This window comes from Roseofilum reptotaenium CS-1145 (assembly GCF_028330985.1).
GTDB lineage: Bacteria > Cyanobacteriota > Cyanobacteriia > Cyanobacteriales > Desertifilaceae > Roseofilum > Roseofilum reptotaenium.
In genome coordinates, this window is the sequence record NZ_JAQMUE010000028.1 from 1 (window position 1) to 57,671 (window position 57,671).

The following is a 57,671-nucleotide window of genomic DNA, read 5'->3' on the forward strand; positions in this document are numbered from 1 at the left end:
AATGTGGGAATGATTGTCCAAATTACCAAAGGAGAAATATATGCCATCAGCATTGCCTGGAGATATTCGTGAATCAATTGCTATTGCCAATGCTAAAAGCGTAGCCGAACAGCCAGCTCTGCTTGCTAATCTGGCATTTGCCAATGTAGTTGCCAATACTAATCTATCTCAGCAAAATGCCCTGTCCAACCAACAGGCAATGAACCAACTAGCGATGACAGTCACCGCTAAAGCTGTCAATAAAGTATCAGACTTGACTCCACTAGAAGCTTTGGCTGTTAACAAGTTATATACAGGTAACGATGTGGCTCAACAACTAGCCGATCTCAGGGCTGTGAGCAAACTATAGTTTTTTTCAGCTAGGAATTACCTCAATAGTAAAGAATAAACAAATCTTCACCAATTCAGAAAGGGTAAATCATGTCGGATTCTTCCATACCAGATGATATCCAGGAATCAATTGCTATTTCCAATGCTAAAAGTGTAGCTGAGCAGCCAGCTATGCTTGCTAACTTAGCTTTTGCAAATTTAGTTGCTAATACTAATCTATCTCAGCAAAATGCTGTATCTAACCAACAGGCGATGAATCAACTAGCGATGAGTATCACTGCTAAGGTCATCAATAAAATATCAGATTTGAATTCTGTAGAAGCCGTTGGGGTTAAGCAGTTGGATACAGGTGATAACGAGTCTCAAAAATAACATATTTATATTTAGTATGTAACAATATAATAAGCCAGAAGAAGAACAGTAGATTCTCCCTGAGATTAGCAAAATATGGCTTGTAGGCTCGCGGTCATCTAAAAAAGGCGATCGCTTGATTGAAGACGTTATAGTTATATTATTTTGCTAAAACAAGGATAGACAATACTGAATCATTCCTTCTGTATGTGCCGATCGCTGAGCTTAATTGTGACATCAACAGAGCTAGATCGTAGTGGACTGTTTCATCTAATTTAAGGAACATCGTCAGGTGTGGATGGGAACAGTTACAAATAACGATCGCTTAGTTGAGGCTGCGGCAAAGTGAGAAACGATGGCACAACAGCGCAAACAACTGATGAATAGACATCTTTGGGATAGCGATCGCCAATTTTTCTTTGATTATAATTACAAGACCAACAAACGCAATTCGCATCGCATCGGGATATTTGCCCCCTTCTTGCCAGACGACCCAACTTTTTCGGGGTTTGCCCTCGGTGTTGATGGCGACAAAAAAATCGGGGCCGCGATCGCGGGGAGCATTCTGTGCGGGAGGAGTATAATAGATACTGAGGTTACCCGCAGCAAAGAAGTCTTGGCGAGATTGCCAATGCCACTCTAAAGAGTTTAGCAGTAACATCAGTTGGGCTAAGTGGCGATAACTTTCCAATTCCGGTTCATCACTTTCTATTTCACCTGAAGGAAAGATAAGATCTTCTGTGACTTCGGGTACATGGGTTGTTGGGTGCTGAGTTTCGATGGTAGACATCGGCGATCGCGTACCAGGTTTCTCTTAAAATAAAAGATGTATTATAACTTGGAAACTGCTATGGCTTCATCTCTTCCATCCCTGAGCGGTGCTGAAATTCGGCAAACCTTTCTCGATTTTTATCAGAAGCGTGGTCACAAGATTTTACCGAGCGCATCCCTCATTCCAGAAGATCCGACGGTATTATTGACGATCGCCGGAATGTTGCCGTTTAAGCCCATATTTTTGGGTCAGCGTGCCGCTGAGGTTCCCCGTGCTACCACGTCTCAGAAATGTATCCGCACTAATGATATTGAGAATGTGGGACGAACTGCCAGACATCATACCTTTTTTGAGATGTTGGGCAACTTTAGCTTTGGGGATTATTTTAAAGAACAAGCGATCGCCTATGCTTGGGAACTCTCCACAAAAGTGTTTCAACTCCCCCCAGAGCGTTTAGTCGTCAGTGTATTCCGAGATGATGATGAAGCCTTTGCTATTTGGCGCGATAAAATTGGCATTCCAGCCTATCGTATCCAACGCATGGGAGAAGAGGATAACTTCTGGAAATCCGGCCCCACCGGCCCCTGCGGCCCTTGTTCGGAAATTTACTACGATTTTCACCCAGAATTGGGAGATGCAACCCTAGACCTCGAAGATGATACCCGGTTTATTGAATTCTATAATCTGGTTTTTATGCAATATAACCGGGATTCTGAAGGCAACTTAACGCCCCTGCAAAACCAAAACATTGATACGGGAATGGGGTTGGAGCGGATGGCGCAAATTCTCCAAGGTGTACCCAATAATTATGAGACGGATTTGATTTTTCCAATTATTGAAGCCGCAGCTCAATGTGCCGGAATTGAGTACCACAAAAGTGATGAAAAAACGAAGGTTTCCCTTAAAGTGATTGGGGATCATGTGCGCGCTGTGGTGCATTTGATTTCTGATGGTGTGAGTGCGTCGAATATTGGCCGGGGATACATTTTGCGTCGGTTAATTCGTCGGGTTGTGCGTCACGGCCGGTTGTTGGGGATTACGGAATTATTTACCGAAAAAGTGGCTGAAGTGGCGATCGCCCTTTCCGAAGGAGCTTACCCCAATGTGCGGGAGCGGGAAACTCTGATTAAATCGCAATTACAGCAGGAAGAATCGCGCTTTCTAAGCACCTTAGAACGAGGTGAAAAGCTGCTGCAAGAGATTATTGAAAAGGTCTTAAAGGCAGGACAAACAGAAATTTCAGGTAAAGATGCATTCAAGCTTTATGATACCTACGGTTTCCCCTTGGAATTAACCATGGAAATAGCCGAAGAACAAGGGTTGACTGTAAATCAGGAAGGGTTCAACTCATCCATGCAACTCCAAATAGAGACTTCTCAAGGGGCCCATGAAACCATTGATTTGATGGTGCAGGGGTCTTTGGATCGGTTGGCTGAACATATCCATCCGACCCAGTTCACGGGATATACGGAACGGTCGGGGATGGCGCAAATTCAGGCGCTGTTAGTAGACGGAAAGTCCGTGGAAATTGCTGAAGCGGGAATGCCGGTGCAGATTGTCTTAGATCAAACTCCATTTTACGCAGAATCCGGGGGACAAGTGGGCGATCGCGGTTATTTGTCGGGATCGGATGTGTTAATTCGGATTGATGATGTGCAAAAAGAATCGGATTTCTTTGTCCATTTTGGCCGTATTGAACGGGGAACCGTAAACCTGGGAGACTCGGTAACCGCCCAGATTGACCGCGCTTGTCGGATGCGGGCCCAAGCCAATCATACGGCGACCCATTTATTACAAGCCGCCCTGAAGAAACTTGTCGATCCCGATATTGGTCAAGCTGGGTCTGCGGTCGGATTTGACCGTCTGCGCTTTGATTTCAATTGTTCCCGCGCTCTCACGGCTCAGGAGTTAGAGCAAATTGAGGATTTGGTCAATACTTGGATTAGTGAAGCACACGGCGCAGATGTACAAATTATGCCCTTCGATCGGGCGAAGGATAAGGGTGCAACGGCCATGTTTGGCGAGAAATATGGCGATACTGTGCGCGTAGTAGACTATCCAGGGGTGTCCATGGAACTGTGCGGGGGAACCCATGTGCAGAACACGGCAGAAATTGGCTTGTTTAAGATTATCTCCGAAACCGGGATTTCTTCAGGAGTGCGCCGGATTGAGGCAGTTTCTGGGGCTGCGGTGCGCGAGTATCTGCAAGTGCGGGATGCGGTGGTTCGGGAATTGGGCGATCGCTTTAAAGCCAAACCCGAGGAGTTGGTGGAGCGGGTCAGTAGTCTGCAAACTGAGTTAAAAGCAACACAGAAAGAGTTAGAACAGGTACGGAGTGATTTGGCGATCGCCAAATCAGATCAATTGCTTTCCCAAGCAGAATCTGTCGGTGAAGTGCAGGTATTAGTGGCACAGCTTGATGTGGATGCCAATTCTCTCAAAACGGCTGCCGAACGGTTATTACAAAAGCTCGGTGAAGGTGCTGTCGTTTTAGGTTCGGTTCCCGAAGCCGATAAAGTCAGTTTAGTCGCTGCCTTCAGTAAATCCGTCAATCAAAAGGGCTTACAAGCCGGTAAATTTATCGGTCAAATTGCCAAAATTTGCGGCGGTAGAGGCGGTGGGCGACCCAATTTAGCCCAAGCCGGAGGACGCGATCCGAATCAGTTGCCTACAGCTTTAGAAACAGCGAAAACCGAGTTAAGAGAAGCCCTCTAATCTCTAGTTTATGTAGGGTGCGTTATCCTGTCACTAACGCACCCAATTCATCCGAGTTACTGGGAAGAAGTTAATCTGTTTTTATGGATGTGATTGCATTTTAACGGAGTGAGCTGAATATCCCAAAAATCAACTATTTATCCGTTGCCAGCATGTATTCTTATAAACTTGATATTAATTGGACTTGAGTCAACTGAGAAAATGTCACTTTAAAATTCTCCTGTTCGCCACCAACTCACGCCTTCCCATTTCATCAATTGAGCTAAAAATTAACCTCACAGAAAATTATTGTAGAGTGGGCAAGAGAATAAGTGATAAGATTCAAGGTACCACTTCTTGACCTATCTACTCCATCTGCCAGAATTTAGCACTATAGTAACGTGAGGCACTGTAGCCTCAATCCGGTTCGATTTACAATATTTTGTATCATTGAGGGGTCTATCCTCACTGAAAAACGTTTAATTCAGTGGATAAAATAATCTATCTTGGCAAAAAATGTATCGAAATGTAGATCGGCAAACAACAGCTAATCTCTAAGGTTGGTTATTGAAACGCAAATTTTATAATTCTATTGATGAAGAAACTGGTTAAAGACATTGTTAAGGAGCGACGGGATTATAATACTTGGGTAGCGAATGAAACCCTGGAAGATTATTCTCTGCGCTATGCACCAAAATCATTTCGTAAATGGTCGGAGTTTTTGGTAGCAAATACAGCTTTGGGAGGGATCTCTTTTCTAGCATTGGAGGCGATCGGTGCTTCTTTATTAATCAGTTATGGATTTGCCAATACATTTTGGGCAATTTTATTTTCAGGTTTGATTATTTTCCTGGCGGGTGTACCTATTACCTATTATGCCGCCAAATATAATATTGATATGGATTTATTGACGAGAGGGGCAGGATTTGGTTATCTCGGCTCAACTATTACTTCTTTGGTATATGCCTCATTTACGTTTATTTTCTTTGCCTTAGAAGCCGCGATCATGGCTCAGGCCTTAGAGTTATACTTTCATTTGCCTTTGGCTTGGGGATATTTGGTCTGTTCTGTGATAATTGTTCCCTTGGTTTTTTATGGAGTTACATTAATCAATCAATTACAGTTGTGGACACAGCCGATTTGGTTATTTTTGATGGTTTCACCCTATATTTTTGTAGCGTATAAGGAACCAGAATCGTTTCAATATTGGCTGGATTTTGCCGGTCATTCCGCCAGTGCAACTCAGTTAAATACCCTATGGTTCGGATCGGCAGTAACTGTATCTTTTTCTGTCATTGCTCAGTTAGGAGAACAGGTAGATTATTTACGATTTTTACCAGATAAGACGGAAAACAATAGGTGGAAATGGTGGTTGGCGGTTTTAGCGGCAGGTCCCGGTTGGATTGTTTTGGGGGTACTAAAACAGTTAGGAGGGTCTTTTTTAGCATCTTTGGCGATCGCCCATGGATTGGCTGAAAGTCAGGCTAAACAACCCGTTCAAATGTATCTGGGTGGGTTTTCAGATATGTTTAACGATCCTAGGGTTGTTTTAGCCGTAGTAACCCTGTTTGTGATTATTTCTCAAGTCAAAATTAATGTCACGAATGCCTATGCGGGATCGTTAGCCTGGTCTAATTTTTTCTCCCGTCTTACCCATTCCCATCCAGGGCGGGTGGTGTGGTTGGTGTTTAATGTAGCGATCGCCCTATTGTTGATGGAGTTAGGCGTATTTGAAACCCTGGAGGCAGTTTTGGGACTATACTCCAATGTGGCTATCGCTTGGATTGGGGCGATCGTAGCTGATTTAGTGATTAATAAACCCCTGAAACTGAGTCCTTCTTATATCGAATTCAAACGAGCATATCTGTATAATATAAATCCCGTGGGCTTGGGTTCCATGGCGATCGCTTCAGTCGTTTCTATTATCGCTTTTTTAGGCTTATTTGGCCCCTATCTGCAAGCCTATTCCTCCTTTTTGGCTTTGGGTATTGCCTTTATACTCTCTCCCCTTCTTGCGTGGTTAACCCAGGGAAAATATTACATTGCCCGTAAAAATGAACTCCGCGATCGGGTGAACCTCAGTCCATCCCTGATTCAATGCTCCATTTGTGAACAGCACTATGAACCGGCTGATAGTGCCTATTGTCCCGTTTATCAGGGTAATATTTGTTCTCTTTGTTGTACCCTAGAAGCCCATTGTCATGATTCCTGCAAGCATACTCCAGAGAATCAATTAGCCTTACATTCTCCAGGGTTGTTATCGACGATTAAAGATCGATTTTCTCCCCAATTTCTGAAACGAGTTTTACGATTTTTGGGCGGATTTTTCCTCTTAGCGGGAACCAGTGGGACGGTTTTAGGATTGGTATTCTTTTTTGGAGTGTGGAAATCTTCCGAGTTTTCCGTAGAGGATATTAGCTTAATTTCGACGCTGTGCTTAGAACTCTATTCCCTACTGTTGGTATTATGTGGAATTGGGGCTTGGTGGTTTGTCTTAAGTGAAGAAAGCAAAGAATTAGCAGAGGAAGAATTAGACAAGCAAAATTTACAGCTACAAGCAGAAATTAAAGAGCGAGAAAAGACGCAATTAGCCTTGCGAGATTTAACTCGTCAGTTAGAAAGACGAGTCGCGGAAAGAACGGCTCAGTTGTCCGAGACTTTACAAGACCTAAAACGTACCCAAGCCCAATTAGTACAGACAGAAAAAATGTCTAGCTTGGGCCAATTAGTCGCAGGAATTGCTCATGAAATCAATAATCCGGTCAGTTTTATTCACGGGAATCTTCTTCATGCTATCAATTATGTAAATAACTTATTAAAATTGCTGGACGCTTATCAACAAGAATTGGAGAAAACGAATTCAAACATCACTAAATTAGAGGATGAAATTGAGGTTTCATTTATTCAAGAGGATTTACCTAAACTATTGAATTCTATGGAGGCGGGAACGAATCGTATTCAGCAAATTGTATTATCTTTACGCATTTTCTCCCGGTTAGATGAAGCTGATTTTAAAGTTGTGGATATCCATGATGGCATTGACAGTGCTTTAATGATTTTGGGGAATCGATTGAATCCAACCTCCCAAAATCCCGGAATTGCAGTGATTCGGAACTATGGGCAGTTGCCGTTAATTGAATGCTATCCGGGACAGCTTAATCAGGTGTTTATGAATATTTTTGTCAATGCTATTGATATTTTTGAGGAACAGAATAAGCGCCGTTCTTGGGAAGAGATTGTTCAACATCCAAATCAAATTACCGTCAGTACGGAGATCAAACAGCCCGATTCAATTTTGATCTCAATTACGGATAATGGCCCGGGAATTCCTGAGTCAATTCAATCTAAGATTTTCGATGCTTTCTTTACAACAAAACAGGTCGGAAATGGAACAGGTTTAGGGTTGTCCATTAGTTATGAAATTATTGTGGAAAAGCATCAGGGACACTTAAATTGTGAGTCAATTGTGGGTGAGGGAACAACGTTTAGGATTGAGATTCCTGTTAGGCAGGTTGGTTTCCCCTCTTCCTAAATCCCTCTCCCCAAGCAGAAGCGCCCCCTGAGCGTAGTCGAAGGGGGCTGAGGGAAGAGGCGAACTACCAAAAATAACCGTCTTCAATGGTGGTTTGGCCGTCGGTGGGGTTGTATTTCAGTAGATATTCGCGAGTAATAGCTTCTTGGTAGCGCAGATTTTTGACTTCAGTGTGGGCAATTTCAGTATCGGTAGATAGGAGAATAACTTGATGAGAGGCGCTGGGAAAGTATCGCTCGATCAGGTTTTGGCGGTGGGAGGAGTCAAGGCGACCAAGAGGAGTATCAATGGCTACGGGAAGTTGGCGGCCGGAGACTCTCGCCAGCCCCCAGAGGAAGGCGATCGCTAATAATTGCTTTTCCCCAGCAGATAGGCGGTGTTTGGGCAAGGGTTGACCCTCGCAATCATACAAGGATAAGCTGTAATTTTTAGTACTAATTACGACGCGCTGAACGAGATCGGATTTATGAAGCAGGTAGCGGAAGCATTCGGTAACCTGGTTTTCAAGCTTGTTGAGCTTTTTCAAGGTCAATTTTTCTCGGTATTTTTCAAGTATCGTTTTCACTCTAGAAATGGAATTGATGATATGGGTCGCATTTTCCCGCTTCAGAAATTTATCGCTGTACTCTTTGAGTTGCTTTTTCGCTTCATCGATGCTGCGCTCAAGGTCTCGCAGTTGCCGATGTTTGTATTCTAAATCAATTTCTAATTTGGTCTTTTTGTTGTTAGCTTGTTCTTTTTTAGTCATTAATTCTTGGTAGTATTCAGGAGAAGCCGCCACAGTAAGTTTTCGCTCAATATCCATCAGTTGCTGTTCTACTTTTTCTAGATATTTGGATTCCGCTTTGGCTTTTTCTCGTTGCGTGGGGATATCATAGATTATCAGTTTTTCTAGGGTTTCCAGCTCTTCAGAAGTGGCTTGTAACCAGGTCTTTTCAGGGGATAAGATTTCTTGGGCTAAACTGTGGTAATCTTTTTGTAAAAAGGCTTCAATATCTGTCGTTTGGGAATCTGGAAGTTCCAGGGTGTGCAGATAGTCAAGCAAACGGCGATCGCGCTCCTGAATGCGATCGCGGGAAATTTGTGCTTTCAGGGACTCCTGTTCCGCTTTTCCTTGAGCGATCGCTGGCTCGATCAGGTCTTCAATCAAGCTCAGGGGTAGGGAGGTAGCGGCTAAATTCACCAGTACATCCCGAGTCTGTTGGATTTTAGCTTCCTCGCTCTTTTTCTGTAAGTCAAGCTGATGGCGTTCGGCCGCAATTTTCCCCCCTTCAGAAATAAAGCGATTTTCCGCTTCTTTAGCGTTCTTAACCGCCCGTTTGAGCATTTTTTCCGTATTCGCGATCTCTTGGGTAATACGCTCCCTTTCCCCATCATAACCCTTCAGTTTACGGTCAATTTCTTCTAAATTCCCCAATTCCTGCTTATCGGCGATCTGCTTTTGGTGACGACGGGATAAGATCTCTAAATCTGTATCCAGGCGATCGGCTAATTCTAATCCCAATAAAGATTGAATCGCTTGCACAACTAACGGAGGCGGAGCATCAAGATCGGCCAATTCTTTCACCTGTTCGCCATCAAATAAAAACAGATTAGAAATGCCCAAAGGTAACAGGTTTTCGATATAATCATCCCAGGTATCTCTGAGGGTATTTTCAGGAAAGTCACCCTTACCATTCAGAATTCCCAGAGTATCCTTACTATCTTGCCTTGTCCAATAGCGGATGATTCGCAGTTCAGTATAAAATTGAGAGTCAGGATTATCAGGGTTGAGAGTATCCGTTTTAGCAATTTTACTGCTATCGCCAGAAATGATCTTCACTAACAGTTCTAACCGGGTTTTTTCCTGGTCTGCGATATGGCGGTTAACGCATTGTTTCAGAAAATTACTGTAACTGAGATTTCCTCGTGTAGAACATTCGGCGCGATGTCCATAGAGAACTAAGCGAAGGGCATCCATAAGGGTGGTTTTCCCTCCCCCATTCATTCCTCCTAACAGCAGTATAGGTTTACCATCGTTTGGACGCAGGTTGAGGACTTGTCTCCCCTTATAGGGGCCGAAGTTTTCTAAAACAAGTTCCAAGAAAATCATATCAATTAAAAATGACGGGGTTTTTAGCGTGATTAGAAACCGGGTTTCTGAATTATTGGGATTCAGACCAGGAACTAAATTTGATGTCTCCCCAACCTAAACTGAGTTGTTGAGTTGGGGGTTCGGGTTCCAGTTTGGATTGGTTGTCGGGATGGTTGGGATCGGCTTTTTCAGGATTTTTAATGATGTTTTCAACTTTTTGTACGTCCCCTTCTAAAACAGCAGTTTTTATGGCCTGTTTAAAATGGGCATGTTGAATGGCTTGCTCCTGTTCGCGAGAACTGGATTTAAAACACTTGCTCAAAGCATCATAAATACCGGAGCGACTGCCTTTGTTTTGATATTGGCGTTCCGTATTGAGCAGTCTCGCGAGTAGCTCGAATTCCATGGAGTTCTTATCAGTGACTTCTTCTAGAGTGCTCCACTCGTCTATACCGAGCAGGGTACGATCGCCCTCTGGACGGCGATCGATAAATTCCTCTCCCGTAACTTCTTTATAAATTCGGGGTAAGCTGTCCTCAAATTCATGTTTTTCTTCTAACCAAATGCGACGAATTTCACTCAGTTCTTCCAGGGTAATCAAGGTTATTTCTCCCATTTCTGGCGGTGCAGTTTTCTGAATTTGTACCTGTGCTTCGAGCAGTCGTCTCAGTAGATATTCACGCCATTCTTTTTTATAAGGCCCAGGAATAGGTTGAAGTTCTGTGTTTTTATCTGTTCCCTGTATTTTGCGTTCAAACAGTTCTACTTTTCCATAAATGCGCCGAAAATCTCGTCTGTCTCGATCATCTTTCAAGTCTAGTTCATTGCGAATATCTAAAAGGGGTTGCAGCCATTCCTTTTCTTCATCATTTTGGATCATCGCTTCCATTGATTTATCCTGATTTACCATAGTACAAACCCAGCAGCCAAACCGAGAACTTCCGCAACTGGGAGTTGAGGTATCAACGACTAGGGGGCATTCGTTATCGGCAGTTGCTCCCCGATACATAGAAAATAGATCTTTGTTGTTGATTCCCCAAGGATTTTCCCATTGCATGAGGTACATCCAAACTTCATCAGTTCGCCAATCTTCAATTGGGCTATATACTAGAGAGTTAGGTAAACGAGAATTAGGGCTTAACCTTTCACGTATTCTACCTGCTTCATACTTTTCCATCACCGATGCACGAATCGAGCTTTCTGCTTTACGAATTCCTAAAACAACAATAGTTTCACCGTAAGTTCTAATTACGTCTCGGATAAAAGAGTTAACTGGCTGGATTTTCATTCTATCTGTACACCATCGAAAACCTGGGCGAGGCGCAGGATATCCTTTACCCAGCAAACAAACCCAAAAACTATCTTTGAAATTCGGATAAAGTAAGTGAGCCTCAATGGGCATTTGCTGCTCTTTTGCCGACTTTCTAAGATTTCTGATCGATTCTTTTACCCAAGCAGCAACAATAGGATTTTCCACTAAAGTATCTGTCGTGATGATATGAACCGTTTTAGTTCTGCGCTCTATCGGTAGTCTAGATAAGGCATTCCAGATAAGTTGTAAAATTACGGTTGAATCCTTACCACCACTGTATCCTATCACCCAAGGGATTTCATCTAGACAGTAAAGATCCTGAATTTCCTCGATGAGTTTCTCAACGGTAATGATAAACTCATCGACGGTACGTTGTGGCAAAAGTGAAGGCTTAGTCGCTGTCATGACGAAATAGAAATATCCGTGTTTCCCTAGTTCATTATGTCACTAATCATGTGTTACGATGTAACTGTAGTGTTTTTTAGAACAAGCGAGTTGTTATGGTTCAAAATACAGATCATAACACTGAGCATGAACTAGATCTCAATAACGTTATCAATCCTTACCTGGCTCAATACCATCGTGATAGATGTTATCCTGCCTTGATTTTTCGGCAAGGAAATCGGAAGATGATACAAATTAATGTTCTAGCACATGATCTGCCGACTCTTTTACAAGCGAAACACTCTATTGACAACAATCCAGATTCGGGCAAAAATCGGCCAGAAGTCCCAGGGCATGTACATGAAATTAAAGATTATATTCGAGAAAGAGTTACTAGAAATAGATCTTGGGTATTAGGTACAATAACAGCTAATGTTGACCCTTCCAAGATTAAAGTTATTCTATTAGGTCATGGAATGGGTTTAGCAGTTATCCCTAGAAATGTCAAGTTAGATATTACTGATGGACAGCATAGAATTCGGGCTATTGATGAGTTGGTTACAGGTTCAGAAACAGAAAGTAGCTTAATTGGTGATGACGACTTTCCTATTACGCTTATACTAGAGCCAGACTTTAAGCAATGCCAAACTGATTTTCGGGACATGGCACAAACCAGACAGTTGCATAAGTCATTACTATTATCATTTGGGGAATTTGAAGGACGTATTGGAATTACTAAAAGCATCATTGAATCTGTTCCCATGTTTTCCAATAAGACCGAGAATATCAAAGCTAGTCCTGCTACAAACAAAAAGCTTATATACACAATAAACTATCTCGTTAAGTTTGTTAGTTGTGCTTTTACAGATGATGCAAATAAAGAACTACGTGGTTATGATGTTGAAAGGTCGTCTAATTCCCTGATTGCCTGTTGCAACAACTTTTTCTCAAACTGTAGAAATACAAGAGAGATCTTTGAAAAAGACATCAGAGACTTAACGACTGAAGATGTGGGTAAATTCAAAGAGAACTGTGTGTTAGGTCGAAGTGTTGGGTTAGAAGTGTTAGGGCGTTTATTGCATTACACTTACGATCGAGAGAATAACATTTTTGATGAAAATAATGTTCTTAAGCTTTCTCAATTAGATTGGTCAACAGGCAGTAGTCTATGGAATGGAAGTATTGTAAAAGTTGATCCTAATCCAAAAAATCCAACTAAACCCTACAAAATTTCTGCAAGTATGAATCTTGTAAAGATCGCGGTTAATGAAGTTAAGGAGCAATTAGGGTGGCTCGATCGTACTCCATTGTTCTAAACGACTCTAAATTCTCTTAATTCTGAATTCCATAATATCCCCAAGAGTCTGGATGCAGAGACAACAGGGTAACCCCTAATTCTGCTAATCCCCAAAAGGCGATCGCCTGACAACAGACATAATTCTTTATAACTTCCCATGCCTTCAACTCACCCGTCAACATCGATCGCCAAAACTGTACTTTCTTTCCCCACTATCTTTCCAGTATTCCACACTTTTTAAAAAACAATTCAAGTTTTAGAAAACATTTAAAATTTGCCGATCTTCTCGCTTGCGTCCCCATCTCCCGATTCCCCCACCTAAACTGAGAGAGAACATGACCATTGGGGGTTTATCATGGATACACAACCCACTCAGGTGGCTTTAGCGGTTCTGTATCGCGAAAATCGTTATCTGATGCAATTGCGCGATCGCATCCCAGGCATCCTATATCCAGGCTTTTGGGGCTTGTTTGGCGGTCATTTAGAGCGGGATGAGTCCCCAGATGAAGGTATTCGACGGGAATTACTCGAAGAAATTGGCTATTGCCCTCCACACTTGGATAAGTTCGGCTGTGATAGCGATCCGGGGATTGTGCGCCATATTTACCATGGTGCGTTAACCGTGCCACTGGAAGCATTAATTTTGGGTGAAGGATGGGATATGGGGTTAATGACTCCCGAACAAGTGCGAGCAGGAGAGGCATTTTCAGTTAACGCCAATGAAGTTCGCCCCTTGGGAACGCCCCATCAACGCATTGTCCTGAGTGTAATTAACGCCGGTTTGGGGTAAGTTGTTGCACTTGGCGAGCATCTACCAAGATAGCTAAAAAACCGCGATCGCTTAACGACATTAAGGTAGCCGTAGCTTCTTCTTGATTGTTACTCTGGAGTGCCAGTAAATAAGAATTACCCTGGAAATTCACCCAAGGAATCGCCTTGTTCAGAAGGATTTGCAGTTGCTGAGGAGCATCCTGTCGATTGTTGGCATTGACTAATACCGCAAACCCCGAACCGAGGGAGGGCGAGCTGGGGTTGCTTGGTAAGACGGGGGGATTGGGTGGACGAGTCCCAATTTGACCTAGGGGGGGCGCAACCATAAAAGCCGGCAAGCCCGTATTCTCGTAAATATATTGGCTCCAACGCTCACTCACCTGGGCGTTAGCTAAGTTGCGGATTTGGGTGACAACTTCGTTATTGTATTGGCAGACTTGAGCCGTTTGATTGGAGGGTAAGAGATAGTTCAGCAGCAATTGTTGGCTAGAGGGGTTAGGAGTGCGCACGAAAACCATATATTCCCCTGGGTTCGGTGGAGGACAGGAAAAGCGGTTGCTTTGACTCAAGGCAGGAATAGAAGAGAGGAAAAACGTCGATAATCCGGCGATCGCACTCAAAAATTGAGTCAGACTAGAGGAGTTAGGGTAAAAAGGCATAAGAGTAGAATAGAGTCTTTGAATGTGCAATCTTACCCTTGAGCTATCTTTGCCTACTGCCTAACCCGTTTAGTCTGAACAGGTTATCCGTCTTAGGAAACTTAAGACGAGGCAACAAGGGAAGCTTGGGGGTCAGGAATAGCATCTGATGGGGCTTCAAATTCACCCGTCAGCACATATTCTAAGCGAAGTTTGAGCCAAGTGATAAGTTGAGGATCTGTTGAGATAATAGCGGCTGCCGGTTGAGGGCATTTGGCTTTAGCCTCTGCCAGTTCAGCCGCTTCTAGAAATGCCGGTTGGGGAATTAACCAAAAGTCGATTTCTTTTTCTTTCTCTTTGTAGTTACGGGTTCTTTCCCGAAAGACCTCTTCGAGAGGTTCGTCTTCCATGAGGAATTTCTTGCTGGCGAGGACGTAGTGATAAGTGGTCATAGGGTTTGGTTTGGATGAACACAGAGAGTTATTTTACCGGTAAATGGTTATTGGGAAAAGGCAATAGGCAATAGACAGTAATTTCCGGGTCTCTTCCACCTAATTTCTCCATTCCCCCATTCCTAGGGTGTTGTGCCGAGGATAGCGTGTTTCATCTCTCGAACCGCTCGTTCTAGGCCGACTAGGACAGCGCGGCTGATAATAGTATGGCCAATGTTGAGTTCTTCCATTCCAGGAATACAGGCAACGGGGTAAACGTTCCAATAGGTAAGACCATGGCCAGCGTTTACTCGTAATCCTAGGGTACAAGCTCTATCACAGCTTTGGGTGAGCAAATCCAGTTGTTCTTGTTGTTCTTGTTCTTGGTGCGCTTCGGCGTAGGTTCCGGTATGGAGTTCAATAAATTTGGCTTCGATGTCCGCCGAGGCTTTGATCTGGTCAAGGTTCGGGTCAATGAAGAGGCTCACCGGTATGCCCGCATTTTGCAAGGTTTGTACCACATTAGCAAGACGCTTTCCTCCAGCGATAACGTCTAAACCGCCTTCCGTGGTCACTTCTTCTCGACGTTCCGGAACCAGCGTGATATAGTCAGGTTGGATTTCTAAGGCGATCGCCACCATTTCCTCCGTAGCCGCCATTTCTAAGTTCAGATGAGTCCGCACCGTCTGGCGTAATAATCGTACATCTCGGTCTTGAATGTGGCGACGGTCTTCCCGAAGATGCACCGTAATCCCATCTGCTCCACCAAGTTCTGCGAGTACGGCTGCTGCAACCGGATCGGGTTCTACCGTTTTGCGAGCCTGGCGGATAGTAGCAATATGATCAATATTTACACCTAGGGTGGGCAAAGATCTATCTCCTCTGAGTTAATTTCATGGGTTTTCTATCGATTATTTTACTCTAATTTGGTGAAATGAAACTTGAATCAAATTAGAGTAATCTCCCAGCCATCCTTTAATAGCTCCTAGTTTTTAAATCTCCACCCACTCTATTGTTTGCTTCCTGTATCTCCCCATCACAGCACAAAGCGCTGTAATTGCTCATGACTCCTCTCGGTTCTGTTGTTCAAGGTTCCCTGTCTAAAGGATTAGAAGTGCGCTTGCATCCCGATGTATCCGTTGAAGAAATGCGAGTGGGCAAGTTTTTGGTGATTCAGGGGAGGCGATCGCGGTTTTTCTGTCTCTTGACTGATGTAACATTGGGAACTGCAAGTCCGCGCATCTTAGCCAATCCCCCCGATCCGAATAACTTCTTTTTGCAAGAAGTATTAGCGGGCAGTAGTACCTACGGAACCCTAGAAGTTACTCCCATGCTGATGATTACCCCAGAAGAACAGACCATTGCTCCATCGCGTTCTGATTCTCAATCCAATTTAGCCTCATTTTCTGCCCAAACTTCTGTTGATTTTACGCTCAAACCGGTTAAAACTATTCCCAGTCACTTTAGCCAAGTGTATGAAGCGCAAGAACTGGACTTCCGCACAGTGTTTGGTTGGGAAGATGACCCCCAGCGTCATAATTTTTCCATAGGTCAACCGGTAGATATGGAGGTTCCAATTTGCATTGACTTAGACCGATTTGTAGAGAGAAGTAACGGTATTTTTGGTAAATCGGGAACCGGGAAATCCTTTTTGGCTCGTTTATTACTGTCTGGCATTATTAAACAGCGAGTTGGAGTTAACTTAATCTTTGATATGCATTCTGAATATGGTTGGGAAGCCGTTTGTGAAGGCAAAACGGTTAATACGGCGAAAGGCTTAAGACAACTGTTTCCGTCCCAAGTTCAGGTGTATACCCTCGATCCAGAATCAGCCAAACGCAGAGGCATTCGAGATGCCCAAGAATTATATTTAAGTTTTGAGCAAATTGAAGTTGAAGATCTGGCTTTAGTGCAACAGGAATTAAACCTATCTGAAGCGAGTTTAGATAGTGCCCTCTTGCTCAAAACTCAATTGGGACGCAATTGGATCTTACAGCTTTTGAACATGAGTAATGAACAGATCCAAGACTTTTGTCTCGATAATAATGGGAGCAAATCCTCCGTTACGGCGCTACAACGAAAACTCAATCGCCTCACCCAACTCAAATATTTAAGGGGAGCCACTCGCCACAATCCGTTTGGGCAAATTCTAGATACATTAGCTGCGGGTAAACATGTGGTGATTGAATTTGGTTCCCAAGCTAATTTACTCTCCTATATGTTAGCCACGAATATGATCACCCGCCGAATTCATCAATCCTATGTGAAGAAAGCTGAACATTTTTTACAGACCAAGAAATCGAGCGATCGCCCCCTGCCCCTCGTGATCACCATCGAAGAAGCTCACCGGTTCCTCGATCCGAGCATCAGTAGCCAAACCATTTTTGGCACGATCGCCAGAGAAATGCGCAAATACTTCGTTACCCTCCTCGTCGTCGATCAACGTCCCTCTGGGATCGATAAGGAAGTAATGTCGCAAATGGGAACCCGTGTAACCGCCTTATTGAATGATGATAAAGATATTGAAGCCATTTTTACCGGTGTTTCTGGAGCCGGAAACCTGCGATCGGTTCTCTCGAAACTCGATTCTAAGCAGCAGGCTCTAATTCTAGGTCATGCTGTTCCCATGCCGGTGGTCGTCCAAACTCGTCCCTACGATCAAAAATTTTATACTGAAGTTGGTGAAACCGCTTGGGAAGATATCCCCGATGAAGATATTTTTGGGGCAGAAGAAGCAGCAATGAGCGATTTAGGGTTTTAGTCCCTACAGCAAAATTTGCACTTTTATAGCACAATAACAATGGGATCAACGGGAGCATAACCCATCAATGGGGCTTGAGATAGTAAATCAAGAATGTCGAGGTCACAACACGATTGGATAGAGGGTTATACCATCTTCCTTCAGGAGTATCTACAAGAGGGGCGATTATCTCCTGAAATTGGAGACTGGATACAGGAGGCGATCGCCGCCCAAATTCCCCTATCCACCCTATTTCAGTGGCATCATCACAGTTTATTCCAGTTTCTGCAACAGGATCTCAACCCCGAACATTGGCCGCCGTTACTCGAAAAAGCCGCAACATTTCAGAGCCACAATTTCAGTCTTTACAACCTCAAGAAAAGTCTAAACTATCCGGTTGTTGGGCCAGTCTTAGACCAAGAAAGCGTCAATATTCCCAGTAAAGAACAAGAACTTAAGCTCAGAGAAAATACGGAGTTTGAGCATTTAATCAGTAGCATGTGTACCCAGTTTATGTGGTTAGACTTCCGGGAACTCGATCGAGAAATAGAAACCGCTATTGGTCGTTTAGCTCAACATTATCAGTGCGATCGCGCTTATCTGTTTCAATTGGGGGGCGATCGCCAGATGGCCCAACTGCGCTGTCAGTGGTATGCTCCTGACATTAGTCCCTTACCCCCGCTCTGGCATCAAATTCCCGTAGAATTTACCCCTTGGTGGATGAAACACCTGAACGAACACCAAGCCATCCCCATCCATTCTTTACAGGATTTTCCGCCAGAAGCCAAAGCTGAACACGCGATCGCCTCCGCGATCCAAGCTCAATCTTTACTCCTACTTCCCCTCATCGATAACGATCAGTTAATTGGATATCTAGGATTTTCCACCATTCGACAGTCGAAAATCTGGGGAAAAGATTGCATTAAACAACTTAAATTGGCCAGTGAATTACTGACCTGCACCCTAAAGCGAAAACAGGTAGAACTCACCTTAGAACATCTCCATGAACAGATGGAATTATCGATTGAGCAGCGTACCCAAGAACTGCAAGATGTGAACTCTCAACTTCAAGCCGAAATTCGAGAACGGCATCAGATTGAAAATGCCCTACGCCAAAGTGAAGTGCGATTTCGTCATATCTTTGAAGACTCTCCCCTAGGAATTGCCATTCTCAATACTGAGTATGGCTTAGAACGAGTTAATCTATCCTTGTGCCGGATGTTAGGCTACTCTGCCTTAGAGTTGCAATCCGTCAACTTAGTCGATTTACTCCATCCTGACGATCGAGACTTAACTCACACCCTCCTCAATCGGTTGATGAAGGGTGAAATTCCTTCTTTTCAGATTAAGCAACGTTGTATTCATCAGAGTCAAGAATTTTTGTGGGTCAAAGTCATTGCTTCAGTCATTTCCACCTCTGATTCCTTGGTAAAATCTTCGCAAGTCAGTCCTACCTATGGAATTCTCATCGTTGAAAATATCACTGAGCGAAAACAGGCTGATGAAACCCTAAAGTTAATTCAATTTACCCTTAATCGGGTGATGGATTCTGTCTTGCTTATTGATGCTCACGGTCAACTCATTTATGTCAACGATCGCGCCTGTCAAACCTTAGATTATCGCCGCGATCAATTATTACGGATGAATATCGGGGAAATTGATCTTTCTTGCCGCACGTCTCCTTGGAAGGAGTTTTGGAATCAGGTGAAATCCTCCGGATTTATGCGTGTTGATTCCGTCTATCAGAGCCAATCTGGTGTAGAGATTCCTGTAGAAATTAATTTCAATTTCTTTCAGTATCAAGGATTAGAGTATAGCTGTGCGATCGCTCGAGATTTGCGCGATCGCCAAAAAGCAGAAGCTGCTCTAGAGAAAAGTCAACACCTGCTGGCTGCATCCCAGAAGGCTGCTGGGTTAGGGAGTTGGGAGTTTGATCTGCTCACCCAAGAAATTTTTTGGTCGGATGAAGTGTTCCGCATTTTTGGCCAAGATCCCACCTGGGAGAAACCCCCAACCTATTCTCAACATATTCGACAATATCACCCTCACGATCGGGCCCAATTTCAACAGGTCATTCAACAGGCAATTTCGGAGGGAATAGACTACGATTTCGAGTTACGCATTCTTCGGTCTTCGGGTGACGTTCGTACGGTTTGGACCCAAGGACAACCCATTTTTAACGATCGCGGAGAGGTCATTAAACTCTTTGGACTCATTCAAGATATTACGGCTCGGAAACAGGTGGAATTAGCCCTGAAAGATAACGAAATGCGCTATCGTACCCTAGTCTCTCACATTCCAGGAATTATTTATCGCTGTTTACCCAATCAAGATTGGACAGTAGAATTTATCAATGATGCCATTGAAGATATCATCAGTTATAGCGCGGATGACATGATGTCTCGGATGGTGCCGGGGTTAGCTATCTTGCTTCATCCTGAAGATTTACCTTGGGTACGAGAGCAGGTTAAGTTCGCTCTAGCTCAACACGCTCCCTTTGAGCTAGAGTATCGGATGATAGCCCGTGATGGTACGATCCATTGGGTTTATGAGAAGGGTAAAGGAGTATGGAATGAGCAAGAGGAGCTAGTTTATCTCGATGGTGCCATCTTTGATGTGAGCGATCGCAAACAAGCCGAAGCACAACTCAAAGCGTCCTTAGCGGAAAAAGAAGTTTTGCTCCGGGAAATCCACCACCGAGTCAAAAATAATCTTAACATCATCTATAGTTTACTCGACATGCAATCTCGACAAGTCAGCGATCCAGGCTTGAATGATTTGTTACTCGATAGCCAGAAACGCCTCAAAACCATGGCTTTAATTCATGAGAAGCTCTATTGCTCCAAGAGTATCTCTCGCATTGATTTTGCTGAATACATCCATAGTTTGGTTCTCAGTATTTCCGCCTCCTATCGGATGCAATCTCATCAGATTAACTTAGAAATTGAAGCCGATCCCGTACAACTAACTATAGAAACCGCTATTCCGACCGGTTTAATCATCAATGAATTAGTCACCAATGCCTTAAAACATGCCTTTCCAGGCGATCGAGAGGGAACCGTGTGGATTGAATTCCGTGAAATTGACCATGGACAACTGGATTTAAAGATCATTGATAATGGGATAGGACTATCGTCTGGGGTGAGTGGGCAACAATCCCCTTCCCTTGGAATGCGTTTAGTGTCTATTCTAGCCGATCAGTTAGATGCCGATCTTGAAGTGCAGAATAATAATGGAACAGGTTTTCACTTAAGATTTGAACAATGTTCTTAATCAGGGTATTGAAAGATGAATAATTTTGCCAAGATTTTGATTGTTGAAGATGAGTTGATAGCTGCTCACAACTTAGCGGATAATCTTCAAGAATTAGGGTATGAAGTATCTGGAGTAGTTAAGACTGGAGAAGCGGCGATCGATCAGGTAATAAAAAATCCTCCCAGCTTGATTTTGATGGATATTAAGCTCCAAGGAAATATGAGTGGCATTGATGCGGCCCGTGCCCTACAAGATTATGATATACCCATTATTTATTTAACCGCTTTTAGTGATACTAAAACATTGGAAGATGCTACGGAAACTTTAACCTATGGATACCTGAATAAACCGGCTAAATTAGAGGATATAAAATCGGCGATCGCTCTCTCTATCGCTAAACACCAAAAAGATCGAAATCTTAAAACCCTTTGGCATGAAGAGAAAAAACTCAATGAGTTAAAATCTCATTTTGTATCCATGGTTTCCCATGATTTACGTGCTCCTTTAACTCATATCTTGGTTTCCCTTGAAATTCTTAGGCAATATGGGGATGATTTGAACTTATCTCAAAAAAATAAGCAGTTCGATCGGATGCAAATTGCCATTAAAAATATGACGTTGCAACTTGAAGAAATGCTCACGATTGATCAAGTTGAGTCTGGTAAGTTATCCTTAAATCCTGCATCTATTGATGTCGTTCAGTTGTGCAAAGAAAGATTGGATTATTTTGAGATCATGGCCGATCAAAAATGCTCCTTAATATTTGAGTGCGATCGAGAATCTTTGTCTCTTTATCTTGATGAAGATATTCTTGGGCATATTCTCAATAATTTACTGTCCAATGCAATTAAATATTCACCAGAAGGGGGGACAGTATGCATAACCTTAATGCCTCAACCCCATGCAATGCTGTTAGAAGTGAGCGATCAGGGCATTGGTATTCCGACGGAAGATCTGGAGAATCTTTACAGTCCTTTTGAACGGGCCAGTAATGTAGGTAAAATTAAGGGGACTGGTATTGGCTTGTATATTGTTAAACAAGCTGTAGAATGTCACCAGGGCACGATTGAGGTTTCTAGTCAAGTGGGAGTGGGGACAACCTTTCGGATTTGGTTACCTTCTCTAATGAATCATTTTCATTTCAGCGACAGCCAACACGGTTAATAATGAATCATTATCATGCCCCTGGAGTTTGTTACGCTAAAGGAGTTGATTTAATCAACAAGTTACGATATACTACAAATGAAGTTGACTAAAGCTTGAGAGCTTTTCTAGTGGGGTTTCAGGAACTCAATGGGCAAAAATTCGTCGTCTCAACCCATGGCCAAAGGTTCGGCAATCTCCATGATGAACCGAACTGACATATCGGGAGAAAATATTCAATCCTAGATCTTAGAGAAAGAAAAGGAGAGGCGATGACTTTCTTAAAACAAAGTTAAGTAAAAAAACTCAGTCTAATTGGGTGAAGAAAATTCACCTGAAAGGAGGAGGTATAACACCAGAGGTTTAACTTACTCTTAGAAATGAAGCAAGTTAGACAACAACCGGGAATTCACCCCATCCTTGAAAGATAAGTTACACGTTAGGGAATCTCCCAACAGAACCAGGGGCCAGAAGGTCGCTGAACTGATTGCTCCAGTCCAAGTTGTCAAGTTTTGGCGACGGATCGGGAACCCTAGGAATAGATATCCCCAATACAGATGTCCGGGAAACGTCTACGAAATTGAGTAGACGGTTTTTAAGCTCTCAAGTTTTCAGTATTAACCCCGATCATCACAACGACCTAATCCTAATGCCTAATACCATGACCAAGACGCAAACCAAAACCCAAACTAAGCTCCCCACCTATAAGGCAGATATGGTAAGGACATACCTGCATGAAATCGGTCGTATTCCTCTGTTAAGCCATGAGCAAGAGATTGTATTGGGTAAACAGGTTCAACAGATGATGCGGTTGATGAATGTCAAAGAGCAGCAAGAAGACCAACTCGATCGCCCCATCAGTGATGAGGAATGGGCCGATTTGGTACAGCTCGATCCTCAAGAGTTAGATCGGATGGTCAAGCAAGGTCAACGAGCCAAACAAAAAATGATTGAAGCGAACTTGCGTCTGGTGGTGGCGATCGCCAAAAAATACCAGAAACGGAATATGGAGTTTCTGGATTTAATCCAAGAAGGAACCCTGGGACTCGAACGGGGAGTGGAAAAATTTGACCCCATGAGGGGCTATAAATTCTCTACTTACGCCTATTGGTGGATTCGTCAAGCCATTACGCGGGCGATCGCCCAACAAGGGCGAACGATTCGCCTACCGATCCACATCACAGAGAAACTCAACAAAATCAAAAAAATTCAACGAGAACTCTCCCAACAGTTCGGTCGCAGTGCGACTCCGACGGAAATCGGCCAAGCCTTAGACCTGAAACCGGCTCAAATCCGTGAATACCTCACCCTCTCGCGTCAACCGGTCTCCCTAGATTTACGGGTGGGAGATAACCAAGATACGGAACTCCAAGAACTCTTGGAAGACGATGGTATTTCTCCGGAACACTATGCTACTCAAGAACTCCTGCGCCAAGACTTGCATCATCTGATCGCTGACCTCACACCTCAACAACAAGAGGTGTTGAATTTACGGTTTGGACTCACGGATGGTCATGAGTTATCTCTCTCTCAAGTCGGTCAGCGCATGAGTTTAAGTCGCGAGCGAGTCCGCCAACTGGAACGACAAGCCTTAACCTACTTACGTCGCCATCGGGGTCTGGTTCGTGAGTATTTAGCCAGCTAAGGGTTGGTTGTGTTGTCTCCAATATCGAAGAAGCACCTGGCTTGAACGCCAAGAGATCCCACAGGTGCTTCTAACAGAATAAAAAACGCTGATTTATAAAATCATTTTTTCTGAGGAGGAAACTAGGGTGCTTGAATTTTTATCATCTCAGATGCAACGCTTAACCTCAACATTGGTACACTCTTCATCGGTGCTAACGCCTCTGATGGTTACCCTCATGGTCTCCTTGGGAAATGGCGCTCCTGCCTTGGCTCAAAATAGGTCTAGCTCTCCTGAAAGCTCCCAGGCTGAAGCGATCGCTCAGTTTCCAGATGGGGTCTATTTTTATGGAGAATCTCCTCAACTGGATCAATTGGGTCAAGCCTATATGGTATTTGAAACTCATCAGCAGAAGCTTTTGGGCGCTTTTTATCTTCCCCATTCTTCCTTTGATTGTTTCTATGGACAGGTTGTCCAAAATCAACTCTCTTTGACGGTGATTGATAGTTACGAGCGCACTGCTCATGCTTATGCAATGGCTTTGGAACCGGTAGCGATCGCTTCTAGTCCAGGCTCTACAAACCTTCAGTTTGAGCCTGAAGGCTTTCATCGAATTCCACAATTGAGGGATGCCGAGCGGGGGTATCTAGAAACTTGTCGCCAAGATTTAGGAAATAATTAACCATAGACTTCTTGCAGAAGGTGAGGGAATAGGGATATAGGATTACTCTATTGCTATTTATTTTCTACTCACTTATGCAAGAGATCTAATTAACCCTTATTCCTGGGTGTCTGAAGTCTCAGGTGCTTCAGGTGCTTCAGGTACGGTCGTTGTCGGCTCTGGTGCAGGAACTGGAGTCGGTAAAGGTGTTAAACCGGGAATCCCTAAATCCAGATTCGGAGGTTCTGCTGGGGTAACTTCCGAGGGGTTCACCCCTGTGGGAAGTGTTGCCAATGCCACGCGATCGCCACCCACAGATCGCATTAAATCTAAAATTTGGACAACATCTTCATAAAGAGCTGTTTTTGAGGCATACAGCACCATTAATCCCTGTGCATTTTGAATCTGATAGGCGAGTAAGCGCTGTCGTAATTGATCCCTGGGAACTAATTCCTGTTCAATATAGGTTTGGCCCACCGTATCCACACTAACAATTAACATATCCTGCATTTGGGTGGTTCCGGTCTTGGCACTCGGTAAATCCACGGTAATCGCTTGCTGGCGGGTCAACCCCACAGCCGCTAAGATAAAAAAGGTCAAAATGCAGAAAATAACGTCAATGAGGGGAATAACTTCGATCCGCGCCTCTTCTGTTGGATTATCCCAGTTGATTTTCATGGTTGAATATTATAAAGTCTTGAATCCTCTGGCTGCCATATACCACAACCCTATTCCCTATTCCCTACTTTCGTCCAGGTGTTCGGCAACGGTGTGATAGAGATCAAGAATATGGCGATCGTCTAGATAATAATAGACTTTTCGTCCCCGTTTTTGGTAACGGACAAGCCGGTGAGCGCGGAGGGTTCGCAGTTGATGGGAAACAGCAGATTCCGTTAACTCTAGAGTCGTGGCTAAATCGCACACGCACAATTCTTCCGTAGCTAATAAGGATAGGATTCTTAAGCGATTGGGATCTCCGAGAATACTAAAGAATTCTGCCATTCTTTGAGCTTTCCGAGGATGCAGAAGATGAGACTCTAGATCTTGGCGGTGTTCTGTGTCTAATTCCTGGTGGGGCGAGCAGTGAGGGGAGTCCCCGGTTTCTAGGGTGGAGATGGATTGGGGGAGGTGAGGTTGTGACATAGAAGGAGTAACGAGTAATGAGTGAGTATATTGTTCTTTTGCTACTTACTCAAATTTAACAATATCTGAACAATCTTTCAATTATGTTGTGCTAACATATGAATGTCTGTTCAGATAAGAAGCAAAGGAGATCATCTGATGGTAACTGTGACCCAAATGAAATGTGCTTGTGAGTCTTGCCTGTGTGTTGTTGATGTAGAAACTGGGGTACAGAACAATGGCCAGGTTTATTGCAGTGAGGCTTGCGCCAATGGCCATCCTGATGGTTCAGGCTGCGGACATCACGGATGTGGATGTGATAAATAAGTTATATTGAAACAAAAAAAATATCTGGGGCGATCGCACTTTCTTCATGAAGGAGGCGATCGCCCTTTTCATTAAGGAGCATCGGAACCATCCGCTTTCACGGAATCTTTGCGTAGCGTTCGGGGAGTTTTTTCTAGATAATCGCTTTCCTCATCGGACCAATGTTGACGATACAATAGCTCTAGCTCACTTCCAGCGCGACGAAAGAGTTTGACTTGCATAAAAATCAAGCCTTGAAATAAGCGATAAAAGGCAACAGCAGTAATCGCAATGACCAGACCCACGGCAGTACTAATTAAAGCTTCCCCAATCCCCAAGGTTACCCCACGGGTAGAAGACGTAGCCAAATCGCCAATACTAATAGAGCCTAACGAATTAATTAATCCCAACACCGTTCCCAAAAGTCCCAACATAGGAGAGAGGGAAATAACTGCCTCTAGGATTTTATCTCCTCGGCGCATGGCAGCCAATTCATCATCGGCTGCTGCTTCCAAGGCTAACCGAAAGACCTCCGGATCGGGATTTCTCAGCCGTAAAGGAGCATAAAGAAATCGACCCACAGGTTGATCGCTGGCGCGTCGGGCAATTTCCGGTGCAGTTCTCCAGTCTTCCCGTGCAGCTTCGAGAATTTGCACAATCAATTCTTTTTCCTTGGTTAAAACCGTCCACCAAAACCATAACCGTTCAATAATCGTACTGAGGGCAAGCACGGATAAGAACAGTAATGGGCCAATGGTTAACCCCCCCTTCTCTAAAATTTCTGCGATCGTCATAGTTATCTGGTTCTCTGTGCCTAAACGCTGGGTAATGGATCGGTGTTCTTCGATTGTCTTACATTTTAGGATGTTCGGAGTTTATTATCAGGTTTTCCTTTGCCGTCGAGCTAGGTGGGGAAATCCTTACCCGCATTTTAGATAAGAGTTTGCCACAATAGAAGTAATGAGAGAAAGAGATTCTATGAGCAACCCAATTCAATCCCTGTACACTTGGTATCGGAATATGATTCGTAATCCCCAGTATCGCTGGTGGATTATTCTGGGAACGTTAGTTTATATTTTTAGCCCCCTAGATATTTCCCCGGATGTGTTTCCGATCGCCGGTCAAATTGATGATGTGGCAGTCATGGTCATTTTGCTTTCGGAGGTCTCCCAACTGATTTTAGACCGGGTGAAAGCGCAACAGCCATCAACCCCCACCTCCCCCAGTGGTGAAACGACTTCCAAAAACACAGTTGATGTGGATGCCGTTTCCCTAGATTAGGCAGGGAGTCGGGAGATGGGGGGACGCGGAGACGCTCCAGACACGGGAACACGGAGAAATTGTCTATTCCCTATTCCCTACTCCCCATTCCCTATTAATTGGGATTAGAAATCGGTAACACCTCCAAACCCGGTACTGGAGTAACAGACTCTGGTACATCAACTACAGGGGGGGCGGGTTCTGGGGTGTAGACAGGAGGAGCCAGACGCGCTTCCCAAGATCTAATTTGGGATTGAGCGCTGGAATAGAGACTATGGCTAGGGGGAATTTTGACGGCAATAGCGATCGCTCCTGGCAGATCGTAACTGGATCGCGCTTGCGCTAAACTCAGCAGTTCTTGCCCCCAACGATTGATTTCCTGTTCAGCGCTCGAACGTAAAGGATGTTCCCAAGGGATTTGTTCAGCTCGATTGATCGCTGCAACTAAATCTTCTGGCGAACCTTTAGCCGCTATTTGTTGAGCCGTTTGTAGATTATCCTGTCCCCTCATTTCCCATCGCCAATCCTCAATTAAACCATTGGCTTCATCAGAAAGAGCGCGACCGGGAGAAATTTGGCTGGCTGTGGCGATCGCCCCGCTTAGATCGCCCAAATTGGCATAATTTCGCGCTTGATCCAGATACGGTCTATCTTCCAGACGCTCTAACTGATCCGCCCACAGACGAATTTTCTCCTGAGCTTGGGGATACAACGCCCGTCCAGAGCCAATCCGTCGGGCCTCATTAATGGCAGATTGTAAAGAGAGAGCTTCCCCCGCAAAGGCCAAACTTTGGGCATTATTTAAATAGGGCCGATCTTCAATCCGCTCCACTTGGTCTTGCCAACGGTCAACTTTCTCTTGGGCTTGAGTATAGAGAGTGCGACCCGGACTAATCATACTCGCTTCCTGAATAGCCGATCGCAAATCCTCCAGAGTTCCGCCTATGGCCAAAGATTCAGCCCGATTCAAATAGGGCCGATCTTCAATCGTTTGGATTTCAGTATTCCAGGTATTGAGCAAAGTTGAAGCTTCCTGATAGCGGGGATTATTGCTAGAGATTAAGGACACTTCTGCCACAGCTTTGGCCAAATCATCCACCCCACCACCACGAGCCATATTACGAGCTTTTTCCAATCTAGCCACATCTTCAATTTCCCGTTCCCATCGAGAAATTAGATATTGAGCTTTGCCATAGAGAGGTCGTTTAATATCAATCTGCTTCGCTTGAGTAATCCCTTTTTCTAATCCTGAAACGGTATTACTCCAGGTCGATTGATGAGCCTTAGCCAAAACCGTAAAATCTTCGACCTGTTTCTCCATTTGGGCAGCAGCCGGAATTCTTTGTACAATAGCAATCGCGCCTTGGGCATCTTGCTCCTCTAACTGCTCTTCAGCCACCTCCATCATCTGGCGACCCGTTTTACGGATCAGATTTTGAGCCTCTCCATACAAATAACTCGACTTCTCAACCTTTTCCATTAACTCAATCGCCTTGAGCAAATCCTCCACCGTTCCGAACTCTGCCAAATCTTCTGCCTCGGCCAACGTTTTACCATCTTGACGAGACATTTGAATCAATTGCGTCAATTCTTGATAGCGGTTTTCTGACCAATAAACATTATCGATCTTGAGCAATTGTGTCGCTTGGCGGAAGGCCTGAGTCCATTGCCGTTTGCGGATTAAATTTTCTGTTTCTGCATAAATCTCTTCCGCCTTATCCCACATGCCTCGCCAGCGTTGCAGCCGATTATTCACCAAATCGGCTGCTGTAGTATCACTGGGAATATTTTGCGCTGTAGCGATCGCCTCTTGCAACTTACCTTGTTCAAACAGCATATCCCCCAAAACCAGCATATTTTCTGCCCAATCCTCAATCGATTGATTAATCCGAGGTCGTAAGGGATGATTCATAGGCAACGCATTGACAATTTCAATCGCCTCTAAATACCCTTCTCCTGTCTGCTCTTGAGCCGCTAATTCTGCACAATGCAACCGTAGAGAAGCGGAAGCCGTTGCCCATTGAACCTGGTCACAATTGGGTAACTTCGGCAGTTTTACCAAAGTCAACATACTTAAAAAACCTAAACCTCCTGGCACAAGAACAATCAGGGCAATCCAGAATAACCAGGATTGAGGGCCGATATTCTGAACCTTGAAATTGGGGTCGGGGGTATGGGATGGAGAATTCATAGGGCCAGTTTGGGAAACTTGCTATATTATGGGGGCAATGCAGGCGATCGCCAATCGACAAAGCAAAAATAGCGCTTTGAGCTAGGCAAAAGGCAAAAGGTAAAAGATTATCGGTGCTAGGTTTGAGACTTGAAGAAAAGTCCTAAGAACCTTGGCGGTTCCGATAATTGGTCTTCTTATCCTACCGTTGTCGTTCAGAAACGCCAACCGATCGAGCCTGAATAAAACTTCGGGTTGGCTTCTCTAAGAACCGGTATTACTTTGTAAATCTTCAATCAATTCTGCCAACTGATCGGAATTAATGTGATAGACTTCCTGACAAAATTCACAAGTGGCTTCTGCACCCTCATCTTTTTCGATCATATCTTGTAGTTCTTCCTGTCCTAGTAATTTCAACGCTCCTAAGACCCGATTCACCGAACAGGGACAATAAAACTGCACCATCTGAGTTTCTGGAAAAATGTGCAGATCGAAATCCCCCAACAAATCCTGAAAAATTTCTGGCAGCGTTTTATGGGCCCGGAGCAGAGGAGTAAACCCAGATAACTGAGATACACGGGATTCTAAAGCACTGATCAGCTCTTCATCTTCGGCTGCTTTCGGCAACACTTGCAGCAAAAGTCCTCCAGCCGCTTGTACGCCATCGGCATCTACAAAGACTCCCAGGATCAGAGCCGAAGGGGTTTGTTCAGAAGTGGCCAGATAATGGGTTAAATCCTCACCAATTTCTCCAGAGACCAATTCTACGGTGGTGGAATAGGGATAACCATAGCCCACATCTCGCACCACATATAAATAGCCTTCCCTACCGACTGCTCCTCCAACATCCAGTTTTCCTTTCTCATTGGGGGGTAGCTCGACGCTGGGATGGTGGACATAACCGCGCACCGTACCATCTAAACCCGCATCGACTAAAATCGAACCTAAAGGGCCATTGCCATTCACCTTAATCGTTACTCTCGATCCCGGTCGTTTCATGCTCGAAGCAAATAACAATCCTCCCGCCATGGTGCGTCCGAGTGCTGCTGTAGCCACATAGGACAGGTTATGTCGTTGACGAGCCTCATCCGTGAGGCGGGTAGTAATTACGCCCACTGCTCGAATACCACCCTCGGCTGCCGTTGCCCGAATTAACTGGTCTACCATAAAACCCCTTACATTTCTTTACACTTTCCTTATTCTAAACAGGGAAGTGAACTTTACATCAGCGACAAATCTCTCTGGCATACTGGAGAAGGGAACTCTTGCAATTTAGATTGATAGGTATGTTTGGGACATTTCAATCGAGTCAGTTACGGATAGAAGTTGAGGCTTCTGAAGCGAAGATTCGCCAGAGTCTGTTGTATCCCGATCGCCTGCGTCAGTGGTTATGGCCACAAACGTTATCGGAAGGGTTACCAGAACAATTGAGTGCTGGAGTTACATTTACCAGTCGGATGGGGCCGGTGGCGATTTCCCATCAAGTTGACTTGGCTGGCGATCGCCACTTACGCTTACTCCTAAGTCATGGCATTGACGGCTTCCATGAATGGATGTGGGGCGACGGATGGATACAGTCCCGACTTGAAGGAGTGACTTTACTACCGCTCAATTTAGGTCAAACCCTCAGTTTACTCAGACTCAAACAATTTTTAACCCAACCTGATGAATCCTGATGTCTGCCAAGGATGTTTATCACAATACTGGATTGTTTCATCTAATTTGATGCATTAGATTTCGTTTGTAGTGATTGCTCAAGCCCTCCGCAGCTAGGTTTTTAAGCACTCTTCGTGCTTACTACAAACAAAGCCCTATTTTAGGTGAAACAATCCAGTAGATTGGTTTAAACGAAGCGAAACCCCTGTTTTCCCTATTCCCTATTCCCTATTCCCTAACTATGCTACCTGTTGCCGAAGCCGAACGTTTAATTCTAAATCAGATTCATCCCCTCAACCCTGAAACTGAGTCTCAAATGGTCACCCTGGATAAAGCTAGGGGGCGCGTACTGTCTCGTCCAGTCACCAGTAGTCTCGATTTTCCCCATTGGGACAACTCAGCCATGGATGGCTACGCTGTTCGCTATCTGGATGTGCGCGACTGTTCCCCAGAAAATCCGGCAGTTCTGGAAGTTGTAGGAGAAGTTCCTGCCGGAATTGTTCCCGATTTTACTCTACAGCGAGGACAAGCCGCCCGCATTTTTACGGGAGCTATGATTCCCAATGGTGCAGATACCATCGTCATGCAGGAAAATACTCAGCTACAGAACCAAAAAGTGTCGGTTTTGAGGGCTACTAAATCCGGAGAATTTATCCGCAAACAAGGGAGCTTTTATCAAGCAGGTAATATCTTGCTGCAATCGGGAATGCTCGTCAATATGCCCGAAGTTGCCATTTTAGCGGCTGCCCAATGTAACCAAGTTAGCGTTTATCGTCGTCTAAGAGTTGCAATTTTTGCGACAGGAAATGAATTGGTTCCTTGCGATCGCCCCTTAGCACCTGGTCAAATTGTAGACTCCAATCAGTATGCTCTTGCTGCCGGGATTGCCCAAATGGGAGGCATTCCCCATTGTTTTGGTATTATTCCTGATGACCCAGAAGCCACTCAAAAAGCTATTTCTGGAGCCTTATCTATGGTGGATGTGATCATTTCTTCTGGGGGTGTTTCTGTCGGAGAATATGATTATATTGACCGGATTTTAAAGGATTTAGGGGCAACACTCCATGTGACAAAAGTCAAGATAAAACCCGGTAAACCCTTAACCTTTGCCACATTTACCGAAAGCTCAATTCCCAGTTGTTTATATTATTTTGGTTTACCGGGAAATCCAGTTTCGGCATTAGTTTGCTTTTGGAGATTTGTACAACCGGCTCTGAAAAAGCTATCCGGTTATAGCAGTGGATGGCAACCGAAGTTTGTCCTAGCCCAAAATCGCTGTTTATTGCGTGGAGGCCCCAGAGAAACCTATGTTTGGGGTAATTTAGCCTATACTCCCCAAGGCTGTGAGTTTGATTTAGCTCCAGGTTTGCAAATTTCCGCTAATTTAATTAATTTAGCTGGAACCACTGGGTTTGCGGTAATTCCCGCAGGAAAAGATCAGATTCATCCGGGAGAATGGGTGCAAGTTCTAACGATTTAGGACTCAAAACTGGAATCAAATCGTCATAATACCATTCACATCACCCGCAACTAAAGCAGTCATTTTAGCTAAATCGCTAAAGTTGCCTGTTGCAGTTCCATCTGTTGTTACTCCAGGAATTTGGGGTGTAATGCGGGTGTTGAGTAGGTAATTTGTGGGAGCGTTGCTGGTGATGCGTAACCGGTAAGCACCACCAGGGAGTTCTCCAGAGATGACAGAGGTGTTGTTGTTCAGTTGTCCGTTGAGAACGACGTTACCTTCTTCGTCTAAGACATCGACGGTGGCTAAAGCGGTAAGTCCGGTTAGGGATAACTCGAAGGTGTTGGTTGCGCCGAGGCTGAATTTGTAGTAGTCGGCAACATCACTTCCGCCAACGCTTTGGGAGAAGGTTCGGGTATTGGAGGCTAGGGAGATGCTGCTGGCGGTTTCTAGGGTGTTGCCGGGATCGGTTTCTATGGGGGTAACTTCAGCCGCAGGTGGCAAAATGAAAAGGCTGGGTGCGGGAGCAGGAGAGGGTGAGGGAAGATCGGGTACGGAAGGCAGGGGTGAGGGAGTGGGAATATTGAGGAGGATGCTGGTGAATTGGGAAGCGTCGAGAGTGCTTGCGTCGATACCTTGGAAGATGCCGAGAATGGCTCCAGTGGTGCGATCGCTCACCACGCTATCCTCTCCCCGTTGACTCACCATCAGCGTATCAAAAGTCACTCCAGCAGCCAACCCAACTTTATCCTGTCCTGGGATGAAGTCAAGGATGAGATCTTCTCCACTGCCTAAGACAAAGATATCTTCTCCAGAGCCACCTAACAGGGTATCGTTGCCTAAGTCGCCGTAGAGGATATCGTTGCCGCGATCGCCAGCAACCCAATCATTACCCTGTCCGCCCCGTACACAGTCATCTCCCTGACCTCCATGTACCGTATCCTTGCCTAAATTTCCATTGACATAATCGGCTTCTGGATTTCCAACGATGAAATCATCATCGAGTCCTCCCCAGATACTATCTGCACCCGTTCCGCCTAAAATGACATCGTTTTCTTGGTTTCCATAGAGTTCATCATTGCCTGCATTACTAGCAATAATATCTGCACCTTCTAGTCCCTAAACTATATCATGTTCCTGGGTTTCAACGATTATGTCATTTTGTTGTGTTCCGAAGCGAATCATCAGTCTAGTCTCCTGAACGGTAGATGTTTAGCCCTTGCAGTGTGGGAGTTAGAGGAGAAAAAGAGGTGAAATCAGAATCCATCTGATTTCAGTCCCTCTTGCATTTATGTCTTCGTGTCTCCATACTAACTTATCTATTTTAGCTAACAAAAACTGTTTTGAAAATTAAAAGAAATTGATATTTTTTTTTGTGTTTTTTTGAGTTAATTACTAATAATATCAGATTGAAGAGCGAAAACTGACTCAGTTTGACTCATTTTTTGAAAGTGGATCGATCGCCACTTGCCTCTTACCTCTAAAATGTAAATTTATATAACAATTTCGCTCAAAGCGCATAAAAATCGAGCTTAAAAACTGAGAACCCTATAGAGGGGTCATGCACTTCTCTAGTTGTTGCAATCGCAAGATAGGGTTATGGCAGATACACTCACAGCCTCCAAAGCCGGACTAGACACTGTTTATAGAGCTATTCGCCAAAAAGGATGGACAAAAACTCAAACCTCTCTCTGGTGGCATGATGCTCAAACATCGCAAGCAACCCTACGCAGGTTTTGGCGTAGGATTCCCATCGATCGACATGCATTTCAAAAGATTTGTCAGGTTGCGGGAGTAGGCTGGGAGAGCGTCACGGAAATTGAATCGTCTTCAAGCTCACCAGAAGAGAACAAGAATAAAGACCTCTTAAGGGATTTGAGCCTCATTGACTGCATGGTGATCCTATTGCTCCTGAGAACCTAACCCTGACGATCTGGTAATACAATAGAATATCTCGATCTGGTTTCTAGGAGGTTTTTCTCGTTTTGACAGATGCTTGTTCTCAAGATTCCGGCTCTGAAAACCACGTTTCCCCTCCCGAACAACCTCAGCGATCGCCAAAATTCGGCGATCGCTTCAAAGCATTGTCCTCTAAAGTATCTCAGGCAATGGGCTTTGAATGGATGTACTTTCATCTCAACTATGCCGACTGTGTAGAACTCTATGCAGCAGAGACTCTAGTTGCGGCTTATGTCAACGATCACTCGAGTTGGTTTACTCGATGTGCCCTACCAATGAAAGCGATCTCTATCGGCGACAATGCCTATGATTTACTCATTGGTCGCTATGGAGCACTTCAATTTGAAGTTGAAGTTAGAATAGGACTTGAACTGATTCCGTGTGATGAAACAGGAGTTTATCGCATCTGTAGCATTGAACTCCCCAATTATACGCCCCCAGGTTATCAAGTAAACTTTCACGGACAATTTTATCTGGCCGAAATTCCCTGTTGTCCCACCCCAGAATATTTCAAGGAACTGCAAAGCTATCTCATCCTTCCCTCACCTCTACCGGAAGTGATGACACGCTGGGAATGGAGTCTAGATCTAACAGTAGGCGTAAGATTTCCCCAATTTATCCATCGCTTACCCCAATCTTTGATCCAAACGACTAGCGATCGCCTCCTGCAACAAATTGTCCGCGAAGTTTCTCGCCGTTTGGCTAAAAAAGTACAACAAGACTTTCATAAAACCCTAGCCAATTAGGGAATAGGCCATAGGAAGTAGGGAGTAAAGAATAAGTGATTTACCGGTTTCTGAAGTGTCTGAAGTCTCTCCTAATCCCCTTATTCCCTTACTCCCCCATTCTCCCACCCCTACCCCAACCCTACCATCCTCTGTCAGAATAGATTAGAACGCGACTATTGTTTGCTCTTCCGGCTATGGCCTACTGCTTAAACCCCAATTGCAACCACCCCGAAAATCCACAGAATGCAGAGGTTTGTCAAAACTGTGGAAAACCCTTAACAGAGCTGCTTAGGGGTCGATATCGAGTTCTCAAACCCCTGGGACGGGGGGGAATGGGTCGTACCTATCTCGCGGTTGATGAAGACAAACTTCGCAGCTTCTGCGTGATTAAACAATTTTCTCCCCAAATTCAAACGACAGGAGAACGACGGGACAAATCGGTGCAAAAGTCCACGGATTTGTTTTACCAAGAAGCCATGCGGTTGCATGAATTGGGAGAACATCCACAAATTCCCACCCTATTAGCCTATTTTGAACATCAGGAACAGTTGTATTTAGTTCAACAGCTTATTCGTGGCCCCACCTTATGGCAAGAGTTAAGGCATCAAGGGGCATTTAGTGAAAAGCAAATCTGGGATATTCTCGAACAATTATTACCGGTTTTAGGGTATATACACGGCTATAAAGTGGTGCATCGGGATATTAAACCCACGAATATTATTCGCCGTAAACAAGACAAAACACTGGTGTTAATTGATTTTGGCATTGCCAAACAGTTAACAGCCACTGGAATGGCCAGAGTCGGGACAAAAATTGGGACAGAAGGGTATGCTCCTATAGAACAAATCCGCAGTGGTCGCGCCTATCCGGCCAGTGATTTGTATAGCTTGGGGGTGACTTGTATTCATTTGCTGACTGGGTTATCGCCTGATGAATTATTCGATCCCTTAACGGGGAATTGGCTATGGCGAGAAACACTCAAAGAACAAGAGATCGTCATTAGCGATCGCCTGGGACAAATTTTAGATAAACTACTCAAAGATATTGTCAGCGATCGCTATCAGTCAGCCCAAGCTGTGATTTCTGATATGAACCCTGTGCCGAGTCCCCCCAATGTGATTGTACCGGAAGGGTATTTAATCTCTCCTCCTGCGGTTCAAGATTGGCATTGTGTCCATACCCTCCATCACCATAGTGGTAAAATTCAGGATTTAGCTATCCATCCCCAAGGCAATCTTCTAGCCAGTTCCAGTGAAGATAAAACCCTCTGTTTGTGGCGGATGAGCGGGCAAAAATTAGAGAAGGTTTCTCTGCTGTCTACCTTAACGGGTCATGAGGCTTCTGTGGGAGCTGTTGCTATCCATCCTGAAGGGGAATTATTGGTCAGTGGGAGTCATGATAAGCGGATTTTATTTTGGCGTTTACCAGAGTCTATTGATAAACAAATTGTTCACACCCAACCGATTTTGGTTTTAAACGATCATCGGGATTGGGTAAATACTCTGGTGTTTAGTCCCAGTGGCAGTTTATTAGCCAGTGGCTCAAACGATAAAACTGTACGAGTGCGACAGTTAGCCGTGACTCCAGATGGCGAATGGGAACAATTACCTCTGTTAACCTTAACCAGTCATACGGATGCCGTAAATGCCTTAGCATTTAGTGCGGATGGTCGCTGGTTAGCCAGTGGAGGAGAAGACCGAGTGGTGAAGGTTTGGAATGTGGAAACGGGAACGCTCCATTTAAATTTACCGCGCCATGCGCAACGGATTAATGCGTTGGCGTTTAGTCCCCGTAATCGGATTTTGGCCAGTGGTAGTGATGATGGTACAATTCGGATCTGGGATTCACTCAAGGGTCATCAAATTCGCACGTTAACTGAACATGGCGATTCTATTTTTGGCTTAGTGTTTAGTCCTAATGGTCAGGTCTTGTTTAGTAGTAGTCGCGATCGCACCATCAAAATCTGGGACTTAGAGAACTGGAAATCCATCTCTACTTTAGACGATCACTCCTGGTGGGTGAGGGCGATCGCCTTAAGCCAAGATGGTTTAACCTTAGTTACCGGTAGTGGTGATGCCACCATTAAAATTTGGCGTTGGATGTGAGGGTTATCCTTCATCCATTACTGCTAGAAAACTTGGTATTGATCAGGATAGCCGCTTGAGTGCGATCGCGGACATTAAGCCGACTCAAAATATTGGCTACATGGTTTTTCACCGTGCGCTCAGAAATATACAAGGTTTTGGCAATTTCCCGATTACTATAACCCGCACCAATGAGCTTCAAAACCTCCTGCTCCCTTGGGGTTAACAGTTGTAACTCTGGTGGTGCAGAATTCACCTCTGGTTCCGGTTGACTGGTAAGCATTTTTTCTAATAATCCTGGCCCCAAATGGGTATAGCCTTTATGAACCGATCGAATGGCTTCGGCTAAATCTTCTGAAGGCGTATCCTTTAATAAATAGCCCTTCGCACCGTAACGCACGGCTTGGGTGACATATTCATCATCATCAAAGGTGGTTAAGACCAAAACTTTAATTTGGGGACACTGCTCTTGCAGCACTTTAGTAGCAGCAACCCCGTCCATAACCGGCATCCGCACATCCATTAAGACGACATCCGGTTGTAAAGATATGGCTCGTTCAACAGCAACTTTGCCATTTTCAGCAGCTCCAATTACGTCTAGATCGGGTTTAGTTTGTAGGAGACTCGATAACCCTTCTCGGACTAAGCTTTGATCGTCTACTAATAATATTTTGATCATAAAAAATAGGAATTAAAACTCGACAATTACGGGAGTATGATCGCTCGGTTTAGGCAAGTGTCGAGGGGCAAGATCAATGATACATCTTGAAGCGCGATCGCCTAACGGAGCCGATAAATAGTGATGATCGATACGCCAACCTCGCTGACGCTTAAAGGAATTTTGGCGATAATCCCACCAAGTATATTGACCTTCTTCTTGGTTGAATTTCCGGAAAGCGTCGGCTAATCCTAACTTGAGAATACGTTGCAAGGCTTCCCTTTCTTTGGCAGTCGTTCCGGTTTTTTGGCTATTGGGGGAAACTTCAAAATGCACATCCCGATCTTCCGGAACAATGTTAAAATCACCACTAATACATAAGCCTTGGGAATGGCGCTTGAGGAGGATATCGAGATAATCTTGTAAGAGCGCCAGCCAATCTAATTTATAGAAATATTTATCACTCTCGAAGTCGCCACCATTGGGAACATAAACCGTAATAATGCGGATATCGTCTAAAACTCCGGTAATTAAACGCTTTTGCTCGTCAAACTCCCCCACCCGATCCGCGCCTAAAATGGGGCTAAAGCCAGTGGTAACCTCGGAGAGGGGCGATCGCGTAATCAAGGCTACGCCATTATAAGCCTTTTGCCCAGAGACATAAACGTGATATCCGGCCTCTTCAAAGGGCGATCGCGGAAATAGATCGTCAATTACCTTGGTTTCCTGCAACCCCAACACATCCACCGGGTTATCTCGCAGCCAATTGACAACAATATCCAGTCGGGTACGAATCGAGTTAACATTCCAAGTGGCAATTTTCATCAACGGTAACGCTTGGCGCTGGTAATGAGTAATAGAGAGGAGAAGACGATCCCCTCAAATTGTAACTGAATGGGGGATAGAAGAATGCTCTCCTACGAATTAAAATAAATAGAAAACAGATGCTTAAACCTCATGCCTGAAACCCAATCTGAAGCCAAAAATGTATTCGGTGAACCGTTACAACCCTGTTGCACTGACCCCATGACGGGATATTATCGCACCGGATATTGCGAAACCGGGCCCGGAGATTTCGGTCTGCATGTGGTTTGTGCCCAAGTAACCGAAGAATTTTTAGCCTATACTCGCGAACAAGGGAATGACTTAAGTACCCCCGTACCAATGTATCAATTTCCCGGACTTAAAAGTGGCGATCGCTGGTGTTTATGTGCCTCTCGTTGGAAAGAAGCCCTCGAAGCTGGGGTTGCGCCTCCCGTTGTCCTATCCGCCACCCATCTCAACACCTTAGCCGTGATTCCCTTAGAATTGCTGAAAGACCATGCTGTCGATCCAGAAGGGTAACTCTGAATGTAAGGTAGAATTATAGAGAAACTTCACGTTTGGGTCTCTCGTAGATTGTGGCTTTTGACAACACCTGTAAATTCCTGGCAACCCAAAACCCAATCAGTTTTGTCCGTTTGCTGCTTCCCCAAATCAATGCCAGCAATGTGCAAGTGATTAAAACTGAACTCTCTACTGAACCGGTTCGTGCTGACTCCTTAATCTTACTCAAAGCAGCCGATACGATCCTCCATCTGGAATTTGAGCGCATTCCTAAAGCTGACCCACCCTTAGCAGAGCGGATGATCGACTATTGGTTAAGGCTTTATCGCAAATATCACTGTACCATTGAACAAGTCGTCATTTTCCTCAAACAGACCACCTCACCTGAAGTTTATGTCGATCGCTTCCAAGTCCAAAATACCCTTCACAAATATCGTGTCCTCCGTTTGTGGGAACAAGACTCTGCTCCCTTCCTCAGTGATGCTGCTCTTCTTCCTTTAGCCCCTTTAACCCGTAGCAATGCGCCGCGAGATCTGCTACAACAGGTAGCAGAGGCCACGCGCAAAATCCCTGACTCTAATCAACGCCGAGAAATCATTGCCTGCACTGCTATTATGTCTGGACTCATTCACAACCCCGAAACTATCCAAGACCTCTTCCGCGAAGACTTGCTAGAAGACTCTTCTTTTTATCAGTTCATCCTGCAAAAAGGAATGAAAGAAGGTGTTAAACAAGGTCGTCAGGAAGGTCGCCAGGAAGCCGTCTTGATGATGTTACGTCAGAAGATTGGTACGATCGCAGCAGAGACAGAAGAGAAAATTTATAATCTTTCATTCACCCAACTCCAAGCGTTAATGGAAGCGATGCCTAACTTCCAAGAACAGCAGGACTTAACGGAATGGCTCGCTAGTATCCCTCAATGACCGTTGATGAAGCATTAAGCTTGCCACCTCACTGGCAACATCAATTTTCTGGTCAGTCCCGAATCCCATCTGATGAGCTGAGTTTGTTCTAATAGCCATATGATAGCTTAGATAACAGGCCGTTTTAATTCATATAAAGCCTATGGTGACTGATACAGGCGATCGCACAACTCTCACACTCAGTGTGGCAGACCGACTCAAATTTTTAACCGAGCTGGTCATCTTCCAAGATCTTGCTCAAACAGAGTTCATAGAACAGTTAGCGACTCATTTAGAAGAGGTGCCCTTTCCCGCAGACCATACCATTTTTGCTCAGGGAGATCGCGGTGACTTACTCTATATTCTCTTTTCTGGTCGGGTCAAAGTCCATTTTGACGACGTGCAACTGGCAGAACTGACCCCCGGATCTTATTTTGGTGAAATGGCGATCTTTGAATCCCGGCCGCGATCGGCCTCTGTAACAACCCTAGAACCCTGTCAATGTCTGGTCTTAACCCAAGAACAAGTTTATCGAGCCATTAAAGAACGACCCAAAGTAGCCATCCAAATGATTAATGTTCTCTGCCAACGGGTGCGTAAACTCAATCGCCTCTTTGGGGCATCGGAAGACTTATTCTATAGCCAGGTACAACAGCAAGTTTTATCATGATCTCTACACAATCTCTGGAACGGCTTAAAGATATCCCCATCTTTGGCAATATTAAAGCTGAAGATGATGTTTTTTTAGCAGAAATTGCTAATCAATTGGGAGAAATCGAATTTCCCGCCGGTCACACCATTTTCCGTCAAGATGAAATAGGTTCCTATCTCTATATTCTCATATCTGGATCGGTGGAAGTCCATATCGGTGGACTGAGGTTAGCCCATTTCAAACCGGGGGACTATTTTGGGGAAATGTCAGTTTTAGATTCCCAATCTCATTCGGCTTCTGTTACTGCCCTAGAAGAGTGCAAGTGTTTGGTCTTATCCCAAGAAAATCTCTATAAATCTATTGAGAAATATCCAGAGTTGGGATTAAATATTATTCGCCTATTGTGCCAGAGAGTCCGCACTCTCAATCATCATATTACGGCTTGGTTAAGAGGGTTGTTAACCATTGCTTGGGCTGATGGCGAATATAATCCAGAGGAACAAGATCTGATTGCTGAGTTAATTAAAGATGAGTTAGGCAGTAATCTGAATTTAGGCTCCCTTAAACCGATTACGGGGGAAGAATTAGCAGCGGTTTTAGGACGCGAAACGTCAGTAGCCGAGAATTTTCTGCGTACTGGGGTGATTATGGCTTTGGCGAATGGAACCTATTCAGAAGAGGAAGACCGGGTATTACAAGAGTATTGTGCGGCCCTAGAACCTTCGAGTGAAGTATTAGATGCTCTCAAATTTTTATTGATTACATCCGAAAATTTGCCCGAACAAAAACGCCAAGCGCTGATTGAAAAATTGCAAAAAACTTTTCCAGACGGAGATGTTTTACATCCGGTGCGGGATTGGTTAGATGGTTTGGATATTAATACACCTTATCTGGCACGATTCCTGTGTAAAATGATCCCACCTCAATGTCCGTTTGAACGGGATATTAAGCTGTTCGGGCATAAAATTGTTCATATCCCTCCCATGTGTAAGTTGAATCCGCTTTATGAGCAGTTGGTGGGGTTGCGTTTCCGCGCTCTGTCTTATCTGGCGGATGATTGTAAGGAGGATATTTCTCGGTATATTTAAACGGTTTTCAGGAGATAGAAAAATTTAAAATGAACATGGCGATTGAGCGAGTATCCTATAAGGAAAAATGGGAGGAAATCGCCTCCATTCGCATAGAAGTGTTCCAAAACGAACAAGGAGTTGATCCAACTTTGGAGTTTGATGGCTTAGACGAACATGCCGATCATCTCCTAGCCTATATGGAATCAGTCCCAGTGGGAACAGCCAGGGTGCGCCAGTTGAATCCTGAAACTGGGAAAATTGAGCGTTTGGCTGTGTTAGCTCGTTTTCGAGGTCAAGGAATAGGGCGAAAGTTAATACTCAAAGCTTTAGAACTAGCCCAATCTTATGGGGTACAAGAAGTGATTATCAATGCTCAAGTTTATGTTCAACCTCTTTACGAACAATTTGGATTTATACCGGAAGGGGAAGAATTTCTAGATGCGCAAATGCCTCATATTAAAATGCGGAAAAAATTCCATGACTAAGGAATAGTTAAGAAACAATTGCCGTGAGCGATCATCTCTCTTCTCGTGGAAGTTACAAGTGGATTTTATTCACTATTATCCTGACCTTTCTGGATATGACCATACTGTTCAAGGAGTACAGAAAACTCCTGAGCATTTACCTCTCCATAGACTTGATTCTGGGGCACTGCATCAACCCGATCCATGAATGCTTCAAATGCGGCTTGGTCATTTCTATGCTCTAGAACATACTTTTGAAGTTCTCTCATCGTCATCAGCTCAAAATCAGACTTCATTAACAAACCTCCAATTTCCATTTGGGTGAATTTCAATTATCATTTCTTCTCCTGCAAGGAGAATGACATTTCCTGTTCTCTCATCTAAACGCACCATATCCACAGAACGGTACATGCTTGTGAGATTCTGGCAAATCTGAAAACATCGAAGTGCCTGTTGAGTTGTTGGCAAGTATTTGACTCCATTTTTATGATAGCCTAATTAGCTTATAGCAGTTTTCGCTAACGATCGCATGACTAAGGAAGCATTGAAAACAAATCAGCAGCGTTGGTCCGAGAAAAATACGGGAACTGATCCGGTGTTGGCGCTGGGATTGATGATGTTTCTGATTATAGTGGGCGATCGCCTCTGGCTCGCGATCGATCGCCGCGTTCCGGCTTGGGATCAGGCTGACTATCTCAACTGGGTCTTAGAATATCAGCGCATGTTGGAAAATGCCCAATTCTTTTCTGGAGATTGGTGGCATCAATTTTGGCTGCTTTCTCCAAAAGTTCCGCCTCTGATTTATGTGACAACGGTTCCCTTTGTCCAGATTTTTGGGGCAAGTCCCGATTCCTCAACTCTGGTGATGCTGGTCTATAGCGCTATTCTCCTCAGTTCGGTTTATGGATTAGGTCGCATCCTGTTCAACGGTTATCTCGGATTGTCGGCGGCTGCTTTGTGTATCCTACTACCTGGACTCTACCGCTATCGCCTGGATTTTCTCCAGGATTATCCCCTGACTGCGATGGTCACTTGGAGTTTTTTTTGTCTGACTCTATGGTGGTTTTCCCGTCACTCTTCTCGATCGCAACAGTGGGGAATGGCTGCACTGATGGGGGGTTCGGTGGGGTTAGCATTACTGACGAAACAAACAGCCCTGTTTTTTCTCTTCACTCCGATCGCCATTTCTGGAATCAGAACCCTTTATCAGCGACAATGGGAAAGGTTTGGTCAATGGGTTTTTGGCGGCATCATTACCCTCAGTCTGGTCTATCCTTGGGTGCATACCAACTGGTTACTGATGCTCACCTCTGGAAAACGAGCTACTGTGGATGCGGCGATCGCCGAAGGTGACCCCCCCCTGCATACCCTCGATGCTTGGCTCTATTACTGGAAAGACCTGCCAGAGCTAGTATCTTGGCCTCTATTATGGATTCCAATCGTCGGTTTTATTGGTATAGGGATTCAATTCTGGCACTCCGAACAACGGCTAAACCTGAAACAGCACCCCAAAACCGTTTGGATACTTTTATTTCTAGTAGGGTCTTACTTCCTCTGTTCCTTAAACATAAATAAGGATACCCGCTACATCCTTCCCTCTCTTCCCGTTCTCTCTCTCCTACTCGCTTGTGGTTTAAATCAGTGGGATAAACTCAGTCGTAAATGGGGCCCCAAAATCCGTTGGGGAACAATAGGATTAGCCGGTTTACTGATGTTTTTAAACCTCTATCCCCTGGGAGGACAATTCTTCATCCAAGCACTGAGTCCCAGAGCAATGAATTATCCAGTGTTGGGACTTCCTTATCCCCATCCTAAAGTTATTGATGAAATCATTAAAACCGAACCCTATCTACGATCCAATGTGGGAGTTTTGCCTTCTACACCTACTTTAAATCAGCATAATATTAACTACTATGGGCAAGTGCGAAATTCTCAAGTTCATGGTCGTCAAGTGGGAACCAATAGTCAACACATTATACAAGATGGGCGATCGCTGCGTTGGTTTATCACCAAAACCGGTCAACAAGGATTAAGTCCCTCTGCTGAACGACAACAGTTAACCCAGTTCATCGAAACTGGTGGCTTATTTAACCTGCATCGATCCTGGTCTCTCAACGATGGCAGTCAACTAAAGCTCTATCACCAGCATACTCCCCCCGTGCAGGTGGTTCCCCTCAATCAACCCCTGTCTGAGGTGCAACTCTATAACCTCTTTGTTGCCAGTCCCGTCCCTCCCGGCAGTCCAGTTCCCGTTACCTACCAATGGCGCGGCCCCTGGAAAGATCTACAATCGGGGTTAGTGCTGATTACTTGGATTCGAGAACAGGATGGTCAAATTGCTTGGATACATGACCATGGGTTTGGGATGGGAAATCTCTATGCTCCTGAAAACCTCGATCCAGAACAAGCGGTGGAAGTGAGCGAGCTGACCTCCATGTTACCCCCTGCGGATATGGAACCGGGAAGTTATGTGTTAAAGGTGCAATATCTGCCAGACCGAAACTGGGAGACTCGCGCGCAAGATATTCCCATTCCTCCTATTCGGATGATGCTATCTTTGGAGGCTCCTGCTCAACCCGCTTTAGAGTTAGATTTATCAACCCAGTTTCGCACCTTTACCGCTACCTTATCCCAGGGACCAACTGCACTAGAGCATATTTTTAGCGAAGTGGGGCGGATTAATCAATACGATCCGACGCAAGATTATTTGCTGCAAGTCGATCGCACGTTAAGCGATCGCTTGCAACAAGACCCGAATCGGGTAGACTGGCTCTATGCTTTAGTCCTATCGCGAGTGTTGCGTCAAGATGTGCCGGGGGCGATCGCTGCCTTAGATGTCCTCACCACCCTAGAACCAAACAGCCCCTATCCCTATGCCTATTTAGCCGTAGTCTATCTTTACGACTGGAAACCTCAAAAAGCTCAAAATGTCCTCGAAACCGCCCTACAGCTCAAACCAGACGAGCCAGAAATACAAGCCCTACAAGCTATTTCCTTCGCTATGCAAGGCCGTTTCTTCAAAGCGTGGCAACTGGCCAAAACCCTCAATCTCTAGGTACATCGAACTCAGATAAATCAATATAACTCCTGCATATTGGACGCTGATTCATGAATTAAGGTTATTTTAGAAGAAAGTGCATTTGTGCAACGTGAGCTGCTCGTTAAGTGATGCCCTAAAACCAGGAAAGTCTTATGACAAGAATATTTGAACAAGAAGTCGAATGCTGTGTTTGCCAAGAAAAAAGTAAACATATGATAATTGGAAGCACCAACTCGTTTGGATCTCCTGACTTAGATACTCGTCCTCCAGAAATGAAAAGATCGACACTTTCTCTTTGGATACAACGATGTCCTTCCTGTGGTTACTCTTCACCCGATTTATCGGACTGCGAAGCCCATATCGCAGAATATAGTTGCCACAGATGAATATCAGAATATTATTGCCAATTCTCAAATCCCAGAAGTAGCAGCTTCATTTCTTGCATTATCGTATCAAAAGGAAATACAAGGGCTATTTTCAGAAACATCGTGGCAGGCAATCCATGCTGCATGGATTTACGATGATAAAAAGAATTTAGACGCAGCTATATCGTGTAGAAAAAAGGCAATATTACTAATTAATCAAGCGAATTTACACTCTCAACAGATTGCGGGAGAAATCGGAGCCTCGGAAGCCATCACTATTGATCTTATGCGTAGGAGTGGTCAATTTAAGCAAGCTTTAGAACTGATTAAAAAAACAAAGTAAATAACCTTGGAGAAAAGGTTTTGCATGTTTTGGAATATCAAAAAAGACTTATTGAAAATAATGATACTTCTGCACATCAAATATCCGATGCATTGGACAAATCTTCAACAAAGAATATATTATAAACAATCTATCGTGCTTTTAAGAAACTTGCGTCTCAATAGGATTGATTTACCACGCTCTATAACATCAAGCAAGGTGATTACCCATGCAATTTAGTCAATTCAAAAGCATTTCTGAAGTTCAAAAAGCATACAATATTCGGTATACTGAAAGCTCATTTATATCGAACATGAAGATCTCTGTCCCTCAAATTTTGCTAGAAGAATTTGAGTTTAACCAAGAACATATTGACCTATTTTCCTCAAAAGCAGATCGGTGTGAACTGATCATATCTCCATTGCTCAGATCAGTCTATAAAAATCACAGAAATAATTACTCATTCTGGATACAAAAACCCATATCTTTTGACAAAGTCTTGTGTGGGACACCCGATTATATATTTTCTAAGCGATCGTCGTTGGGCAAAACAGTTCTTGAAACTCCGATTCTCATAGTCGTTGAGGCGAAAAAAAATGACTTTGAGCAAGGATGGGGACAATGTTTAGCCGAGCTAGTTGCTTCACAAAAAATCAATAATAATGAAAATAAAGAAGTATATGGTATTGTTACTGATGGAAATTTATGGCAATTCGGACGTTTGCACGCTGATGTCTTTACTAAACATGATAAAAACTACACAATTGATAAGATCCAAGAGTTATATGGGGCACTAGAGTATCTTGCCAATTTATTAGATGCAAGTTGACAGGTATAAAAAAGTAAATTGGACTTCAGGTACATCAGTTCTACTGTTTTGTGTTCCATTACTCTTTAGTCATTATTTGTTGCTCCTTATTTCTGAGTTCAATGAAGATTCCACCAATTCCCAGTAATGAACCTGAGCGCTTGCAGGCATTAGAGAATTACGACATCTTAGACACTGACGCAGAAGACGCTTTTGACGATCTCACCCAACTGGCTGCCTACATTTGTGAGACTCCCATCGCTCTGGTGAGTTTGGTCGATCAAAATCGGCAGTGGTTTAAGTCAAAAGTGGGTGTGGATGCCACGGAAATGCCTAGAGACATTGCGTTTTGTGCTCATGCGATTAATCAACCCGATGAACTTCTCGTTATCCCAAATACTCTAGAAGATGAGCGGTTTGCAACCAATCCTTTAGTTACTTCAGATCCGAATATTCGGTTTTATGCGGGGACTCCCCTCGTCACCCCCGATGGATATACACTGGGTACGCTCTGTGCAATCGATCGCGTCCCCCGTAATCTGACTGATGAACAATTGCAGGCTTTGAGAACTTTAGGACGACAGGTAATCTCTCAGATGGAATTGAGATTAAAGTTAAAACATCTTCAACAGACACAAGCTCAACTTATTCAAAGTGCTAAAATGTCAGCCTTGGGAGAGTTGGTTGCAGGGGTTGCCCATGAGATCAATAATCCTACAGCATTCATTCAGGACAATTTGCATCATTTGGGAGAGTATTCACAAGAATTACTGAACCTGACTCAAGCTTACCAACATCAGTATCCAAGTCCACCGGAAACCATACAAAACTTGGTTGAGACGCTCGATATAGAGTTTTTGAGTGCAGATCTTCAGAAATTGCTCAAGTCTAGTCGAGTGGGCATTGATCGAATTCAAACCATTGTGCAATCTCTGCGCAAATTTTCTCGCTTGGATGAATCGGATTACAAAACGGTGGATTTACACGAAGGCATTGAGAGTAGTTTATTGTTTTTGGGACATCGCCTCAATCCCGATGGCGATCGCCCCCAGATTACCCTTATCCGTGAATATAGCAACCTTCCTTTAGTCTCCTGCTATCCTCGACAACTGAACCAGGCAATGATGCATATCTTGAATAATGCGATCGATGCTTTAGAAGAACAGTCTGTAGAAGAGAAAATCTTACGCATTTCCACTTCCTGTATTGATGAGCAATGGGTGAGGCTTGGTATTGCTGATAATGGAGTAGGGATATCAGAAGCTCTGCAAAGGCAAGTTTTTCAGCCCTTTTTTACCACGAAGTTAGGCAAACAACACCATAATGGACTCGGACTCTACGTCAGCTATCAAATCATTACTGAACAACACCAGGGTAAACTTTATTGTCACTCTACACCGGGTCAGGGAACAGAGTTGATCGTTGAAATCCCCATATAGAGCTCCTCTGTGTCTATCCATCGGGGGTTGCCTCTCTGAGTATAATCATTAATTTTTGTTAAAAAATGAATTTTTGTAGCCTTGAATACAAAAATATTTGATATAATTAGAAAGGTAGGAGAAAAAGAACTTAATAAAACAACTGGAGAAACGATTATGTTATCGACTAACGATCAAGCTCGTGCTTTAATGAACCGCCACCATCACCTCGTGAAAAACCGCCAACAGTCCATGCTCAACCGCTCCGCTGCTGAAGTTGGACTCGATCAAACCGGTGACTACTGGAATAACATTCAAGGTAAACCCGTTGGCGGAGTTCGTGACGCTTATGATCGCAGTGGCTCATCCATGAGCTAGATAAACTCCATCTAGAGCATTCAATACCAACCCTTTATATTTCAACACTTAACACTGATACCCTTTCCCATGAAGCGCAGCTTCATGGGAAAGGGTATCAGATGGCAGAACTGTAAAAACCTGAAAAGCCTACAGCAAAGGCTTTCACAAGTCCTTGATTCCTTCGATAAGGTAACGATCTCTTCGATTACTGGATGGGACTACTTGGTTGATGCCTTATTAAGCGCAACTTCATAGAGAAATAGTATCAGTTTAGACAACATTTCAGGTCGCGCGATCTTATTGCTGGCTGCTACCTCTCCAACGATCAGATAACAATTTGGCTAGAAGCAGCAGCAATATCGCCACCAATCAAAATCGAATCATTGCTGCTCAAGAGAACATTCAGATTGCCTCCGATGGTTTGTACTGAAGAAATTCTGCCCCCAGCACCTAAATATTGATTGAAGTCCAAGACATCGCCCGCCGTAAAGTTAGCAATCACATCAATATCTGCCGTTGGATCTTGTAGCAAGTCTGCACCAAAGGCAAAAATATCAATGCCATTGCCAGAAATTAAGGTATCGGAACCGGTTCCCCCAATTAAGAGATTAGTACCGCCACCTCCATTGAGAGAATCATTGCCAGCTCCAGCAATAAAGCTATCATTAGAAGCTCCACCGAGCAGAGTATCCCCACCATTGCCACCAATGACAGAACCAAACAAACTGCCTTGAGTCCCCTCATAAAAGTCACTGCCAGCACTGAGCAAGAAATCCCCATTAATTAAACCCGTATTGATAGCTGCAACAACTCCTTCTGCATTCTGCGTATCAATGGCTAAAGTTCCTGTAGCGCTGCTCCCACCTTGAATCAGACCCGTATTAATAATCAAGCCATTTAACTGAGTTTGGTCTTCAATCAAAATAGTCGCCCCTTGTTCGGAAGTCAGTTGACCGGAATTACCAATACTGCCATTAAACACAGAAACCGGAACTCCGGTTTGGTTGCCCCAATAGAGGCGAATGGCTGAAGATTGACTATTGGTCGTGGAGCTAATCGCACCCGCTCCAGAAATCGTTCCCGAATTGACAATGGCACCATTGACACTAGCAGCGAGTTCCAACGAGATTGCATCTCCCTGAGTCCCAGAAGTGAGGTCGATAACCCCAGAAGCCTGATTATCGATGACAATGACTCTTGCGGTTTGGTCTCCATAAATCACTCCATCCGATGGCGTTTGAAAGGTGCGGATTTGCCCGGCATTTTGCACGGAAACTCCTCCGCCTCCGATATTAATTGCCCGTCCGTTCCCCAAAATTTGCCCGCCGGTCTCATTAACCACGCTGCCGCCAGAGCTGCCGCCATTAGCAAAATTAATGCCCCGGAAACCGCCGTAAATCGTGCCACTGTTACGAATTTCACCATTGAGGATGGTTTGATTTTCGACAAGCACGGCGCTTCCTTGTTCGGCAAACAACGTACCCGAGTTGGTAATATTCCCGGTGAAAATTGAAGCGGGAGAACCGGACTCGTTGCCCCAATAGAGGCGAATGGCAGAAGATTCGCTATTGGTGGTCGAGCTTCTCGGACCTCGACCGAAGATTGTACCGGCATTGGTAATACCGCCAGTAACACTCGCACCGAGTTGCAGGGAAATGGCATCGCCTTGATTGCCGCTACCGGTGTCGATTAACCCGCTCCCCGTATTGCTAATCGAAAATCCTCGGGCTGTTTGGTCGGAATAAATGGTGCCGTTGCGAGGATTGGCTGTGGTAACAATTTGCCCGGAGTTGATGATTTGATTGGAGAGTCCGCCTAAGTTGACGGCCCGACTGGCACTGGTAATGATGCCATTATTGGTTAGCGTTCCTTGAGATTGTCCGCCATTGGCAAAGTTAACGCCGTTAAAACTCCCATCGACGAGTCCATTGGCTTGCACGTTAATGCTGACGTTTTGGGCGGCGGCATTAACCGCAACGGCTGTACCTTCAACATCAAGCCGTCCGCCGGCATTCACGGCGAGAGATTGGTTAGATCCTAGGGTAATGGTTTGGGTTTGTAAGCCATTCACGGTTTGAGAGGTGCCATTGCCATCTTGCAGTTGACCTCGAATGGCACCGGCTGGAGATCCGGTAGTATGCACATTCCAGTAGAGAGGAATATCTGCCCCATTTTGCGCGGTCTGAATGCTGCTGACAAACTGGCTCAGAGGAGTGGAAGCAGAATCGCTCTCTTCCCAAATGCCGCGTAGGGTTACTGAACCATTGGCGTTTTGGGTAATTTGCAGATCGTCGCTATCTTGACCGTTGTTGGCAGCAGTAATGAGATCGACTAAACCAAAGACGACGGGACCATTTGCCCCACGAGCACCATTATGAATGTGGATGCGGGTTACATCATCATTGGGATCTGCGGTTTGCGGCGTACCGTTAATAATTTGACCGAAATCCAGACCGGAGACGTTGAGTTCGTAACTGAGTGCATCGCCAAATTCATTGAGGATGAGTTGGGAAGTACCGGTGGCATTAGAAGTCGTGGGGGGCACTTCTTGAGCGCCGGTGAGTACGGAGGAGAGGCGCGCGGAGGGATTGGAGGTGACTCGAATGCGAGCAATTTGATAGTTGGCAGCGGTATAGTCGGCGTTGGTAAACCGAGAGTCGTCGAGAATGCCGCCGCTGCCAACTGGATTGAAACCTGTGGCGAGCTGAATGGTTCCGTTTTGATCGACTCCGGTGTTAGGAGTAGTTTGGCCAAAAAAGGCGGTGTTGGCTGGAATTTCGTCATTGACTTCGGTTCCGGCATCTAGGGCTTGGGAACCGGAAATCAGGATATCAGCACCGACAAAGTTGCCGTTGGCATCAAAAATTTCGTGGACGAGGGGATTGCCGTTGGCAACGAAGGTATCGTTACTCGGCAAGATCATAGAGGCGTAGTTAAAGTAGCGACCTTGAGAGGCATCAATGTTGAAGGTTTGGCGGACGGTGGCTCCGGGGGGAATGGGGGCACTGCCAATGGTTGCGTCGAGGTTGCCGAAGCCACTGTTGGCAAATTCTTGACTGATGAGGTTGTTATTCCCATCTTCTGCCAATTGTTCTAGTCCGGGTGAGGCGGGTGCTCCGCGATCGTAAGTATCAAAACGACCATTATGGAAACCCACCCAGAAGGGGGTGAGGCTGGTTCCTAAATTAGGGGCAGCATTTTCGATGGTGACGGTAACTTGATTGAGAGGCATGGTTGTTTCTCCTCACTAGGTATATGAAATCCGCAGAATCTAGGTCACAATACAATTGTACAGTCTCGGCAGGAATCGCTGGAGCAATTTGGCGATGCAGAGCATTAATACTATTGTTATCGTTGATGAATATTCGAGTTGCTCAAGAATCGGATCTACCAGAACTGGCAGATCTTTACTATCAAACGGTTCAGACCCATGGACTCGAGTATTATACCTTAGAGCAGACCCAAGCCTGGGCTGCTTTTGGGTTAAGTGAACACTTTTTCCGTCAGTTTATTCTAGATGTTACAACGTTTGTTGCGGTGAATGAGACCGGTATTTTAGGCTTTGCAGGCATAGGAAATGATGGGTATATTACTTCAGTCTATGTGCGTTATGATTGTTTGCATCAAGGGATTGGTAGTGCTTTGATGAGGGTCGTTTTAGACTATGGGAAAAGTCAGGAAATAAAACGATTTTATGCTGAGGCGAGTCTGTTTAGTGTCGGTCTGTTTAAGAAGTTTGGCTTTCAAGTCTATGATACGGAAATGGTTGAGCGCAAAGGAGTAAAATTTGAGCGCGATTTGGTTGAGTTGAAGTGCTAATACCAAGAAAAGTAAGGGTGGCTTTTTACACCCTTACTTTTTAGCGATTCATGGAATCGTTTAATTAATGATGATGGTGATGATGACCCTGATCGCGATCGTGATGATGATGGTGGTGGTGATGATGCTCAACGGTGAGTTGGGTATTCACCGATAACGCTTCTTCTGAGAGCAGATCTTCAATGTGGGGATCTGCCCAATGGGCAGCCATATGTAGGAATTCTGGATGATCGTTAGCGCACTCCATTTGAATATAGGTAATGTTGGAGTATTGGCGCTGTAAGGCTTCGATAATATGCTCAACATCGAGTAGGGTTTCGTGGTTTTCGGTGACGAAACCAATAGGCATAAATACGATCGCCTTTGCACCAAGCTGAATCAGGTTTTCTGCTGCCAGTTTAGCGTCAGGTTGAGTCCATTCAATCAGGGGGGTATCGTGGTTGAGCCAACCTACAGAAATCAAGGGATATTTGTAAATCAGTTTTTCCCGCACCAATTCATAGAGGGTTTGGCTTTCGGTGATACCGGAGGTGAAGCCTTTGGCTTTGTGGGGACAGCCATGATTCATGAGAACAATACCAATTTGGGAGGGTAAAATGCGATCGCGCAATTTCTGGGCGATTTTCTCCTCCACTACTTGAGCCATGAGGTTGATGTAGTCTGGCTCGTTATAAAATGAGGGAATATAGCGCTCTCCTGTCACCCAATGCTCGCTACCCTCTTCTTTTGCCAGAGCTTGATTGACTTGTTCAACAGCGATACCACTGGTGAAAATGGAATCAACAACAAGTAGGGGATAAATCAGCAGTTTATCAAACCCTTCTGCCTTAATTTGTTCTAGAACTTGCTCAGGAAGGTAGGGAGCGCAAAAGTTAAAGGCTTTAAAGACTTTAATGCGATCGCCCCATTTTTGCTGTAAATGTTCCTCAATTCCAGCTCGCTGACGCTCAAAAATGGCATTGTGGGGGGAAATGAAATTACCATGCTGATGACTCCATTCATGGAAATCAAAGATCGCGAGGAGTTTGGCTAACGGGGGATAGATCCAAGTCGGAACCGGTGCAAACTTAGCGGTGAGCAGATTTAGGGCTTGTTCGTTATAGTTGGCAAAGTCGGCATAACTTTCCACTTCACCATAGCCCATTAACAGAACGGCAACGCGAGGGGGCTGGCGATCGCCAACTGGTGTTTGTTCTGAGTATTTTTCTGGAGTTGCAACCACGGCTGTTTCCTCAGTGGGTTTAAGATCACATTTTTCTAGGGTAGCATCCCCCTGGGGGGGATAGGGACTCTAGCAATAAGCACGCTAGCAATAGGAGACAGGGAAAAGGCACAAAGCTAAACATTTTATAAAGATTAGCAGTTGTGTCAGCAAATTAGAGACCATATCCATCCCCATTTAATTAACTGTTATAGCGCTTTGCGCTCGGCAACAAGCAACAGTCTCTCTAGCAATAGCTTGCATTGCTTAGTGTCTAAGGATTAGAATTGTACTCCATAGAAGATAAAAGTTCTATAAAGTTTCTCTACAATTCCCATGAACTTAAATATTGAACTGGTTAGTGGTGATATTAATGAAGTAGGCGAGCTTGATTTTTTGCTATTGGGTCATAACAATCCTCTTCTAGAGCAAATTACTAGAGAAACCCATGCTTCATTTAAGAGTATCGATAGTGCCAGTTGGATGTTTCCTCATCAATATCAGTTATTGGACGCACCCGGTTATAAGTGGAAACAAGTGGCTGCCATCAAGTTTCGAGCGAATGGCAAGATTAGTGAAACCCAATTTGCCCGGATAAGTAGTCCTATTACGACGGCATTAAAACAACCACAGGTAAAATTGATTGGCATTTTGCCACCCACTTGGCGTAATCCGAGTTATTGTGCCCTGGGTATCATCTACTCACTTTGGATCATTGGGTATGCCTCGTCATCTAGTACAAGATTAATGAGAGAGCTTTTCTTCCCCAATCCCTCCTCGGCAACATTCAAAATTATTTCACCAACCGGAACAGAGTATTTTGAAGACGTGTTGAAAGAAGATTGCCAGGTGATGTGGGAGTTCGTGAACGAACTGTGTCAAAAACGAAAAGACGATCCCCTCTTCTGTTCTTACAAGCACTTGAAAAAACATCGAGTGACGTTTAATGTTTCTCAAGTCTCAATGTAAAGAAAAAGCAAAGGAAAGAGTAGCTGTGAGAGCAAAACTCATTGCCCAGTTATTATATTCATATATGCAGTCGTAAATTGCTATAATCCCCGTAACACATCATTTGAATTCTCACTGTGGTTGCCAATTCCCCTCGTCCCCTCCTCCTGCTCATTGATGGACATTCCTTAGCCTTCCGTGCTTATTATGCCTTTTCTAAAGGGCGGGATGGAGGGCTGAAAACCCGTGGTGGTATCCCTACCAGTGTCTGCTTTGGCTTTTTGAAGTCGATGTTTGAAGTCCTCGAAAAAGAACATCCCCAAGCCTTAGCCGTAGCATTCGATCGCGCTGAAGCCACGTTTCGCCATCAAGCGGATGTGAACTATAAAGCCAACCGTCAGGAAACTCCAGAGGATTTTATTGGCGATCTGCAAAACCTACAGCAGATTTTAGCGGCTCTCCAGGTTTCTATTGCCACTTGTGCCGGTTATGAAGCGGATGATGTGCTGGCAGCGTTAGCAGAGCGAGGGATTCAAGCAGGATATCAGGTGAAGATCCTAACCGGCGATCGCGATTTATTCCAACTCGTCAATTCGGAAAAGCTCATCAGCGTTTTGTATCTTGCTGGAGGTAGCCAGAAACGCGATAGCGCAACCCATGAATTTTATCCAGCACAAGTGAAAGAAAAAATGGGCGTTCATCCCAGCCAAATTGTGGATTATAAAGCCCTTTGTGGTGACTCCTCAGATAACATTCCTGGGGTTAAAGGCATTGGGGAGAAAACTGCGGTGAAATTGCTGCAAGAGTACAGCACATTGGATGGGATTTATGCATCGGTAGATCAAATGAAAGGCGCGATGCAAAAGAAGTTAATCGCCGGTAGAGATGATGCATACCATTCCCAATTTTTAGCCCAAATCACCACTGAAGTTCCCCTCGATCTCACCCTAGATGATTGTCATCTGCAAGGCTTTGCTCCTCAAGCCCCATCTGAGTTATTCCAACGCTTAGAATTAGAAACTTTTCGCCCAAAACTGAATCACTTCCAAACTCTGTTAGGGGGTAAAGCTCAAGAAGTGGGAGAAGCTGAGGCTCAGATTGTAGATGAAGCCCTCGATTTTTGGAGCGCAGCAGAAACGGAAGCCGCGCAAGCTCAAAATCAGTTACCCTTTACCCCAATTATTATTGATGATGAGCAGAAACTAACTGAGTTAATTGCAAAACTCAAAACCTGCCAAGATCCCCAACATCCTGTTGCTTGGGATACGGAAACCACAGCATTAGAACCACGAGATGCAGAATTAGTCGGTTTAGGATGCTGTTTTCAGCAGGATGAAACCCTGACTGTTGCCTATATCCCCCTCAAGCATAAACGAGGACAAAATCTAGACAAGAAATACACCTTAGATCTCCTGCACCCAATACTTGAAGATCCCGCCTATGCCAAAGTCCTGCAAAATGCAAAATTTGACCGTTTAATTCTTAAAAATCAAGGCATTAATCTCCAAGGTGTTATTCTCGATACACTGCTTGCCAGTTATGTCTTAAATCCTGATCGAAATCATAGCCTCAGTGCTTTAGCTCAACAAGAATTAGACATCATTTCCCAAAGTTACGAGCAACTCGTTCGCAAGGAACAAACCATTGCTGATATCGATATTTCCTTGGTTGCGAAATACTGTGGCATGGATGCCTATGTCACGTTTCAACTTGCCCCGATCTTTGCAAAAAAAATCAGCCAATTCCCAAAACTTCAGCAGCTCTTAAAGGAGGTTGAACTGCCATTAGAACCGATTTTAGCCGAGATGGAGTGGAGGGGTATTTGTATCGATAAGGATTATCTAAAAACTCTCTCCGAGCCATTGAATACTCAACTCAAAACCATTGAAGAAAAAGCCTATAAAGCTGCTGGTGAAAAATTTAATTTACGTTCCCCCAAGCAAGTCAGTGCCTTGTTATTTGATAAACTAAAACTGCCCAAAGGCCGCAAAATCAAAACTGGATATTCCACAGATGCAGCAACTTTAGAAAAACTGCAACCGGAGGATACAACGGGAGTGGTTAAGGAACTTTTAGAGTACCGCACGTTACATAAATTAAAATCCGCCTATGTGGATGCTCTGCCCAAATTGGTAAATTCCCAAACCCAACGAGTGCATACGGATTTTAACCAAACGGTTACCAGCACAGGACGTTTATCTTCTTCTAACCCGAATTTACAACATATTCCCATTCGTACTGAATTTTCCCGCCAAATCCGAAAAGCATTTATTCCTCAGTTGGGATGGACGTTAGTCGCGGCTGATTATTCCCAAATTGAGTTAAGACTTTTAGCCCATTTAAGTGGCGATCCAATTCTGGTAGATGCCTATCAAAATCAGCACGATGTTCATAAAGTTACCGCTCAGTTGCTATTTGATCGCCAGGAGATAACCTCGGAAGAGCGCCGTTTAGGGAAAGTGATTAATTTTGGGGTCATTTATGGCATGGGGGCGCAACGATTTGCTAGGGAAGCGAGAGTGAGTGTGCGAGAAGGTAATGATTTTATTAAGCGATTTAATCGCCAATATCCCAAAGTGTTTGAGTATTTGGAATCTACAAAAAGACAGGCGATTAGTCAAGGTTTTGTGGAAACCATTTTGGGGAGAAGGCGCTATTTTGAGTTTGAATCATCTGATGTAATGCGCTTACGCGGACAACCTCTAGAGGAGATTAGCTGGGAAGAAATACAACCGGGAAAAAGGGATGCGGAATTATTGCGAGCAGCCGCCAATGCACCCATTCAAGGTTCGAGCGCCGATTTAATTAAAATGGCAATGGTGAAATTAGATGAAGTTTTACGTTCCTATGAGGCGCGGATGCTGCTGCAAGTTCATGATGAATTAGTATTGGAAATGCCAGTAGAGGAATGGGATGAAGTCTCGTTGAAAATTCAAGAGACGATGGAACATGTGGTTTCTTTAAAAATTCCTTTGGCGGTAGAAATTCATCAAGGAAAAAGTTGGATGGAGGCTAAGTAATTCACGCAGGACTTCCTTTCAGGGGGCAGTGAAGAAAAATAGCATTAATCGTTAAAAGGAATTCAACGTAAAGTGATTGCAATTTTGTAGAAAAGAGATTATGCTTAAATATGGATAACAATACGACTTAGTTCAAGTGGCGATCGCTGGAAGAATTTAATCTATCAACAGTAAACGATCCAGAAGCAACTGGGCGTTGAGAGCAGATCATTTACTGAGTTGGTGTTCTTCCTGAAGCCGAATAACTCAAGATTAAAAATAAAAGTGGAGATCGAATCATGGCAAGCATTATGCATTGGATGGAAGAAGGCAGAGAAAAAGGTAAGCATGAGCAAGCAGTGGCAATGATTTTGCACCAACTGCCTTGGAAAATTGGAGCAGTTAAGCCCTATTTACAGGAAGAAATTGAGGCCCTCTCTCTGTCTGCTCTAGAGGATCTATCCATTGCTCTGCTGAAGTTCTCGGACTCTAATGACTTGGAATTGTGGTTAGAGCGGACAGCGAGAAAAATTCCCCTCAGTGTTTCCTAGCTCAGTCCCATTCCT

General features: G+C 44.4%; 51 protein-coding genes and 2 pseudogenes. 33 read left to right on the forward strand and 20 right to left on the reverse strand.

What is annotated here, in order from left to right; all coding sequences use genetic code 11:
* The first annotated feature begins 40 nt into the window (after positions 1–40).
* Both PN466_RS03645 and PN466_RS03650 read left to right on the forward strand, forming a co-directional pair.
* A complete protein-coding gene (locus PN466_RS03645; RefSeq protein ID WP_271937037.1) occupies positions 41–349 on the forward strand; it encodes a RebB family R body protein in 309 nt (102 codons plus the stop codon).
* Between the two features lie 71 nt (positions 350–420).
* Complete coding sequence (locus PN466_RS03650) at positions 421–702, forward strand: RebB family R body protein (protein ID WP_271937038.1); 282 nt, start codon at positions 421–423, stop codon at positions 700–702.
* Between the two features lie 304 nt (positions 703–1,006).
* Here PN466_RS03650 and PN466_RS26615 read toward each other — a convergent pair whose 3' ends face one another.
* On the reverse strand, positions 1,007–1,471 hold the full coding sequence (locus PN466_RS26615; protein WP_271937040.1) for a Uma2 family endonuclease: 465 nt from the start codon (positions 1,469–1,471) through the stop codon (positions 1,007–1,009).
* Positions 1,472–1,531: 60 nt separating this feature from the next.
* Between PN466_RS26615 and alaS the strand changes: the two genes are divergently transcribed.
* Entirely contained in the window at positions 1,532–4,168 is a 2,637-nt protein-coding gene (gene alaS, locus PN466_RS03660) for an alanine--tRNA ligase (RefSeq protein WP_271937042.1), read from the forward strand.
* Between the two features lie 574 nt (positions 4,169–4,742).
* On the forward strand, positions 4,743–7,679 hold the full coding sequence (locus tag PN466_RS03665) for an ATP-binding protein (RefSeq protein WP_271937044.1): 2,937 nt from the start codon (positions 4,743–4,745) through the stop codon (positions 7,677–7,679).
* A 64-nt stretch (positions 7,680–7,743) separates the two neighbouring features.
* Here PN466_RS03665 and dndD read toward each other — a convergent pair whose 3' ends face one another.
* Both dndD and dndC read right to left on the reverse strand, forming a co-directional pair.
* On the reverse strand, positions 7,744–9,771 hold the full coding sequence (gene dndD / locus PN466_RS03670; RefSeq protein ID WP_271937046.1) for a DNA sulfur modification protein DndD: 2,028 nt from the start codon (positions 9,769–9,771) through the stop codon (positions 7,744–7,746).
* A gap of 52 nt (positions 9,772–9,823) precedes the next feature.
* Entirely contained in the window at positions 9,824–11,470 is a 1,647-nt protein-coding gene (gene dndC / locus PN466_RS03675) for a DNA phosphorothioation system sulfurtransferase DndC (protein ID WP_271937048.1), read from the reverse strand.
* A 95-nt stretch (positions 11,471–11,565) separates the two neighbouring features.
* Between dndC and PN466_RS03680 the strand changes: the two genes are divergently transcribed.
* A complete protein-coding gene (locus tag PN466_RS03680; protein ID WP_271937050.1) occupies positions 11,566–12,765 on the forward strand; it encodes a DNA sulfur modification protein DndB in 1,200 nt (399 codons plus the stop codon).
* Positions 12,766–12,781: 16 nt separating this feature from the next.
* Here PN466_RS03680 and PN466_RS03685 read toward each other — a convergent pair whose 3' ends face one another.
* A complete protein-coding gene (locus tag PN466_RS03685) occupies positions 12,782–12,928 on the reverse strand; it encodes a hypothetical protein (protein ID WP_271937052.1) in 147 nt (48 codons plus the stop codon).
* Positions 12,929–13,101: 173 nt separating this feature from the next.
* Between PN466_RS03685 and PN466_RS03690 the strand changes: the two genes are divergently transcribed.
* Complete coding sequence (locus PN466_RS03690; RefSeq protein WP_271937054.1) at positions 13,102–13,536, forward strand: NUDIX hydrolase; 435 nt, start codon at positions 13,102–13,104, stop codon at positions 13,534–13,536.
* Here the strand turns inward: PN466_RS03690 and PN466_RS03695 are convergent.
* From PN466_RS03695 to PN466_RS03705, 3 genes are all read right to left on the reverse strand, one after another.
* On the reverse strand, positions 13,517–14,176 hold the full coding sequence (locus PN466_RS03695; RefSeq protein WP_271937055.1) for a hypothetical protein: 660 nt from the start codon (positions 14,174–14,176) through the stop codon (positions 13,517–13,519). The two genes, PN466_RS03690 and PN466_RS03695, sit on opposite strands and share 20 nt — an antisense overlap.
* A gap of 101 nt (positions 14,177–14,277) precedes the next feature.
* Entirely contained in the window at positions 14,278–14,607 is a 330-nt protein-coding gene (locus tag PN466_RS03700; RefSeq protein ID WP_271937057.1) for an MgPME-cyclase complex family protein, read from the reverse strand.
* A 122-nt stretch (positions 14,608–14,729) separates the two neighbouring features.
* Positions 14,730–15,455: a pyridoxine 5'-phosphate synthase gene (locus tag PN466_RS03705; RefSeq protein WP_271937059.1), complete on the reverse strand. Its 726-nt coding sequence runs from the start codon at positions 15,453–15,455 to the stop codon at positions 14,730–14,732.
* 194 nt (positions 15,456–15,649) lie between these two features.
* Between PN466_RS03705 and PN466_RS03710 the strand changes: the two genes are divergently transcribed.
* From PN466_RS03710 to PN466_RS03730, 5 genes are all read left to right on the forward strand, one after another.
* Positions 15,650–17,347 (forward strand): helicase HerA domain-containing protein, encoded by a 1,698-nt coding sequence (locus PN466_RS03710; protein ID WP_271937060.1) that lies wholly within the window; start codon positions 15,650–15,652, stop codon positions 17,345–17,347.
* A 93-nt stretch (positions 17,348–17,440) separates the two neighbouring features.
* A complete protein-coding gene (locus tag PN466_RS03715) occupies positions 17,441–20,599 on the forward strand; it encodes a PAS domain S-box protein (protein WP_271937061.1) in 3,159 nt (1,052 codons plus the stop codon).
* Positions 20,600–20,614: 15 nt separating this feature from the next.
* On the forward strand, positions 20,615–21,745 hold the full coding sequence (locus PN466_RS03720) for a hybrid sensor histidine kinase/response regulator (protein WP_271937062.1): 1,131 nt from the start codon (positions 20,615–20,617) through the stop codon (positions 21,743–21,745).
* A 640-nt stretch (positions 21,746–22,385) separates the two neighbouring features.
* Positions 22,386–23,369, forward strand: coding sequence for an RNA polymerase sigma factor, RpoD/SigA family (locus PN466_RS03725; protein WP_271937159.1), 984 nt, complete (start codon positions 22,386–22,388; stop codon positions 23,367–23,369).
* 127 nt (positions 23,370–23,496) lie between these two features.
* On the forward strand, positions 23,497–24,030 hold the full coding sequence (locus PN466_RS03730; protein WP_271937064.1) for a hypothetical protein: 534 nt from the start codon (positions 23,497–23,499) through the stop codon (positions 24,028–24,030).
* Between the two features lie 96 nt (positions 24,031–24,126).
* On the opposite strand, the gene PN466_RS03735 is transcribed toward PN466_RS03730, so the two are convergent.
* Together PN466_RS03735 and PN466_RS03740 are read right to left on the reverse strand one after the other, a co-directional pair.
* The gene (locus PN466_RS03735; protein WP_271937066.1) at positions 24,127–24,687 is read right to left on the reverse strand and encodes an ExbD/TolR family protein; all 561 of its coding nucleotides are present in this window, start codon (positions 24,685–24,687) and stop codon (positions 24,127–24,129) included.
* 57 nt (positions 24,688–24,744) lie between these two features.
* Positions 24,745–25,152: an ArsR/SmtB family transcription factor gene (locus PN466_RS03740; RefSeq protein ID WP_271937069.1), complete on the reverse strand. Its 408-nt coding sequence runs from the start codon at positions 25,150–25,152 to the stop codon at positions 24,745–24,747.
* A gap of 138 nt (positions 25,153–25,290) precedes the next feature.
* Between PN466_RS03740 and PN466_RS03745 the strand changes: the two genes are divergently transcribed.
* Positions 25,291–25,458 carry a metallothionein gene (locus tag PN466_RS03745; RefSeq protein WP_271937071.1) on the forward strand — a complete coding sequence of 56 codons (168 nt, stop codon included), beginning with the start codon at positions 25,291–25,293 and terminating at the stop codon, positions 25,456–25,458.
* Between the two features lie 71 nt (positions 25,459–25,529).
* On the opposite strand, the gene PN466_RS03750 is transcribed toward PN466_RS03745, so the two are convergent.
* Positions 25,530–26,231 carry a MotA/TolQ/ExbB proton channel family protein gene (locus PN466_RS03750; RefSeq protein ID WP_271937072.1) on the reverse strand — a complete coding sequence of 234 codons (702 nt, stop codon included), beginning with the start codon at positions 26,229–26,231 and terminating at the stop codon, positions 25,530–25,532.
* Between the two features lie 184 nt (positions 26,232–26,415).
* On the opposite strand from PN466_RS03750, the gene PN466_RS03755 reads away from it, so the two are divergent.
* Complete coding sequence (locus tag PN466_RS03755) at positions 26,416–26,718, forward strand: YkvA family protein (RefSeq protein WP_271937074.1); 303 nt, start codon at positions 26,416–26,418, stop codon at positions 26,716–26,718.
* Positions 26,719–26,812: 94 nt separating this feature from the next.
* Here the strand turns inward: PN466_RS03755 and PN466_RS03760 are convergent, their stop codons facing one another.
* Entirely contained in the window at positions 26,813–28,888 is a 2,076-nt protein-coding gene (locus PN466_RS03760; protein WP_271937075.1) for a chromosome segregation ATPase, read from the reverse strand.
* Positions 28,889–29,131: 243 nt separating this feature from the next.
* Positions 29,132–30,034 (reverse strand): Hsp33 family molecular chaperone HslO, encoded by a 903-nt coding sequence (gene hslO, locus PN466_RS03765; RefSeq protein WP_271937077.1) that lies wholly within the window; start codon positions 30,032–30,034, stop codon positions 29,132–29,134.
* A gap of 119 nt (positions 30,035–30,153) precedes the next feature.
* Between hslO and PN466_RS03770 the strand changes: the two genes are divergently transcribed.
* Positions 30,154–30,543, forward strand: coding sequence for a hypothetical protein (locus tag PN466_RS03770; protein ID WP_271937078.1), 390 nt, complete (start codon positions 30,154–30,156; stop codon positions 30,541–30,543).
* Between the two features lie 221 nt (positions 30,544–30,764).
* Positions 30,765–32,003 carry a molybdopterin molybdotransferase MoeA gene (locus PN466_RS03775; protein ID WP_271937079.1) on the forward strand — a complete coding sequence of 413 codons (1,239 nt, stop codon included), beginning with the start codon at positions 30,765–30,767 and terminating at the stop codon, positions 32,001–32,003.
* 15 nt (positions 32,004–32,018) lie between these two features.
* Here PN466_RS03775 and PN466_RS03780 read toward each other — a convergent pair whose 3' ends face one another.
* Both PN466_RS03780 and PN466_RS26170 read right to left on the reverse strand, forming a co-directional pair.
* A complete protein-coding gene (locus tag PN466_RS03780; RefSeq protein WP_271937080.1) occupies positions 32,019–32,708 on the reverse strand; it encodes a hypothetical protein in 690 nt (229 codons plus the stop codon).
* A gap of 57 nt (positions 32,709–32,765) precedes the next feature.
* Positions 32,766–33,089: pseudogene (locus tag PN466_RS26170) on the reverse strand (calcium-binding protein); the annotation flags it as partial.
* 492 nt (positions 33,090–33,581) lie between these two features.
* Between PN466_RS26170 and PN466_RS03785 the strand changes: the two are divergent.
* From PN466_RS03785 to PN466_RS03795, 3 genes are all read left to right on the forward strand, one after another.
* Complete coding sequence (locus PN466_RS03785) at positions 33,582–33,905, forward strand: hypothetical protein (RefSeq protein ID WP_271937082.1); 324 nt, start codon at positions 33,582–33,584, stop codon at positions 33,903–33,905.
* 62 nt (positions 33,906–33,967) lie between these two features.
* Positions 33,968–34,687, forward strand: coding sequence for a DUF1997 domain-containing protein (locus PN466_RS03790; protein ID WP_271937083.1), 720 nt, complete (start codon positions 33,968–33,970; stop codon positions 34,685–34,687).
* A gap of 176 nt (positions 34,688–34,863) precedes the next feature.
* A complete protein-coding gene (locus PN466_RS03795) occupies positions 34,864–36,774 on the forward strand; it encodes a serine/threonine-protein kinase (RefSeq protein WP_271937085.1) in 1,911 nt (636 codons plus the stop codon).
* A 10-nt stretch (positions 36,775–36,784) separates the two neighbouring features.
* Here the strand turns inward: PN466_RS03795 and PN466_RS03800 are convergent, their stop codons facing one another.
* Together PN466_RS03800 and xth are read right to left on the reverse strand one after the other, a co-directional pair.
* Complete coding sequence (locus PN466_RS03800) at positions 36,785–37,432, reverse strand: response regulator (RefSeq protein WP_271937086.1); 648 nt, start codon at positions 37,430–37,432, stop codon at positions 36,785–36,787.
* 12 nt (positions 37,433–37,444) lie between these two features.
* Positions 37,445–38,236 (reverse strand): exodeoxyribonuclease III, encoded by a 792-nt coding sequence (xth, locus tag PN466_RS03805; protein WP_271937087.1) that lies wholly within the window; start codon positions 38,234–38,236, stop codon positions 37,445–37,447.
* A gap of 132 nt (positions 38,237–38,368) precedes the next feature.
* On the opposite strand from xth, the gene PN466_RS03810 reads away from it, so the two are divergent.
* The 6 genes and pseudogenes from PN466_RS03810 to PN466_RS03835 all read left to right on the forward strand — a co-directional run bounded on the left by PN466_RS03810 (position 38,369) and on the right by PN466_RS03835 (position 41,846).
* Entirely contained in the window at positions 38,369–38,755 is a 387-nt protein-coding gene (locus PN466_RS03810; RefSeq protein ID WP_271937089.1) for a DUF2237 family protein, read from the forward strand.
* A 56-nt stretch (positions 38,756–38,811) separates the two neighbouring features.
* Complete coding sequence (locus PN466_RS03815) at positions 38,812–39,660, forward strand: Rpn family recombination-promoting nuclease/putative transposase (RefSeq protein ID WP_271937090.1); 849 nt, start codon at positions 38,812–38,814, stop codon at positions 39,658–39,660.
* Between the two features lie 142 nt (positions 39,661–39,802).
* A complete protein-coding gene (locus PN466_RS03820; RefSeq protein ID WP_271937093.1) occupies positions 39,803–40,309 on the forward strand; it encodes a cyclic nucleotide-binding domain-containing protein in 507 nt (168 codons plus the stop codon).
* Positions 40,306–40,647: pseudogene (locus PN466_RS26175) on the forward strand (cyclic nucleotide-binding domain-containing protein); the annotation flags it as partial. The gene PN466_RS03820 and the pseudogene PN466_RS26175, both read left to right, overlap by 4 nt.
* Before the next feature lie 45 nt (positions 40,648–40,692).
* On the forward strand, positions 40,693–41,379 hold the full coding sequence (locus tag PN466_RS26180; RefSeq protein WP_271937162.1) for a Mo-dependent nitrogenase C-terminal domain-containing protein: 687 nt from the start codon (positions 40,693–40,695) through the stop codon (positions 41,377–41,379).
* A gap of 29 nt (positions 41,380–41,408) precedes the next feature.
* Positions 41,409–41,846, forward strand: coding sequence for a GNAT family N-acetyltransferase (locus PN466_RS03835; RefSeq protein ID WP_271937094.1), 438 nt, complete (start codon positions 41,409–41,411; stop codon positions 41,844–41,846).
* A 65-nt stretch (positions 41,847–41,911) separates the two neighbouring features.
* Here the strand turns inward: PN466_RS03835 and PN466_RS03840 are convergent, their stop codons facing one another.
* Positions 41,912–42,157 carry a DUF6887 family protein gene (locus PN466_RS03840; RefSeq protein ID WP_271937095.1) on the reverse strand — a complete coding sequence of 82 codons (246 nt, stop codon included), beginning with the start codon at positions 42,155–42,157 and terminating at the stop codon, positions 41,912–41,914.
* A complete protein-coding gene (locus PN466_RS26185) occupies positions 42,111–42,236 on the reverse strand; it encodes a DUF6888 family protein (protein ID WP_390889965.1) in 126 nt (41 codons plus the stop codon). The genes PN466_RS03840 and PN466_RS26185 overlap by 47 nt, the downstream gene beginning before the upstream one ends.
* 118 nt (positions 42,237–42,354) lie before the next feature.
* Here PN466_RS26185 and PN466_RS03845 point away from each other — a divergent pair, with 118 nt between their 5' ends.
* The 5 genes from PN466_RS03845 to PN466_RS03865 all read left to right on the forward strand — a co-directional run bounded on the left by PN466_RS03845 (position 42,355) and on the right by PN466_RS03865 (position 48,156).
* Entirely contained in the window at positions 42,355–44,880 is a 2,526-nt protein-coding gene (locus tag PN466_RS03845) for a glycosyltransferase family 39 protein (RefSeq protein ID WP_271937097.1), read from the forward strand.
* Between the two features lie 303 nt (positions 44,881–45,183).
* Positions 45,184–45,573: a hypothetical protein gene (locus PN466_RS03850; protein ID WP_271937098.1), complete on the forward strand. Its 390-nt coding sequence runs from the start codon at positions 45,184–45,186 to the stop codon at positions 45,571–45,573.
* Between the two features lie 208 nt (positions 45,574–45,781).
* Positions 45,782–46,381, forward strand: coding sequence for a hypothetical protein (locus tag PN466_RS03855; RefSeq protein ID WP_271937100.1), 600 nt, complete (start codon positions 45,782–45,784; stop codon positions 46,379–46,381).
* 101 nt (positions 46,382–46,482) lie between these two features.
* Positions 46,483–47,799 carry an ATP-binding protein gene (locus tag PN466_RS03860; RefSeq protein WP_271937102.1) on the forward strand — a complete coding sequence of 439 codons (1,317 nt, stop codon included), beginning with the start codon at positions 46,483–46,485 and terminating at the stop codon, positions 47,797–47,799.
* Positions 47,800–47,955: 156 nt separating this feature from the next.
* Entirely contained in the window at positions 47,956–48,156 is a 201-nt protein-coding gene (locus PN466_RS03865) for a hypothetical protein (protein ID WP_271937104.1), read from the forward strand.
* A gap of 307 nt (positions 48,157–48,463) precedes the next feature.
* On the opposite strand, the gene PN466_RS03870 is transcribed toward PN466_RS03865, so the two are convergent.
* The gene (locus tag PN466_RS03870) at positions 48,464–51,370 is read right to left on the reverse strand and encodes a spondin domain-containing protein (protein ID WP_271937106.1); all 2,907 of its coding nucleotides are present in this window, start codon (positions 51,368–51,370) and stop codon (positions 48,464–48,466) included.
* 125 nt (positions 51,371–51,495) lie between these two features.
* On the opposite strand from PN466_RS03870, the gene PN466_RS03875 reads away from it, so the two are divergent.
* Entirely contained in the window at positions 51,496–51,957 is a 462-nt protein-coding gene (locus PN466_RS03875) for a GNAT family N-acetyltransferase (protein ID WP_271937107.1), read from the forward strand.
* Between the two features lie 64 nt (positions 51,958–52,021).
* On the opposite strand, the gene PN466_RS03880 is transcribed toward PN466_RS03875, so the two are convergent.
* Positions 52,022–53,179 (reverse strand): ferrochelatase, encoded by a 1,158-nt coding sequence (locus tag PN466_RS03880; protein WP_271937109.1) that lies wholly within the window; start codon positions 53,177–53,179, stop codon positions 52,022–52,024.
* 315 nt (positions 53,180–53,494) lie between these two features.
* On the opposite strand from PN466_RS03880, the gene PN466_RS03885 reads away from it, so the two are divergent.
* The 3 genes from PN466_RS03885 (at position 53,495) to PN466_RS03895 (ending at position 57,656) form a co-directional block, all read left to right on the forward strand.
* On the forward strand, positions 53,495–54,127 hold the full coding sequence (locus PN466_RS03885; RefSeq protein WP_271937111.1) for a hypothetical protein: 633 nt from the start codon (positions 53,495–53,497) through the stop codon (positions 54,125–54,127).
* Between the two features lie 116 nt (positions 54,128–54,243).
* On the forward strand, positions 54,244–57,126 hold the full coding sequence (gene polA, locus PN466_RS03890; RefSeq protein ID WP_271937112.1) for a DNA polymerase I: 2,883 nt from the start codon (positions 54,244–54,246) through the stop codon (positions 57,124–57,126).
* Positions 57,127–57,404: 278 nt separating this feature from the next.
* Positions 57,405–57,656: a DUF4351 domain-containing protein gene (locus PN466_RS03895; protein WP_271937114.1), complete on the forward strand. Its 252-nt coding sequence runs from the start codon at positions 57,405–57,407 to the stop codon at positions 57,654–57,656.
* The last annotated feature ends 15 nt before the right edge of the window (positions 57,657–57,671 follow it).

Excerpts from the sequence above, each read along its gene's own strand:
- PN466_RS03645 (WP_271937037.1), top strand. The coding sequence starts at position 41 with ATGCCATCAGCATTGCCTGGAGATATTCGTGAATCAATTGCTATTGCC.
- PN466_RS03650 (WP_271937038.1), top strand. The coding sequence starts at position 421 with ATGTCGGATTCTTCCATACCAGATGATATCCAGGAATCAATTGCTATT.
- PN466_RS26615 (WP_271937040.1), bottom strand. The coding sequence starts at position 1,471 with ATGTCTACCATCGAAACTCAGCACCCAACAACCCATGTACCCGAAGTC.
- alaS (WP_271937042.1), top strand. The coding sequence starts at position 1,532 with ATGGCTTCATCTCTTCCATCCCTGAGCGGTGCTGAAATTCGGCAAACC.
- PN466_RS03665 (WP_271937044.1), top strand. The coding sequence starts at position 4,743 with ATGAAGAAACTGGTTAAAGACATTGTTAAGGAGCGACGGGATTATAAT.
- dndD (WP_271937046.1), bottom strand. The coding sequence starts at position 9,771 with ATGATTTTCTTGGAACTTGTTTTAGAAAACTTCGGCCCCTATAAGGGG.
- dndC (WP_271937048.1), bottom strand. The coding sequence starts at position 11,470 with ATGACAGCGACTAAGCCTTCACTTTTGCCACAACGTACCGTCGATGAG.
- PN466_RS03680 (WP_271937050.1), top strand. The coding sequence starts at position 11,566 with ATGGTTCAAAATACAGATCATAACACTGAGCATGAACTAGATCTCAAT.
- PN466_RS03685 (WP_271937052.1), bottom strand. The coding sequence starts at position 12,928 with ATGTTGACGGGTGAGTTGAAGGCATGGGAAGTTATAAAGAATTATGTC.
- PN466_RS03690 (WP_271937054.1), top strand. The coding sequence starts at position 13,102 with ATGGATACACAACCCACTCAGGTGGCTTTAGCGGTTCTGTATCGCGAA.
- PN466_RS03695 (WP_271937055.1), bottom strand. The coding sequence starts at position 14,176 with ATGCCTTTTTACCCTAACTCCTCTAGTCTGACTCAATTTTTGAGTGCG.
- PN466_RS03700 (WP_271937057.1), bottom strand. The coding sequence starts at position 14,607 with ATGACCACTTATCACTACGTCCTCGCCAGCAAGAAATTCCTCATGGAA.
- PN466_RS03710 (WP_271937060.1), top strand. The coding sequence starts at position 15,650 with ATGACTCCTCTCGGTTCTGTTGTTCAAGGTTCCCTGTCTAAAGGATTA.
- PN466_RS03715 (WP_271937061.1), top strand. The coding sequence starts at position 17,441 with ATGTCGAGGTCACAACACGATTGGATAGAGGGTTATACCATCTTCCTT.
- PN466_RS03720 (WP_271937062.1), top strand. The coding sequence starts at position 20,615 with ATGAATAATTTTGCCAAGATTTTGATTGTTGAAGATGAGTTGATAGCT.
- PN466_RS03725 (WP_271937159.1), top strand. The coding sequence starts at position 22,386 with ATGACCAAGACGCAAACCAAAACCCAAACTAAGCTCCCCACCTATAAG.
- PN466_RS03735 (WP_271937066.1), bottom strand. The coding sequence starts at position 24,687 with ATGAAAATCAACTGGGATAATCCAACAGAAGAGGCGCGGATCGAAGTT.
- PN466_RS03740 (WP_271937069.1), bottom strand. The coding sequence starts at position 25,152 with ATGTCACAACCTCACCTCCCCCAATCCATCTCCACCCTAGAAACCGGG.
- PN466_RS03745 (WP_271937071.1), top strand. The coding sequence starts at position 25,291 with ATGGTAACTGTGACCCAAATGAAATGTGCTTGTGAGTCTTGCCTGTGT.
- PN466_RS03750 (WP_271937072.1), bottom strand. The coding sequence starts at position 26,231 with ATGACGATCGCAGAAATTTTAGAGAAGGGGGGGTTAACCATTGGCCCA.
- PN466_RS03755 (WP_271937074.1), top strand. The coding sequence starts at position 26,416 with ATGAGCAACCCAATTCAATCCCTGTACACTTGGTATCGGAATATGATT.
- PN466_RS03760 (WP_271937075.1), bottom strand. The coding sequence starts at position 28,888 with ATGAATTCTCCATCCCATACCCCCGACCCCAATTTCAAGGTTCAGAAT.
- hslO (WP_271937077.1), bottom strand. The coding sequence starts at position 30,034 with ATGGTAGACCAGTTAATTCGGGCAACGGCAGCCGAGGGTGGTATTCGA.
- PN466_RS03770 (WP_271937078.1), top strand. The coding sequence starts at position 30,154 with ATGTTTGGGACATTTCAATCGAGTCAGTTACGGATAGAAGTTGAGGCT.
- PN466_RS03775 (WP_271937079.1), top strand. The coding sequence starts at position 30,765 with ATGCTACCTGTTGCCGAAGCCGAACGTTTAATTCTAAATCAGATTCAT.
- PN466_RS03785 (WP_271937082.1), top strand. The coding sequence starts at position 33,582 with ATGGCAGATACACTCACAGCCTCCAAAGCCGGACTAGACACTGTTTAT.
- PN466_RS03795 (WP_271937085.1), top strand. The coding sequence starts at position 34,864 with ATGGCCTACTGCTTAAACCCCAATTGCAACCACCCCGAAAATCCACAG.
- PN466_RS03800 (WP_271937086.1), bottom strand. The coding sequence starts at position 37,432 with ATGATCAAAATATTATTAGTAGACGATCAAAGCTTAGTCCGAGAAGGG.
- xth (WP_271937087.1), bottom strand. The coding sequence starts at position 38,236 with ATGAAAATTGCCACTTGGAATGTTAACTCGATTCGTACCCGACTGGAT.
- PN466_RS03810 (WP_271937089.1), top strand. The coding sequence starts at position 38,369 with ATGCCTGAAACCCAATCTGAAGCCAAAAATGTATTCGGTGAACCGTTA.
- PN466_RS03820 (WP_271937093.1), top strand. The coding sequence starts at position 39,803 with ATGGTGACTGATACAGGCGATCGCACAACTCTCACACTCAGTGTGGCA.
- PN466_RS03835 (WP_271937094.1), top strand. The coding sequence starts at position 41,409 with ATGAACATGGCGATTGAGCGAGTATCCTATAAGGAAAAATGGGAGGAA.
- PN466_RS26185 (WP_390889965.1), bottom strand. The coding sequence starts at position 42,236 with ATGTACCGTTCTGTGGATATGGTGCGTTTAGATGAGAGAACAGGAAAT.
- PN466_RS03845 (WP_271937097.1), top strand. The coding sequence starts at position 42,355 with ATGACTAAGGAAGCATTGAAAACAAATCAGCAGCGTTGGTCCGAGAAA.
- PN466_RS03855 (WP_271937100.1), top strand. The coding sequence starts at position 45,782 with ATGCAATTTAGTCAATTCAAAAGCATTTCTGAAGTTCAAAAAGCATAC.
- PN466_RS03860 (WP_271937102.1), top strand. The coding sequence starts at position 46,483 with ATGAAGATTCCACCAATTCCCAGTAATGAACCTGAGCGCTTGCAGGCA.
- PN466_RS03865 (WP_271937104.1), top strand. The coding sequence starts at position 47,956 with ATGTTATCGACTAACGATCAAGCTCGTGCTTTAATGAACCGCCACCAT.
- PN466_RS03870 (WP_271937106.1), bottom strand. The coding sequence starts at position 51,370 with ATGCCTCTCAATCAAGTTACCGTCACCATCGAAAATGCTGCCCCTAAT.
- PN466_RS03875 (WP_271937107.1), top strand. The coding sequence starts at position 51,496 with ATGAATATTCGAGTTGCTCAAGAATCGGATCTACCAGAACTGGCAGAT.
- PN466_RS03885 (WP_271937111.1), top strand. The coding sequence starts at position 53,495 with ATGAACTTAAATATTGAACTGGTTAGTGGTGATATTAATGAAGTAGGC.
- PN466_RS03895 (WP_271937114.1), top strand. The coding sequence starts at position 57,405 with ATGGCAAGCATTATGCATTGGATGGAAGAAGGCAGAGAAAAAGGTAAG.